At 60.0% G+C, this 47,152-nt stretch carries 54 protein-coding genes and 1 riboswitch; of the genes, 24 read left to right on the top strand and 30 right to left on the bottom strand.

Annotated features, from left to right (window positions below):
- Window positions 1–479: sirohydrochlorin chelatase (locus KBY58_RS04505; protein ID WP_255003161.1), on the bottom strand; the 479-nt coding region annotated here is incomplete at its 3' end.
- 82 nt (window positions 480–561) lie between these two features.
- Between KBY58_RS04505 and KBY58_RS04510 the strand changes: the two genes are divergently transcribed.
- The 4 genes from KBY58_RS04510 to KBY58_RS04525 all read left to right on the top strand — a co-directional run bounded on the left by KBY58_RS04510 (window position 562) and on the right by KBY58_RS04525 (window position 3,221).
- Window positions 562–1,221: a ParB-like protein gene (locus tag KBY58_RS04510; protein ID WP_255003162.1), complete on the top strand. Its 660-nt coding sequence runs from the start codon at window positions 562–564 to the stop codon at window positions 1,219–1,221.
- A gap of 2 nt (window positions 1,222–1,223) precedes the next feature.
- A complete protein-coding gene (locus KBY58_RS04515) occupies window positions 1,224–1,871 on the top strand; it encodes a TMEM165/GDT1 family protein (RefSeq protein WP_255003163.1) in 648 nt (215 codons plus the stop codon).
- Between the two features lie 35 nt (window positions 1,872–1,906).
- Window positions 1,907–2,593, top strand: coding sequence for a hypothetical protein (locus KBY58_RS04520; RefSeq protein ID WP_255003164.1), 687 nt, complete (start codon window positions 1,907–1,909; stop codon window positions 2,591–2,593).
- A gap of 382 nt (window positions 2,594–2,975) precedes the next feature.
- The gene (locus tag KBY58_RS04525; protein ID WP_255003165.1) at window positions 2,976–3,221 is read left to right on the top strand and encodes a DUF2811 domain-containing protein; all 246 of its coding nucleotides are present in this window, start codon (window positions 2,976–2,978) and stop codon (window positions 3,219–3,221) included.
- 29 nt (window positions 3,222–3,250) lie between these two features.
- On the opposite strand, the gene KBY58_RS04530 is transcribed toward KBY58_RS04525, so the two are convergent.
- Complete coding sequence (locus tag KBY58_RS04530) at window positions 3,251–4,786, bottom strand: peptide ligase PGM1-related protein (protein WP_255003166.1); 1,536 nt, start codon at window positions 4,784–4,786, stop codon at window positions 3,251–3,253.
- A gap of 91 nt (window positions 4,787–4,877) precedes the next feature.
- Here KBY58_RS04530 and KBY58_RS04535 point away from each other — a divergent pair, with 91 nt between their 5' ends.
- Window positions 4,878–5,315 carry a hypothetical protein gene (locus KBY58_RS04535; RefSeq protein ID WP_255003168.1) on the top strand — a complete coding sequence of 146 codons (438 nt, stop codon included), beginning with the start codon at window positions 4,878–4,880 and terminating at the stop codon, window positions 5,313–5,315.
- A gap of 320 nt (window positions 5,316–5,635) precedes the next feature.
- Here the strand turns inward: KBY58_RS04535 and KBY58_RS04540 are convergent, their stop codons facing one another.
- The 4 genes from KBY58_RS04540 to KBY58_RS04555 all read right to left on the bottom strand — a co-directional run bounded on the left by KBY58_RS04540 (window position 5,636) and on the right by KBY58_RS04555 (window position 8,249).
- Window positions 5,636–5,827, bottom strand: coding sequence for a hypothetical protein (locus tag KBY58_RS04540; protein WP_255003169.1), 192 nt, complete (start codon window positions 5,825–5,827; stop codon window positions 5,636–5,638).
- Window positions 5,828–5,900: 73 nt separating this feature from the next.
- Window positions 5,901–7,532 (bottom strand): ATP-binding protein, encoded by a 1,632-nt coding sequence (locus KBY58_RS04545; RefSeq protein WP_255003170.1) that lies wholly within the window; start codon window positions 7,530–7,532, stop codon window positions 5,901–5,903.
- A 145-nt stretch (window positions 7,533–7,677) separates the two neighbouring features.
- A complete protein-coding gene (locus KBY58_RS04550; protein WP_255003171.1) occupies window positions 7,678–8,001 on the bottom strand; it encodes a hypothetical protein in 324 nt (107 codons plus the stop codon).
- On the bottom strand, window positions 7,998–8,249 hold the full coding sequence (locus KBY58_RS04555) for a BrxE family protein (protein WP_255003172.1): 252 nt from the start codon (window positions 8,247–8,249) through the stop codon (window positions 7,998–8,000). Before KBY58_RS04555 ends, KBY58_RS04550 begins: the two co-directional genes overlap by 4 nt.
- A gap of 111 nt (window positions 8,250–8,360) precedes the next feature.
- Between KBY58_RS04555 and KBY58_RS04560 the strand changes: the two genes are divergently transcribed.
- Complete coding sequence (locus tag KBY58_RS04560) at window positions 8,361–8,579, top strand: hypothetical protein (RefSeq protein ID WP_255003174.1); 219 nt, start codon at window positions 8,361–8,363, stop codon at window positions 8,577–8,579.
- Here the strand turns inward: KBY58_RS04560 and KBY58_RS04565 are convergent.
- The 11 genes from KBY58_RS04565 to KBY58_RS04615 form a co-directional block, all read right to left on the bottom strand.
- On the bottom strand, window positions 8,576–9,331 hold the full coding sequence (locus KBY58_RS04565; protein ID WP_255003175.1) for a phospholipase D-like domain-containing protein: 756 nt from the start codon (window positions 9,329–9,331) through the stop codon (window positions 8,576–8,578). The two genes, KBY58_RS04560 and KBY58_RS04565, sit on opposite strands and share 4 nt — an antisense overlap.
- 109 nt (window positions 9,332–9,440) lie before the next feature.
- Window positions 9,441–11,369 (bottom strand): DUF1998 domain-containing protein, encoded by a 1,929-nt coding sequence (gene drmB, locus KBY58_RS04570; RefSeq protein WP_255003176.1) that lies wholly within the window; start codon window positions 11,367–11,369, stop codon window positions 9,441–9,443.
- Window positions 11,369–14,965: a DISARM system helicase DrmA gene (gene drmA, locus KBY58_RS04575; RefSeq protein ID WP_255003177.1), complete on the bottom strand. Its 3,597-nt coding sequence runs from the start codon at window positions 14,963–14,965 to the stop codon at window positions 11,369–11,371. The genes drmB and drmA overlap by 1 nt, the downstream gene beginning before the upstream one ends.
- Window positions 14,966–14,970: 5 nt before the next feature.
- Complete coding sequence (locus KBY58_RS04580; protein ID WP_255003178.1) at window positions 14,971–16,698, bottom strand: DUF262 domain-containing protein; 1,728 nt, start codon at window positions 16,696–16,698, stop codon at window positions 14,971–14,973.
- Window positions 16,699–16,702: 4 nt separating this feature from the next.
- Window positions 16,703–16,864: a DUF86 domain-containing protein gene (locus tag KBY58_RS12990; protein ID WP_409995716.1), complete on the bottom strand. Its 162-nt coding sequence runs from the start codon at window positions 16,862–16,864 to the stop codon at window positions 16,703–16,705.
- A gap of 183 nt (window positions 16,865–17,047) precedes the next feature.
- A complete protein-coding gene (locus KBY58_RS04590) occupies window positions 17,048–17,359 on the bottom strand; it encodes a nucleotidyltransferase family protein (RefSeq protein WP_255003180.1) in 312 nt (103 codons plus the stop codon).
- A complete protein-coding gene (locus KBY58_RS04595; protein WP_255003181.1) occupies window positions 17,356–21,561 on the bottom strand; it encodes an Eco57I restriction-modification methylase domain-containing protein in 4,206 nt (1,401 codons plus the stop codon). Before KBY58_RS04595 ends, KBY58_RS04590 begins: the two co-directional genes overlap by 4 nt.
- Window positions 21,561–21,956 carry a HEPN domain-containing protein gene (locus KBY58_RS04600; RefSeq protein ID WP_255003182.1) on the bottom strand — a complete coding sequence of 132 codons (396 nt, stop codon included), beginning with the start codon at window positions 21,954–21,956 and terminating at the stop codon, window positions 21,561–21,563. Before KBY58_RS04600 ends, KBY58_RS04595 begins: the two co-directional genes overlap by 1 nt.
- Window positions 21,949–22,278 carry a nucleotidyltransferase domain-containing protein gene (locus KBY58_RS04605; protein WP_255003183.1) on the bottom strand — a complete coding sequence of 110 codons (330 nt, stop codon included), beginning with the start codon at window positions 22,276–22,278 and terminating at the stop codon, window positions 21,949–21,951. The genes KBY58_RS04600 and KBY58_RS04605 overlap by 8 nt, the downstream gene beginning before the upstream one ends.
- Before the next feature lie 8 nt (window positions 22,279–22,286).
- Window positions 22,287–25,550: a DISARM system SNF2-like helicase DrmD gene (gene drmD / locus KBY58_RS04610; protein WP_255003184.1), complete on the bottom strand. Its 3,264-nt coding sequence runs from the start codon at window positions 25,548–25,550 to the stop codon at window positions 22,287–22,289.
- A 277-nt stretch (window positions 25,551–25,827) separates the two neighbouring features.
- Window positions 25,828–26,265, bottom strand: coding sequence for a sigma factor (locus KBY58_RS04615; RefSeq protein ID WP_255003185.1), 438 nt, complete (start codon window positions 26,263–26,265; stop codon window positions 25,828–25,830).
- Between the two features lie 233 nt (window positions 26,266–26,498).
- Here KBY58_RS04615 and KBY58_RS04620 point away from each other — a divergent pair, with 233 nt between their 5' ends.
- Entirely contained in the window at window positions 26,499–26,663 is a 165-nt protein-coding gene (locus KBY58_RS04620; protein WP_255003186.1) for a hypothetical protein, read from the top strand.
- On the opposite strand, the gene KBY58_RS04625 is transcribed toward KBY58_RS04620, so the two are convergent.
- Window positions 26,625–27,362, bottom strand: a complete 738-nt coding sequence (locus tag KBY58_RS04625; protein ID WP_255003187.1) for a response regulator transcription factor — start codon at window positions 27,360–27,362, stop codon at window positions 26,625–26,627. The two genes, KBY58_RS04620 and KBY58_RS04625, sit on opposite strands and share 39 nt — an antisense overlap.
- A 219-nt stretch (window positions 27,363–27,581) precedes the next feature.
- Between KBY58_RS04625 and KBY58_RS04630 the strand changes: the two genes are divergently transcribed.
- Window positions 27,582–28,253: a superoxide dismutase gene (locus tag KBY58_RS04630; protein WP_255003217.1), complete on the top strand. Its 672-nt coding sequence runs from the start codon at window positions 27,582–27,584 to the stop codon at window positions 28,251–28,253.
- Here the strand turns inward: KBY58_RS04630 and KBY58_RS04635 are convergent.
- Complete coding sequence (locus KBY58_RS04635) at window positions 28,250–28,516, bottom strand: hypothetical protein (RefSeq protein WP_255003188.1); 267 nt, start codon at window positions 28,514–28,516, stop codon at window positions 28,250–28,252. The two genes, KBY58_RS04630 and KBY58_RS04635, sit on opposite strands and share 4 nt — an antisense overlap.
- 104 nt (window positions 28,517–28,620) lie before the next feature.
- Between KBY58_RS04635 and KBY58_RS04640 the strand changes: the two genes are divergently transcribed.
- The 8 genes from KBY58_RS04640 (at window position 28,621) to KBY58_RS04675 (ending at window position 33,089) form a co-directional block, all read left to right on the top strand.
- Window positions 28,621–28,851: a hypothetical protein gene (locus KBY58_RS04640; RefSeq protein WP_254933054.1), complete on the top strand. Its 231-nt coding sequence runs from the start codon at window positions 28,621–28,623 to the stop codon at window positions 28,849–28,851.
- Between the two features lie 25 nt (window positions 28,852–28,876).
- Window positions 28,877–29,386 carry a TspO/MBR family protein gene (locus tag KBY58_RS04645; RefSeq protein ID WP_315858033.1) on the top strand — a complete coding sequence of 170 codons (510 nt, stop codon included), beginning with the start codon at window positions 28,877–28,879 and terminating at the stop codon, window positions 29,384–29,386.
- Window positions 29,387–29,500: 114 nt separating this feature from the next.
- Complete coding sequence (locus KBY58_RS04650) at window positions 29,501–29,800, top strand: DUF1778 domain-containing protein (RefSeq protein WP_255003189.1); 300 nt, start codon at window positions 29,501–29,503, stop codon at window positions 29,798–29,800.
- A complete protein-coding gene (locus KBY58_RS04655; protein ID WP_255003190.1) occupies window positions 29,797–30,309 on the top strand; it encodes a GNAT family N-acetyltransferase in 513 nt (170 codons plus the stop codon). Before KBY58_RS04650 ends, KBY58_RS04655 begins: the two co-directional genes overlap by 4 nt.
- A gap of 134 nt (window positions 30,310–30,443) precedes the next feature.
- Complete coding sequence (locus KBY58_RS04660) at window positions 30,444–30,926, top strand: ATP-binding protein (RefSeq protein WP_255003191.1); 483 nt, start codon at window positions 30,444–30,446, stop codon at window positions 30,924–30,926.
- Window positions 30,927–30,932: 6 nt separating this feature from the next.
- Window positions 30,933–31,424: a hypothetical protein gene (locus tag KBY58_RS04665; RefSeq protein WP_255003192.1), complete on the top strand. Its 492-nt coding sequence runs from the start codon at window positions 30,933–30,935 to the stop codon at window positions 31,422–31,424.
- A complete protein-coding gene (locus KBY58_RS04670) occupies window positions 31,325–32,017 on the top strand; it encodes an IS5 family transposase (RefSeq protein ID WP_255003193.1) in 693 nt (230 codons plus the stop codon). Before KBY58_RS04665 ends, KBY58_RS04670 begins: the two co-directional genes overlap by 100 nt.
- Window positions 32,018–32,354: 337 nt before the next feature.
- Window positions 32,355–33,089, top strand: a complete 735-nt coding sequence (locus KBY58_RS04675; RefSeq protein WP_255003195.1) for a hypothetical protein — start codon at window positions 32,355–32,357, stop codon at window positions 33,087–33,089.
- A 27-nt stretch (window positions 33,090–33,116) separates the two neighbouring features.
- Here KBY58_RS04675 and KBY58_RS04680 read toward each other — a convergent pair whose 3' ends face one another.
- Window positions 33,117–33,779 carry a hypothetical protein gene (locus KBY58_RS04680; RefSeq protein WP_255003196.1) on the bottom strand — a complete coding sequence of 221 codons (663 nt, stop codon included), beginning with the start codon at window positions 33,777–33,779 and terminating at the stop codon, window positions 33,117–33,119.
- Between the two features lie 234 nt (window positions 33,780–34,013).
- On the opposite strand from KBY58_RS04680, the gene KBY58_RS04685 reads away from it, so the two are divergent.
- Together KBY58_RS04685 and KBY58_RS04690 are read left to right on the top strand one after the other, a co-directional pair.
- The gene (locus KBY58_RS04685; RefSeq protein WP_255003197.1) at window positions 34,014–34,355 is read left to right on the top strand and encodes a hypothetical protein; all 342 of its coding nucleotides are present in this window, start codon (window positions 34,014–34,016) and stop codon (window positions 34,353–34,355) included.
- Window positions 34,356–34,454: 99 nt separating this feature from the next.
- Window positions 34,455–34,700, top strand: coding sequence for a hypothetical protein (locus tag KBY58_RS04690; RefSeq protein WP_255003198.1), 246 nt, complete (start codon window positions 34,455–34,457; stop codon window positions 34,698–34,700).
- Between the two features lie 142 nt (window positions 34,701–34,842).
- Here the strand turns inward: KBY58_RS04690 and KBY58_RS04695 are convergent, their stop codons facing one another.
- The 3 genes from KBY58_RS04695 to KBY58_RS04705 all read right to left on the bottom strand — a co-directional run bounded on the left by KBY58_RS04695 (window position 34,843) and on the right by KBY58_RS04705 (window position 35,843).
- Complete coding sequence (locus KBY58_RS04695) at window positions 34,843–35,247, bottom strand: PIN domain nuclease (protein WP_255003199.1); 405 nt, start codon at window positions 35,245–35,247, stop codon at window positions 34,843–34,845.
- Window positions 35,244–35,474: a hypothetical protein gene (locus KBY58_RS04700; RefSeq protein ID WP_255003200.1), complete on the bottom strand. Its 231-nt coding sequence runs from the start codon at window positions 35,472–35,474 to the stop codon at window positions 35,244–35,246. The genes KBY58_RS04695 and KBY58_RS04700 overlap by 4 nt, the downstream gene beginning before the upstream one ends.
- A gap of 135 nt (window positions 35,475–35,609) precedes the next feature.
- Window positions 35,610–35,843, bottom strand: a complete 234-nt coding sequence (locus KBY58_RS04705) for a hypothetical protein (RefSeq protein WP_255003201.1) — start codon at window positions 35,841–35,843, stop codon at window positions 35,610–35,612.
- Between the two features lie 121 nt (window positions 35,844–35,964).
- On the opposite strand from KBY58_RS04705, the gene KBY58_RS04710 reads away from it, so the two are divergent.
- Entirely contained in the window at window positions 35,965–36,099 is a 135-nt protein-coding gene (locus tag KBY58_RS04710) for a hypothetical protein (protein WP_255003202.1), read from the top strand.
- On the opposite strand, the gene KBY58_RS04715 is transcribed toward KBY58_RS04710, so the two are convergent.
- Complete coding sequence (locus KBY58_RS04715) at window positions 36,087–36,842, bottom strand: RimK family alpha-L-glutamate ligase (protein WP_255003203.1); 756 nt, start codon at window positions 36,840–36,842, stop codon at window positions 36,087–36,089. The two genes, KBY58_RS04710 and KBY58_RS04715, sit on opposite strands and share 13 nt — an antisense overlap.
- A gap of 296 nt (window positions 36,843–37,138) precedes the next feature.
- Between KBY58_RS04715 and KBY58_RS04720 the strand changes: the two genes are divergently transcribed.
- Both KBY58_RS04720 and KBY58_RS04725 read left to right on the top strand, forming a co-directional pair.
- Window positions 37,139–38,116 (top strand): esterase-like activity of phytase family protein, encoded by a 978-nt coding sequence (locus KBY58_RS04720; protein WP_255003204.1) that lies wholly within the window; start codon window positions 37,139–37,141, stop codon window positions 38,114–38,116.
- Window positions 38,117–40,300 carry a PhoX family protein gene (locus tag KBY58_RS04725; RefSeq protein ID WP_255003205.1) on the top strand — a complete coding sequence of 728 codons (2,184 nt, stop codon included), beginning with the start codon at window positions 38,117–38,119 and terminating at the stop codon, window positions 40,298–40,300.
- Between the two features lie 29 nt (window positions 40,301–40,329).
- Here KBY58_RS04725 and ppk2 read toward each other — a convergent pair whose 3' ends face one another.
- The 3 genes from ppk2 to KBY58_RS04740 all read right to left on the bottom strand — a co-directional run bounded on the left by ppk2 (window position 40,330) and on the right by KBY58_RS04740 (window position 42,244).
- Window positions 40,330–41,109, bottom strand: a complete 780-nt coding sequence (gene ppk2 / locus KBY58_RS04730; protein WP_255003206.1) for a polyphosphate kinase 2 — start codon at window positions 41,107–41,109, stop codon at window positions 40,330–40,332.
- Window positions 41,110–41,196: 87 nt separating this feature from the next.
- Window positions 41,197–41,457 carry a DUF3136 domain-containing protein gene (locus tag KBY58_RS04735; RefSeq protein WP_254933045.1) on the bottom strand — a complete coding sequence of 87 codons (261 nt, stop codon included), beginning with the start codon at window positions 41,455–41,457 and terminating at the stop codon, window positions 41,197–41,199.
- A gap of 100 nt (window positions 41,458–41,557) precedes the next feature.
- A complete protein-coding gene (locus KBY58_RS04740; RefSeq protein WP_254933044.1) occupies window positions 41,558–42,244 on the bottom strand; it encodes a helix-turn-helix transcriptional regulator in 687 nt (228 codons plus the stop codon).
- Between the two features lie 157 nt (window positions 42,245–42,401).
- Between KBY58_RS04740 and rpaB the strand changes: the two genes are divergently transcribed.
- The 3 genes from rpaB to KBY58_RS04755 all read left to right on the top strand — a co-directional run bounded on the left by rpaB (window position 42,402) and on the right by KBY58_RS04755 (window position 44,600).
- On the top strand, window positions 42,402–43,193 hold the full coding sequence (gene rpaB / locus KBY58_RS04745) for a response regulator transcription factor RpaB (RefSeq protein ID WP_255003209.1): 792 nt from the start codon (window positions 42,402–42,404) through the stop codon (window positions 43,191–43,193).
- 76 nt (window positions 43,194–43,269) lie between these two features.
- Window positions 43,270–43,773: a hypothetical protein gene (locus tag KBY58_RS04750; protein ID WP_255003210.1), complete on the top strand. Its 504-nt coding sequence runs from the start codon at window positions 43,270–43,272 to the stop codon at window positions 43,771–43,773.
- Window positions 43,770–44,600, top strand: a complete 831-nt coding sequence (locus KBY58_RS04755; protein WP_255003212.1) for a hypothetical protein — start codon at window positions 43,770–43,772, stop codon at window positions 44,598–44,600. The genes KBY58_RS04750 and KBY58_RS04755 overlap by 4 nt, the downstream gene beginning before the upstream one ends.
- Before the next feature lie 165 nt (window positions 44,601–44,765).
- On the opposite strand, the gene KBY58_RS04760 is transcribed toward KBY58_RS04755, so the two are convergent.
- The 3 genes from KBY58_RS04760 to KBY58_RS04770 all read right to left on the bottom strand — a co-directional run.
- Window positions 44,766–45,428, bottom strand: coding sequence for an energy-coupling factor ABC transporter permease (locus KBY58_RS04760; RefSeq protein ID WP_255003214.1), 663 nt, complete (start codon window positions 45,426–45,428; stop codon window positions 44,766–44,768).
- Between the two features lie 69 nt (window positions 45,429–45,497).
- Window positions 45,498–46,103 carry a HupE/UreJ family protein gene (locus KBY58_RS04765; protein WP_255003215.1) on the bottom strand — a complete coding sequence of 202 codons (606 nt, stop codon included), beginning with the start codon at window positions 46,101–46,103 and terminating at the stop codon, window positions 45,498–45,500.
- Between the two features lie 46 nt (window positions 46,104–46,149).
- Window positions 46,150–46,298, bottom strand: a riboswitch (cobalamin riboswitch).
- A partial coding sequence (locus KBY58_RS04770; RefSeq protein ID WP_255003216.1) for a glutathione S-transferase family protein occupies window positions 46,293–47,152 on the bottom strand: 860 nt, incomplete at its 5' end. (Overlaps the previous riboswitch by 6 nt.)

Genomic DNA, 47,152 nt, shown 5'->3' on the forward strand with positions numbered 1-47,152 from the left:
ACCACCAACAGGGTGTCGCTCAGATCTGAAGCCGGAGATTTGTGATCACTCTCTTCACGATCACTCCCTTCACGGTCAAGGCACTCGCGAATGCGGGCACCGGCCGCCTGGATCATCTTGAGGTCCACCCCCAACTCCCGGCCGTAGTCGATCTTTAGACCCGTTTCGGCGGCGTAGGTATTGAGAACGGAGGGGATGTCGTTTTTGGCATGGCCCGCCGCAAACAGCATCGCCGGCACCGCCAGCACATGGCGCACCCCCCGGGCCCTCAGGGCCTCCAGGCCATCGCGCAGGATCGGGCGGGCGAATTCCAGGTAGCCGTATTCCACCGGCACCTGGGGCAAAATCGCCTGGAGCTGCTGGGCTAGCTGGGCAAATTCGGCCACCGCCAACTTGTTGCGGCTGCCATGGCCGCAAACCAAAACCCCAATCGGGCCATGGGGCCCCTCCCGAAGAACTGCTGGCCCAGGGGCTGTCATGGCCGATTGCACCTGACATTGACCCTATCGCCAGGGGGGGCAGATTCGTTTAGGGCGAGGATGGGGCAAAGCGGCCCAATTCATGGCCCTACGCCTGCCCCCCTTCCAACAGCTTCCGCCCCCCGGCCCCAAGGCGAAGCTGCTGGAAATTCCCATCGCCCAGCTCCAGCCCACCCAGCTCTGCGTTGGCCTGGCCGAGGTGCGCAGTCGCCAAAGTGATTTCTCGAGCGAAAGCGGCCAGGAGCTGCGTTCCTATCTGGGCACCAAACCCGTACCGCTGGTGCGCAGTAAGAAGGGGGAAGTGTGGATGGTGGATCGCCACCATCGCCTCAGGGCCCTATTCGAGCTCCAACCAGAGGCCACGGCCTTTGGCTATGTGGCCCTGCAACTGGACTGCTCCGATCGCCAGCAGGTGCTCGCCGAGCTAAATACCCGGGGCTGGCTGTACCTCTACGACGGCCGGGGCCTCGGCCCCCTTGATCCGGCGGCCCTGCCACCGCAGCTAAGCGGCCTGCAGGACGACCCCTACAGAAGCCTGGTCTGGAAGCTCAAAAAGGAAAAGCTGATTGATCCAGCCCCCCTAATTCCCTTCCATGAATTCCGCTGGGGCGCCTGGTTACGCAGCAGGGCATTGCCGCCCTTCAGCTCGGGGCAACTCGATCCCGCCCTACCGGCGGCACGGGCCTTTGCCCGATCACGGGCCGCATCCCACCTGGCAGGCTGGAAAGGCCCCAACCCCTGACCATGGCCCTGCCTGAAGCTTCTGGCCTGGCGGCATTTGGCTCCAGCCTCACGGCGATCAGCCTGGCGGAATTGGGCGACAAGACCTTCTTTATGGCCTTGATCCTGGCGATCCGCCACCCGCGCCGTTGGGTGTTTGTGGGGGCCTTTGCGGCCCTGGCCGCCGTGACCATGATTTCCCTGGGCCTGGGTTATGGCTTCAAGGGAATCCTGCCCGAGGCGGTGGTGCCCTGGCTGGCTGCGGCGCTCTTCCTCGGTTTCGGCCTGAAGCTGCTGCTCGAAGCCCAGGGCCTGGGGGCCCAAGCGGCCAACCAGGAGGCCGAACAGGCAGAAGCAATCGTGAATGAAGCCGAAAGCAGCAAAAACTTTGATTCGGCCTGGGGGGTGATCTGGGAAGCCTTCGTGCTGGTGTTTATTGCCGAACTAGGTGATCGCACCCAGTTCGCCACAATTTTCCTGGCCACGGCACCGGCCTTTAGTTTTGCGGGGCTGCTGGCTGGATCCCTTGCTGGCCATGGCCTAGTTACGGCCCTGGCGGTAAACGCGGGGAAGTGGATCGGTCAACGGGTAGATGAACAGCTGCTCTACCGGCTCAGTGGTGGCCTATTTCTGGCCTTTGGTCTGGTGGCCCTCAAACAAGCCCTGGTCTGACAACTACGCTGCCTTTCAGTGCAGCTAAGCAATCGGTGGCTAAAGACGAATCAAGCCGTGGACCAGAACTCCTGACCCTGGGGTGGACCGCCGAGGAAGTACGCAAGTACGAAGAGCTCTGGGAATACCGCCAGCGCTGGGGCGCGATCAACCTCGAACTGGAAGACCGCCAGTTTCTGCGAAAGGCTGAAGGTGCGCTGCCCAAAAGGGTTTCTGGCAAGGGTTCGGTCAAAAAAGCCATCCAGGACAAGGCCCACTACCTGTGGTTATCGAGCTATTGCGATGCCATGAAAGCCAGTGCCCCTGAGCTTGGCCTGGCCGAAGACGAGCTCGGGGCCTGGCAAATCGTTTTGGAGGAGGAGCTGCGCGCCCTTGCCTATTACCAACCGGTGCTCGGCCTGCCCGACACGATCAAGGCAAAGGAGTTGATCAGCCTGCGGGAGCAGTGGGTGGCTGGGGCGGAAAGTCAGGGCCGCAGCCTCAGTTTTGATTTCGATGCACCGCTGGAGGCCGCCAAGGCCCAGGGCCACAGCAAATGGAAGGCGCTCCGGCCAGAAACGGCGGCAAACCCCAGCAGCTATTTGGTGCTCCAGGGGGAAGGGGCCGAAGCCTTCCGGGCCCAGGTGCGCACTGGGGTTATCGAATTCATTCGCAGCACCTTCCCGTCGCTGAAGGAAACCGATAAGCCCGAACCCCCTGCCGATTGGCAACCCGCCAGCTGAGCCCATTGGCCTAGCTGGCCAACAGGAACCCGGGACATACGAAGGTCTGGGGGAATGGGGCGCACCGATCAGCAAAGCTGTGGGCAGATTTTTTCCACCGGCGCCGGCACTTTTCCCCAAGCCAAACCGGGGTTTTCCACAGGCGCTGGAGCGGAAAGCCCAATGGCCGCAAAAGCTTTAAGCGGGGGGTGGGGAAACGGGCGAATCGCTTGACGCCTGCAGTCAGGCTGCCAGTGGTTCCAGCCAGCGGCGATCAAAGCAGCCAAAACAGCTCCGGGCACTGATTTCTCAGATGCCGTCACGAGAGACAGGCCCGAGATCGGGATTTTGCCTGGCAGGCCAAGGTGGATCCGAGCCAACCAGAAGCGAGCAAATAGGGCGCATGCAGCAGATCCCCGACCACGCCCCCAGCAGCGTCAGCGTTGAAAACCAATTCCCTGAAGACCTCTTCGATGCGATGAAGGAGTTTGTGCGCCTCCACCCCCAATGGGACCAATACCGGCTGATGCAGGCAGCTCTGGCGGGCTTTCTCTTCCAACATGGCTGCAAGGACCGGGCCGTGGCGCGCCACTACCTCAATGGCCTGTTCCAGAGGGCAACTGCCAACAGTGGCTCTAGCGTTCCCTAAGGAGATTTGCCGGCCTACGGCCGGGCTGTTTACGGGGCACTAGCGATCAACTGGGCACTGCCGATCAGCTGGGCACTGCCGATCAGCTGGGCACTGCCGATCAGCTGGCTTTCCGTGGCCCGATAGACCGCCTGGGCCTCGGCGGCACTGCCACCAACGCAGGTCATGCCCAACTTGCCGAATTCCGAGAGGCAACCGAGCAGGTGAAACACGCTGCCGCGCAGCCGGGCCGGGTCGTAGTGGAGGTCGGCCTCGGCCACGATGTCGATCAGATCGGCGGGCAACAGACCCCTAAGGGCCGGATCCGCCAGGTTGTCGCTGGCCTGGTAGTGCAGGGGTTGGCCGGTGGGGGCCATAAACAGGCCAGTGGCCGGATCCAGCTCACCGGTGGTGATCGCCCGCAGGGCCATGTAGGGGTGGGTGGTGCCACCCTGGCGCAGGTTGACCTCAATCGCCTGCAGATCCCAGCGATCACCAAAACGGCGGGCGATGAAATCCACGGCATAGCGCTCCAGGCAACCCCGCTGGGCTAGGGCTTCACCGACGGCCTGGCCGTGGCGCATCAACTCGAGGCGATAGGGGTCGGCGCAGGGAAACTGGCAACCCAGGTAGGTCTGGCCGCTGGGGCCACCAAGGATCTGCTCATGGGTGGAGAGCACATCCACGGCACCGCCGGGATAGATCGTGCCCTGCACGCTGGGTGAACTCAGGCCATCGCCGCCCTCCAGCCAGGCCTCCACCAGGGCACCCCGATCGCCGAGTAGGAGCCGCCAGGAGGGGGCAGGCATAGGCAACTGCTCCAGGGATTGGCGAATTAGCTGGCGTCGCTCGCGGCCACTGCGGCCCTCCAGCTGGAGCGGCGCCAGTTCAAAGGGGGCATTGCCCTCCCCGCTGAAGCCCTCGTTGAGCTTGACCACACAGCGGCCTAAATCGGGCTGGTCTTCCCAGAGCGTTGCGGTGGCTTCCGCCAGGTCATCGAGGTTGTAAACCAGGCCACTGCCGGCGGGATGGGGCACACCGCAGGCGGCAAATAGCTCCCGACTCCCCGCCTTGCTGCCCCAGTAACCCAGGGCAGGGTCGGTGCCCAGCAGGGGAATTTGCAACAGCTCGGAGAGCCGTTTTTCCTGCTCGCTGACCACAAAGCAGGTCATCAAACTGCGGCCGGGGCGCAGCAGATCCTTGATCCGAGCCAGTAGGGCCGGGCGCTCCAGCAGCTTTTCGGTGAGGGAGCGGGGCGAGGCGTCGTCGGTGTCGAAGAGATGTAAGCGCCGGCGGGCATGGGAGGTGGGCACCCCCGGCAGCAGCTCCAGCACCGCATCCACCACCAGCTCCGGCAGCAACTTGCTGGTCACATAAATCGCCCGCACGCCTGGATCCCGGAGCCGTATCAGGGAGAACAGCTGGCGCTCCTCGTAGTGGTGCGCCCCAGTGATCATGGCCATCTGGGCCGGATCCATGCTCAGCGAAGGCACCACCAGCAGGTCCACATCGGCGCCCTTGGCCCCGTTCTCCTGCCCCCATGCAGGTTGGAGCTGCTGTTGGAGTTCGGCAAATGAAAGGGGCATTCGCTGCAGGGGCCTTATGCGCTTCAAGTGTGGCTAGCTAAGCCGCAAAAAACGCCCCAGGCCAAAATGGGATGAGCTTTAGCCGTGTTCCATGCTGCGCCGCATCGCCAACCACCTGCTTGCTGATTTGGCTGGCCCCGCGGGCCTGGCCGCCGTGGCAGTGCTGACGGGATTGGGCTCGCCCGCCCTGGCGGCACCTTTTAGCTACAACCCGGTGTCATTTGCTGGCTTTGCCAACGAGACCTACCGGCTCCAGGGCAAGGACGTGTTTTTCAAAAACCTGGGCCCCTGCGTCAAGGAGGGTCAAGGGGGCTACCGCTGCCTTGGCGGCGAGGCCCTGGTGGGGGTGCCGGCCCAAAACGGGCGCAATTTCTGCAAGGTGGGGGCGGTTTGGTACGTGCCCTTTAGCCGCACCGTGCAGTACCGCACCACCAGCTGCAGCTTCCGCAGCGACAAGCAACGGCTGCTTGAGCAATCCCAGGATCTGCTGCGCAGGGGCCTCAACACCCTGGAGAACTACTCCAAGTAGGCCCAGTGGCCAGGGTGTCCCTCACCACCGTGAGGCCCAGCTCAATGGCTGCTACGGACACACTTGCCCGCAAAGACCTGATTGACCTTGTTGTTAAGGGCGTCGCGGGAAGGGTGGCTTGTGGATCACGGGTGAACGACAAAAGGCTTTGTGGATCACGGATTGGGGTTTTGTGATCCACAAGAGGGGTCATGGTGGCCCCTCCAGACGCCCCTCGTGGCAGGCCCGGATGGCGTATGCAGGGCCCAGCAGCGGGATCAGCTGCTGCCAATCGAGCTGTGGCGGAGGCAAGCCGCCCAAGTGGTAGGGAACAGGAGCCATCACCCGATCAAATCCACCGGCAAATCGGCGCTGCGGTGCAGCACCAGATCGGTGGCGGCATCGCGGAGCTCCAAGTAGAGCTTCTTGCCGCTCCAATCGCCTGGAATCAACAGCACACGATGCTGGCTGAGCTGCCTGGCAAGTTCCTGGCAGAAGCGCTGGTGGAGCTTGTTGGGGGCGGCAGCGGTCATGGCGAGAGGCGGCACACCCGATACGCGCAGATTACACGCGTGCTTGTATTTATACGTGCATGCTCGTAAATACTCATACGGCTGTCGGGAGGCGGTAGGTGCGGCCCTTGCCCACCCCTTCCGGAATCAGGGCGCCGCGTTTGGAAAGGCGCTGCAGGGCATGGGTAGCTTGGTTTTCCTCCAGTCCGAGGGCCTGGAGCAGGTCCCGCCGGCGCAGAACCTCTCGCTGGCGGGCAAGCTCAAGAATGCGTTGGTCGATCTCTTCAGGGGTGAAAGCACTCTGGCGTTGGTATCCGGCTTCCTGATCGAAGGCTTGGTAGACCTGCTTCGAAAGGGTGTAGCTGCGACCGCGCCCTTGCCCCTGAGCAGCCACCAGATCGGCCTCCACCAGCTGCTCCAGGTGCCGCCTGATCGTGGGCTCATCACGGTGCAGGCTTTCCGCTAGCTGAACGGTGGTGAGGCGGCGCTGCTCATGCAGGGTGTGGAGCAGCAACAAGCTGAGCAGGCCCAGCGGTTCTCCACTCAACCGTTGCTGCCCTTGCCAAAGGGCGACCAACTTCAGATTGGCTGGCTGGGTGCTCAGCTGCAGCACCACGTCATCCAGACTGGATTGGCCGTAGTTGGGAGCATTGCGCCCCGCTTCCAGTAGCTCCTGGTAGATGCGGTCCACACCCCGGCCGGTGCGCTCTGCCAGGCCGATCCGCTTGAGGGCATCGGCCAGCGCAAGGTTGCGGGAACGGGGCGGCGTCGTGAGCAGGGTGTCGATGGTGACCCCACGCACGAAGCCGCCGGGGTTGCTGATCACCAGCTGCTCCCCGAGCTGCCAGGTGACATGCACGGCGGCCAGGCGGGTGTAATCGCGGTGGGCGAGGGCATTGATGAAGGCTTCGCGGAAGGCGCGCTTGCTGAGATTCGGCACCGGCACGCGGAACAGGCCCACATCCAGCTCCTGCTCCGTGAGCAAGGGATCGATCCGCTGCTCGACCTGTTCCACCAGGGCAAGAAGTGGTGATCGCCAGAAATGATTGATCCGCACCTCCGTTCCCTGCAGCACCTGGAAGCCGCATTCATGGCCGGGGATGCAGCGCCGGATGGCCGCCTCAAAGCCCAGCAACAACAGGCCTGCCGCTGTGGGCCGTTGGGTTCCTTGCACATCGCGGCCCACCAGGCCCAGGGCTCCATCAAGCTCGTCGTCGCTGAGCTCGAGCAGGCTGGGATCGCCTTTGTAGGTGCGCACCATGGTGCACAGACGCTGGCGCTCGGCGGGATTCAGATCGTCCAGTGTGGCCGTGAGCAGGGGTTCGGCCGACCAATCCAGCTCCAGCTGCTGGTGGGAACGCCGCATCACATCCACAGCGCTGGCGGGCCGGCAGAACGGCTTGCCCTGCTGGTCGAGGCTACGGATCTGGCAACGGCCGTCGCGGCTGAAGACCGTGCCCTGAGCAAGGGGAACATCGATCTGCAGCACCACAAGATCGTTCAGTTCCAGACACTCCACCGAGACGGACAGCGGAGGCGTGGTGCCTTCCGCGATCACGGCGGCAAGGTTTTTGCGGCGATCACGCGTTGGATGCAACCCCGTGACGGTGCCGTTGTCTTCGATGCCCAGGTAGAGGGTGCCGCCCAGGGCATTGGCCAGGCAGAGAGCCGCCAAGGCGAGATCGCGATCTTTCAGAGGCTCCTTGCGGTCACCCTTGAACTCCACGGTGAGGCTCTCTGCAGTGGGCAGCTAAGAAGCGTTTTCGTTCATGCCGCTGGTCCTCGAGCAGAGCCAATGAGATCGAGCCGCCTGGTAAGCGAGCTCCCCTCGATCCGGCGGTGAGCTCCCCTCGATCGGCTATGCGCTGCCATCAGCCGTCTTCCCCTGCCTGCCTATCCACGGCCTCACGCCCCTGCTCACTGAGCCGGTAATTGGCACCACGGGCGGCCCCGAGCTGCTCGATCTGACCGGACTCCTTGAGCTGCTTGATGACTGGCGTGATGGAGCTTGGCTCCACATCCAGGGCAGACGCGATGTCGTTCCTACTGAGACCTTCTGCGGGGGCTGCGGTGAGCGCCTGCAGGGTGTCGCTGATCAGGGGGCCGCGGATCAGGCCATCGCTGCGGTAGGTGGCAACAATCGTGGTTTTTGCTTTCGCTTTGGCCTTGGGCTTGGTCCTGGTAGCCGTTGTCATCTGCCCGCCACCTGCAGGTAGGGCACCACCAGCTGGCTGGGCTGGATCGCCAGGGCTTCATCACAGGCCAACTGGGCCACCCGGAAACCAGCTCGGGTCTGGGCGAACGGAGAGGAGCGGGGAAAGCCCTGCTGAAACAGGTACTCCCCCATGCCGGTGAGCACGCCGCCGTTCCACCAGCCCAGCCGCTGGGTATCGCCCAGGGCCGCCACCACCAGGCGAAGCTTGAAGAGCTGGCGGAAGTCCAAGGGGGAGTGCGAAGTGCTGCTAATCCACACCAAGGATGATGCAGCGCAGCCACAGCTCTGGCAACTACTGCCACCATTGCCCGGAAAGCACACCTTCGGGACAATCAGACAGTGGAACTCAAGGTGGTGGCCGAGGGAGTGCTGATTCGGCCGGTGACACCCCGGTCCAGCCTGGCCGCCAGGCTGGAGACCTATCAGCCAATGCCAGGCGAACTGATTGAGGAGATGGCATGGGATCCCATCGGTGCTGAGGAGGTCCAAGAACTCAACAAGATTGCTGACGCCCTCAAGGCCAATGCCCTAAGGGAGTGGCACAAGTTCAGAAGTTAGCAATTATCAGTTGATTTTTCGATGAGCGGAGTAAGCATTCCTTGGCCAATCAATTGATCAAAATGCTGCCAGGTTGCATCGGAATGGAGCTTACTGGTCATGCGAACACCAAGTTCAAAGTTATGCAGCTGGGCCGCATCGGTTATGTTTGCGCTTGTCACAAGTAACTGATTATCAGAGACGACTGCTTTGACATGGCAAACAGCTACAGCATCCAGCTGAACTGAGCGGGGATCATAATAAACATCTGGCGAGATGCCATCTGGCTTTGATTGCCACAACTTGTTCCAAGTTTTTTCTCGAAAATGGGCCACCAGGGCCTCGGGCAAACTGCCATCACCCCTCCTGCGGGCTATATTGCAAACAAGCCTCACCTTAAGTTGAGGCTTTTTATCCATACAAGCTTTAATTTGCTCAAATAATCTCGCAACAAATGGGCCCTTATAAAATGCATATGTAGTGATCAACAAACGCTGCTCTGCCTGTTCTACAAGCTGCTGAATCAACACAGATTGATCACGCATCCTGGCTCCTGCACCCCAATCGGGCCCCGACCAAACCAGTTCCGTACCCTGTAGATCCTCGTGCTGCAGTTGTTGCGCCAGCAAAGCCTCTACCGCAAGGGAAAGGGTTGCTCTAGTGCCTCCAGAATCACGCCAAGCGGAGAGCCACTGCATTAGTGCTGCCAGATCAATCTCTGCAGATAAATCATTGAAACTAAGCCGAGCCAAAAAAGCACTGGCATCATCCAAGCAGGAATCACCCTGGCCAAAACCATCAAGACGAGGATCTAGCGCATCTAGAAGAATCTCTAACTGAGCCCTACTTAGGGTGGGAAGGTGTGGGCCCATAAGCTTCACCTCAATCGATTAGATCTGCAGGGAAAAATGCGGCATCATCGGTCTGTAGAGTAGGCACTACAAGTGCACGATCTAGGAATTCATTACGTCTCTCACAGCTAGTTTCAGCGATCAACAAACAGCCATGGCATGCAGCACCATGGGCATAGCGTTTTTCCAAAGGGTCATTTGGCTCATGGCCAGAGCAAAAGGGGTCGTTAGAGCAAAGAGAACCACTTTCAAGTGATGCCTTGAGCAGATCTTCAACGCGATCGGTCAGGGCAACCAGGCCCCCGAGGGTTCCCTCTGAACCACTACCGCCGGTATAAAGCAGGATTCCATAGCCAATACCAGGAAATGCATAGATCCGCTCTTTGATTGCCGAGGCTCCATAGCCACAATCCAGTGCTGCCTGTGTAATCAACAGATGGGCCAGGCTATGGAGCATCAGATAGCCACCACCTGGCCAGCCAAATTTCTCCTTAGTTAGGCCGTGCTCCCTGTTCCATGCCTGGAAAGCTTGTTCATGCTTGGAGAGCTGCTGACGGACACCATCACTCTTGAGCCAGCCCTCTACTTGCGATTTTGAAAACTGAAGAAAAATGCCTTCACCAAGATTTTCAATTGCAGGCAGCCAAGTTAGTTCCTTCACGTCGATGGCGGCCCGTTTGACACCAAGGTCGAGGGGATCACCATCGATCTGACTAACAACAGCCTCCAGCCGTGTAAAACCCAACAATGCCATCACTTCGCGCATCCGATGCACTTTCAAGACGCGTGTTACCCGCTGGCTAAACCAGGAACCCACACCACTTAGATCGACTTCTTCGGCCTCAAAGCTGTTTTTTCCCTGCTCGCGCTTAAGTTCACTCACTGGCCCGATCAATGCCCTCAACTCCTGCAGCTTCAGGGCCTCACTATTGGGTGGAGCCTGCTCAGAATTACCTCTAACGGCTTCCAAGGCAACGTAGATCTGCTCTGGGTCTTGCCCTTTTAAGAATTGCGCAATGTGCTCGGGTGCAAAGTCTTCAAGCCAAAAAGCCAGTTTCTCTGCTGAATTGATCTTCTCGAATTGCTTGAGATGCTTGCCGATCACCTCGCGAACTGCGTCGATGGGTTCGGGTATGGAGATAGCAGAGATCAGCTCGGGGAAATAGGCATTACTGGCGGAACGCACCAGGAGACGGTTGGGGTAGCCACCCGGCTTACTGATGTCTGCGACGCACTGCTCCTGGCCATAGCTTCCCAGCCAAGGACGGTGGCCCTGGCAATAGCCCAAGGCAGGCCGGTCGCCGTCTTCTCCTTTTGTCTTCTGCTTGGCCTCCGAGAGGCGTCTGCGTATTTCACAACGGGGGCAGCGCACATAGATCTCGGTGAAGTCGTTGCCCGAACCCGCCTCGTCCAGCCATAAGGTGGTTGTGCAGTTGGTTCGTCCGCCATGGACGAATTCACGCCACTCAATATCGCTGAGGTGGCCATTGGGGCAGCTCTGTACAAAACGCACCGGCACAACACGATGGCTTTTGCGATCTACATCTAGGTACTTACCTTTTTCCAGCCGCCTGCCCTCAACCAGGGGCCTGGTGCGATAGCGACGCCCTTCGCAGACCTCTGTCTGATCCAGTTGTGCCACAAACCAATTCGGGAACTGGGGGCTGCGAATACCGCCCCCACGGTTGCTGCCACCTGGCCCGGTGTCTTGCACCGGCGGTTTTTGTAGTTTCAGAGTGGGGACCTTGAGGGTCTGGCGCAACTTGGTGAGCAGCCTTGGCTCATCCACATCTTCTGGGGTCTGATCAGCTCCATAGCTCCAGAGGTTGAGGCCACCGATCACAACGGAATGATCGGGCAAATCCACCATGGCGCCGGGGCCATAGGTGGTGATCAGTTGGCTGTGCCGCACCTCCCCTTGGGGTTTGACGGATCGGTTACCAGTGCCGCGGCCTGCCATCAGTTCATACCCCCTTCATCGCTGCTGTCGGGTCGTTGCACAAACAGACCCGCCGTGGGCTCCACATCGCGCAGGCTCCAGTTGGCAACGAACTCCCTCTGTAGCAGCGGTAGTTCATCGAGGTCTGGATCAAGGGGCGAATGCAGCAAGGCAGGAGCTTCTCCCTCCTCTCGGCCGTACTGGAGCAAGTCGCCCTTCTCATCGGCCAGGCGACTCCACTTATCCATCAGGTTTTGCACCTGGGCCACCACGGTGGCTGCCAGTTGATCACCATCAGGGGCAGCGCGCCTTATCCGCTCACCCAGGCGCTCAGCCACCAGGCTGCCCGTGGCTGCAACCTCCTTATGGTTGCCCGCACCCTTAGCCCAGGTGAGCTTGGGATTTAGGTGCCTGGCCAAGGCCACGCTGATGGCAGGAAGGCCACGCTCAATAGCCCGCCTTGAGAAAGGGGTGACGCTGGTGGCCTCCACATCTCGGTAGAAGACCGAATGCCAGAAACTAAACCGCTCGTAGTGGGAGCGGTCACGGGGGCGGTTGGGATTGAGCAGTACTACTACCAGCCCCGGCCTTTGTGAATCTCGGCCTACCCGGCTACTGGCCTGGATGTATTCGGCGGTTGTTTTGGGCTGGCCCAGCATCACCATCAGGCCTAGGCGACTGATGTCGAGGCCCACAGAAATCATGTTGGTAGCTAGTGCCGTATCCACGGGCTCACCCTCGTCAAACCTCTGGGCAAGGCGGGCTTTGGTGGTACTCACCTCCGATGTGGGAACCCGAGAGGTGAGTTCCAGGGGCTCATTGGCGATCTTGCGTTTGGCGTAGCGCGGTTGAGGATCGCCAACTAGGCGCCGGCGTTGGTCGTAGGTGGTGAGCTGGGAAGTGACCTCTTCTTCAATCAGGCGTCTGGTGATACCGAGCTCCTTGATGGTGTTGAAGTAGCCCAGCAGGGTTAGGTATGGATCCACTGGATTTGGACCAGGAATCTCTCCGGCCTTTTCCTGGCGCTTGCGCTCTTGCTGGGCCTGCTTAGAAAGCTTCTGGCCAGTGGCTAGCAGGGCCAGGCCAACCCTCAGCAGTAAGGCCTTCTGGTTGCGGCCCGGCGCAGAGATACCCAGATACACCCGGCCCGGGGCTTCTGAAAGAGGCTCGGTTTTGGAAAAGAAGGAATCGCGGCGATCGGGGCCCGGCGCAGGAAAAATTGCGGGTGTGCCCTTACGGGCAAACAGGGCCCGCATCTGCTGGGTGGCACGGCGCACAGTGGCAGTGGATGCCACCACCTTGGGACGAATTCGCTGCCCATTGCACTCCCGGGTGCAGAGCTCATCAATCACAGCTTCGTAGAGGCCGCCCATCGAGCCCAATGGCCCAGAGATCAAGTGGAGTTCGTCCTGGATAATCAGATCAGGTGGTTCCAATCCATCGGGTAAGGGCTGGCCGGCCTGAGCAGATGGCGGATCACCTGGCCCTGAGAAGCCCTTGGTGCCCTGGGCATGGCTCACATGACCAAATAATTTGCCAGTGGGGCCCACCCAGGGCAGCGCTGCAAATTTGTCGACAGTGGCTATTACGAAGGCGGGCAGCCGCTGGTAGAGCATTTCATCAACGGCTACCAGGGGCAAGGTGTTGTCTCCTGAAAAGCGGCATTGCCGGTTGCGGCAGCAAACCCTTAGCTCGGTGGGGTGGTCGGCATCGGGCAGCAAACGGAAAACGCCGCGGACAACTGCCGGACGATCGTCGTGTAGTGAGGCCTTACCCAGCTGGGTGCCGCACCATGGGCAGTTATCAATCGGAATGGGCTTGTTGTCGCCGCCTGTCCAGGCAAGAACTCTGGAACGGGCACTGTTGGTATCGGCATCACCGCTGCGGCCAAGCTTGTTGGGGGTGCCGCTTTGCCCGACCCAAAGGCCAATTTCAAAAGGCCATTCGCCCAGGGTGGCTGGATCTTTCTGTCGCTCTATTTCCAGCGCGCAAATCAGGGTGGATGCCCGGCCGAGTTGATCCAGGGTGAGCAGGCGCAGGGTGTAGCGCATCAAAACGCTCATCCCGGCTGAATGGATTGAGCCGCCATGGCGCAGACGCCTGAGCACCAAGGTGTAAGCCGCCAAGCCCAGGTATGCCTCGGTCTTGCCGCCACCGGTGGGGAAGAAGAGCAGATCAATTGTTTCCCGCTCTGGGCTTTCGGGCTGACGCATCCCCACCAGGTTCATCAACACGAATGCCAACTGGAAAGGGCGCCATTCAGGCTCCACTGCCCTTGGGTCGCGGCCTTCCATCACGCCAAAACGCTGGCGGGCCGCCTGGGCCATTACCCGGTTAGCGATGGCGAAAGCGAGCCTTACCTGGGGGTCGCTAAGCAGATCAATACCGTGCTGAATCCGTTGCGCCTGTTTATTGGCTTCGTTCAGCATTTCGCTGGCCGTGCGCTGTTGCTCTGGGCTGAAGCCTGCTGTGGTGGCTTGGTCTGAAATCCATTGCTTGTATTGATCAACAAGGGGTTGCAGGGCGGCTTGAATCTGCCCAGCTCCGGCGCTAGCGAGCTCGTCCAGATCCCCCATTGCCAGCCTGACTTTTGGAAGCTTGGCCGGGCTCACCTTCTCAATAGTGGCCTGGGGTAGCCAGGTGGTCTGCAGCAAATTGCATTTTCCAGCCAGTACAACTGGCTGGGGCGAAATGTTGTGGCCCACCGCAAATTCGAGATCATTGCGATAGTGCAGGTTGTTGACCCGTTGATCCCAGTCGCCTACTGAGGCCTGGTGGTCGGCGGCGCGGGGATCGCAACGCGCAAGGAAAGCCTCGGCGCACGCCACATTCAGCTGAACCTGAAAGGCGCTGGCGGCATCACGGTCGTCGCTGCTGACACCGTCGTAGCGGCGTTCATTGGTGAGGAAAAGGCTCACTGCAACAGCCGTAGGTGGGTAGCTCTGCCCAACAGGTGCGGAACGCACATGCCAGCGGGCCCAGAGGCCATTGGCTGTGGGCACCTCCTTTTGATTAAGGCCGGGCTGGGAGGGATCGAGATCCGATGCCTTCAGGGTGAGGGGTGTGCTGTGGGGTTCGCGCTGCCATGCCTGATCGGCAGTGCTGCCTTCCGGTGGCGGAACGCGTTTGTAATTGGCCCAGTGGATTTCAATTTGGAGGTCTGTGGGTTGGCCAATTAGGAAGCTCAACCCAATCGAAGAGGGGAAGAAAACTTTTCTCGCCGGACCGCCTTCACTGGCGCCGGTATCGTCGGCAGCAGCTTTGCCGCGCGTTTTTTGATCGCCGCGGGAAAGATTTTGGCCATCTAGGCCGGCGAGATCGTCGTCGGCTGTGTCATCGGCCTTGATCTCCAGGCTGGTTTCGCTGGGGATGAGAAAGCCGGTTTGGTACCAGCGGCTGGGGCTGCGATCAAGCAGCTCGGCATCCAGTTCAGCGGCCTGCGCTAATTCACCTGCAGCTTGCAGTTGGGCAAGCACAGTTGTTGTTGGCCCTACCAGATCCAATTCCAAGGCCTGGATCAGCTGTTCACGCACTGCTGCGCTGGTGGAGTTGGAGGTCAGGGTTCTGGCTTCTGGTGAGGCCTCAGCCTGGATGAGAGCGGAAGGATTGGGTTCCATGGTTGCTACGCCTCCTCGCTGCTACTGAGAAATGTGTTCAGCCGCTCAGCGATCAAGCGCCGCCGCTCCGCCAAGAACGCTTTGTAGCGCTCAATAGAAAGCATGTCAGGGTCGGTGGGGATGCACTGGCTCTTGAACGGCTGCTCGCCATTGGTCTTTCGCACCTCAGGGAAGTAGAGGGCAGGCTCCTTGGCGCTGATCTTGCGGTTGGCCTTGCCGCTGATGAAGGCGAGGTTGGCGATGTCATCTGTCTCCCGGGTGGTGGCAGTGCTCTTGAGAACAGCCTTGGGGAAGATGTGGTGGAACTGCAGCTGGTGGGCATTGCCCACATGGCTGAGGGCGATGACCAGGTTGGAATGCCAATCGCGGGCGCCGGCAGATTGAAAGGCCAGGAACATCGTCTTGAACAGGGCGCTGCGCTGATTCCGGCCTTCCAGCTCCTCAGGGGTGACATCCAACCGTCCCACCTGGGTGCGCAACCTATCAAGCAGCTCTTGAAAGCCGCCGCCATCGCGGAGGATCTTGAGGTCTTGATCGAGGAGGGTTTCGCTCGAACCTCGGCTGTAACGGCCCTTGGCATTGGCGAGCAACACCCAGCGGCGTAGGCTGTGCGCTTCAGAAGCTGCGAGCTTGTAGGAGCGCTGGGCCCCATAGAAGCCCAGGCTGATCAGCAGGAACGGCGAGGCCAGCAGGGCCGGGCTGGTGATGCCGGCATTGCTGCGCAGGAAGTTGATCGCGAATTCCATGCCGCGGCAGCCATCGTCCCAGCCGCTCTTCAACGCATCGAGGGTGAGGTTGGAAACGGTGAGGAAACGGGACTGGCCAGTGGCATGGGCGACCAGGTTCTTCAGATGGAGGCCCAGGTCGAGCTCAAACCCGTCTTTGGTGCAATCGGCCTGGAAGGCCTGGAACACTTTCAGAGAGCCACGCCACTTGGCGGTGATCTGAGCCAGGGCAAGATCAGAGCTGCGTAGCTTTGCGCCCAGGGAATTCACCCGCACGAAGATCTCGGTGACCTCGTCGTAGGAGAGGGACCTTTCGAGCACATCCATCCGGTAGATGTACTTGCGAATCTCCTTGAGTCGGTTCAGTCGCTGCGTATAGCGCTCAGCACGTGGGTCATCGAGGCTTGTGACGCCAGCTCGCTTAAGGAAGTAATTGTTGTCATGCGATCCAGCAAACACCTCGCTGACCTTCACCCACTGGGGCAGCTGTTCGAGCTTGCGTGTGCTGACCACGAAGGTCATCTTGTCGAAGCGCTTCTGCAGTTCATCTTCTGTGGCATCGACCTCTTCATCGATCGGCTCTTCCCCGTCGTCGCTGTATTCAGGAGCGTCAATGTTGTTGTCGTCCACTTCAGTGACGAAGGGGAGGGCATCCGGGTGCTCGAGGTTGAACAACATCTCAATCGGCCGGACGCGACCATTCACCTGAACTGGCTTGCCACGAATCACTGCCGAGAGGGACGTGAGCCGCTGTTGACCATCCAGAAGGAGCTGGGTCTTGGCGTAGGGGTTGGACTGCTGCTCGATCGCAAACGCCTGCTGGGGAACCACCTCATCGGTTTCCCAGATCAGAATGGCACCGGAGGGATAGCCGCGGTAAAGGGAATCAAGCAGATCGCGCACTCGGCTGGAACGCCAGACGTAGCGCCGCTGCATCTCAGGCAGACGCAACTCACCGCGCTCAATCTTGCTGACGAGTTCTTCGACGGTGGATTCGGCTTTGGCCATGGATTCAGCTTGTCTCTCCCTCGATATCGCTCAGGAGCTGGTTGCACTGCTTGAGAAGAGCAGGCAGGTTGTTCTGGATGACGCCCCAGACCAGTCGGTCGTTGATGATGGCGTACTCGTGGGTGAGCTTGTTGCGAAAGCTGATGATCTGTGGTGCCTGATCGATCTGGGCAAAACGACCCTCGTCTCGCTGAGAAGCTGATTGAGTGCCTCACCGATGATCGTGAACTCCCGCTCAATAGACGAGCGAATCAAGCGGTTGTTGCAGTAAAGATCGAGGTTGATGCCAGCGACGGCCTGCTGGATGGCGTGACCAGCCTCGATCACATCGCTGAGGAAGGCCCGAGAATCACGCTTCATAGATCAGCTGCTTCGACGCCTCGATGTCGCGGCGCACGTAGGGGTTGCGTACGGCATCGGCCATCACCAGATCCACTGGCTGGCCGGTGATCGAGGCCAGTTGCTGCTCAAGGCCGAAGTAGGCCTGCACGAGTGCGCCCGGCTCGATCGGCTGGAACTCCACGAGCAGATCCAGGTCGCTGCGGGTGGGGTCGAAGTCGTCGCGAAGTGCCGAGCCGAACAGATGCATGCGCAGCACCTGGTGGCGCCGGCAGGCGTCGGCGATGGCATCGAGCTGTGGCTGGGCGAGGGCGAGGTTCATAGCACCAGTCCGATCTGGATAGTCTGGCCCGAATCAGGGGCCGGAGTCTTCGGCGGACGCCCCCGCTGCTTGCCGGTTCCAGCGCCGCCGCCAGCACTGGCGGCCTTGGCAGCCTGTTTACCTGCCTTGCTGTGCACCCCCAGCGCCACCTCTTCGGCATACCGCTCCGCATTAAGCGCCAACAGCCGAGCCAGCACGTCATCTCGTACCGAATCGGGCCAGCGGTAGCGCCAGGGCAGCTTTTTGGTCGGTTTCACGGCGCCGTGGGCCCGGAGCTGGCCCTGGAAATCGAGGGCATCGCCGGCATCCCAGAAAAACAAGTCGCCGCTGTCGATGCGCTCTTGTAAGTCTTCAGGGATCTGAGCATCTTCCTCTAGATCTAGGTGATCAAGCCCGAAGCCGCAGGCGGTGGGCACGTCGCTCCAGCCGTAGGCTTCAAGCACCGTCAGATCTATCTCGCGGTGGAGGTGGCGCAGCTCCAGGAGGCTGCTGCTGGTTTCGAATGGGTCGTGGAAACGGTTGTAGGTGCTAGTAAGACCTTCTGAATTGCCTGCCATCGTTTCAGCTCGAAATACGAGGTACCTACGGCCAATATCATCTAGAAGCCGACAGGATTTTCCGGCCACGATAGCTTCTGCACATGATTGACTAACATCAAATGGGAAGGGGAACGTTTCAAAGCAGTCCGAAGGATTGTACCGAATCTGGTCGCCCAGAGAGGAGCCAAAGAACCAGGCAAATATATCGTGCACTGAAGACTGAAGAACTGAGAATGAAGCGTGGTCGTCAAGGGAGTAGATATTTAAGGTATTTGCATATATTGATCCAGTCGGGAGAATCGCAAATGCATTATATGCTGAGGCTGAACTATTGTTGACCATAACGGTCTTTCTGCCTTGAATGGCCTGGTATAGGTCGGTCGCTCTGTGGTAGTGCTGCCACCAAATCGCAGCTCGCGCTCCATGGGCGGAATTGCTCTTCGCCGCCGAGGCCAGTCTTTTTGGCTTGACCTTATTTTCGACAATCTCAAGTAGCTTGGGATATCTGGTGCGGCATTCAGCCTCTGACAGGCGTCCAAAATCAATTACATATCTTCGGTGGGAGTGAAATGGATTGGAGTTGACCTCTTCACCGCCTATATAAGGGAATATTACGTCCGAGCTCGCGGGTTCTTCTCTCAAGACTGCATGCATTGTTTCCAGGGAGGAAGGCTCCCCGGCCAGGTTGCCAGCGCTTTCCCCAGATTCGTCAAATGTAAATCCCATCCCAAGGACGATTGTGCCTTGAAAGCTCTTTCCTGCATTGGAGTGAAGCCTCATGGGTTCTTCGTCGCCCCCATTTACAAAAAGGAAGGAGTTGATTTTCTCGACGGCGACGCCATTGCGACGCATAAGTCCAGTGTATCTGCCTTTGACAGCGTGAACAATGCTGATAACAACCGAGGCCACTCCTGGCCACTTTAGCCTCGCAGCAGCACTGTAGATGATGCCACCATTTAGGCAAATCCATTTGAGACCGGCGCAGCGAGTATCCCCCTCCGAGATGGTTTTTGTTGCTACCAATCCAAAAGCTCCTCCAGGGGATAAGAGTGCAAATGACTTACGAAAGAAGAAAGCAACTAAATCGCATTTGCCTTCGGCTCCTTTGCAATGAGCCCTGAGCCAGTTGGAATATTCTGGATGGGACATGCTCGCAAGCGTAATGTGCCCCGCAAAAGGTGGGTTCCCAGTCAATACGTCAAAACCTTGTCTGCCTTCGCTGAACACCTCTGGAAACTCAAGATCCCAATGAAAGGGTCGAATTCCCCTTTCGCCTGAGGCCAGTTGAATGCGGATCTCCTGAATCGAATTCTGCAGGCCCTCATCGTTGAAGGCGCCGCTGAGCATTGCCAGATACACCTGCTGCTTATCGGCCCGATCCTTCGGTTTGTTCTTGGCGAAGAACGCCGCCGCCATGAGATCGCCAGCCTGTCGCAAGCCCTCCGTGGCTTTGATCTGCTCATCCAGCCGCTGCTTCTTGCTGTCGTAGTCGGCATCGCTGATGCTGTCGAAGGCGAAGCTTTCCCTCCGATCAATTCCCATTTCTTCATAGATCCGGTTCTGAGCATCAAGAAAGCCCAGCTGCACTTCGCTCATCGCTGCTCGGATCTCCTTCACCGAGTAGCTCACCAGGGAGTCGCCGCACTTGAGCGCGTGATCCACGAAGGTGAATGGCAACTCTTTGCTCAAAGTCACCAGCCAGAGCGACAGCTTGGCCAGGTTCACCGCAAACGGGTTCTTGTCCACCCCATAGAGGCAGCTCTGCGCGATCCGCCGGCGGGCCACGATGTCCTTGTCCCATTCTTCGCGGAAGTCATTGGGATAACCGTCGCGCTCCCAGGCCTGCACCAGCAAGCCCGCCAGGTAACGGCACACCGCCACCAGGAAGGCGCCCGAGCCCATCGCCGGATCACACACCTTCAGGTCCAGGATCTGCTCTGCCTTGGGCTGGTGGTTGCAGCGCTCCAGCCACGGGCGGAAGGCCTCAGCCACGATCGGTTCGGTGAGCGCTCGGGGGGTGTAGTGGCTGCCGCTGCGGCGCCTTTCGGCCGTGGGCTGCAGGATCAGCGAGCCAGCGGGCAGCACCCGCGCAGTGTGCGCTGAAAGCCGTTTGCCCAGAGCTTCCGCCACATCTCCATGGCTACTCGCCTCCTTCAGGGCACGGGCGATGGGAGCCGCCAGCTTCAGCTTCACGCCGGCCCGTTCATCCAGCCAGCTCGCCCGTTTACTGCCCGCCTGGGCCAGCAGCTCCTCGGCATCCACCACCACCGTGATCGTGATCTTTTGGCGCGGCGGCCGATATGTGATTCCCACGCTGGGGCCGGTGGCTTGTTCCACCATGAAGCCCATGATTCCCTCGTACACCGAACCGATCTGCTCCACATCCAGGGCCCGGTAGCTGAGGATCTGGCCATTAAGCAGCAGCAGCTTGGTGAGCACCTGCTCCACCACGTCGTCGCTGATCGCCGGCACCGTGGCCAAGGGGCCATCGGTGTACGCCGTGTCTGCCGTGCGGCCTTCCAGGAAGGGGTAAGCCTCAGGATCAAATAGTTCGCCGTGCCGAGCCGGGAGGTAGGCCTCAGTAGAGCCGCCACCGTCATAAACGAGGCGGAACAAGCTCAGCAGCGTGGCCCAGGCACCCCGCCGGCCCTCCATGGCGTTCTGGTAATCACTGCGGTCTTGCCGCAGGCGCTGCGCCAGGCCGCCCACGCTGTAGTGCTGGCCGTAGAGCGAATCGGTGGGCATCAGCTCTTCGTCTTCGGCGTAGAGCAAAAACACCAACCGCAGCAGCACGGTGATCAGGCCGCCGTAGATGTGGCTGGGCTCTTCTTCCGCCTCTGCCAGACCCGCCCCATCGAAGCCGCGCAGCAGGATCCACAGCGCTTCAAGCACCTGCTCGGCCAGGCGGGTGCTCACCTCGTTTTGCTCCTTGCGGCTCTGCTCCATCAGGGGCCGCAGGCGCGTGTTGCTGGCCCCGCCCTCAAATAGGCGATCCGGCCCGAGCAGCATCTGCAGGGCCGCCAGCATTGGCCGCCCGTCGACCGTGGTCATCGGCTCTAGCGGGAAGGTGAGATGGCCGCTGGATTCACCCCGCGGCGCAAACACCAGCCGCAGGGCAGCCCCATTCCAGAGCAGGCCAATCGGGTGCTCGCTTTCCTTGAGCAGCCGCTCCAGCCGCTGCTGGGGCGTGGCCTCCCAGCCGCGCCGGCCATCGCCGCCCTTGGGCAGGGCATCGAAGGGCGTGCCCATGGGCAGCTCCTGCACCAGCAGCTGGGCCTTGAGCGGCCCATCCCCCTGGCTGGGTTCGCCCACGATCCACTCGGGGCGGAGCACCTCGTCGTAGTCGTCGAGGCTTACGGCAACCTCTGCCGCCAGCTCCTCGGGTTTGCGCAGATCCCCTGGCTGCCAGGCCAGCACCTCCTGGCAGAACAGCTCAAAGCTGGGCGCCACACTCAGCCACTGCTCGCCATCCGGCTGGTTGGCCATGGGCTGGTCTTCCAGCAGCTGCTCCAGCCGTTGCTGCCAGTCGGCCAGCACGGTGGTGGCACCTTCGGGGAAGATCCCCAGCCGGTTGAGCACCACCGGCTCCACCACCAGACCCACTGGCTGGGCCATGCCCTTCCACTCCTCGTGGGTGTGAACACCCGGGGCGCGGGGTGGCATCAGTGCTTCACCCCAAGACGATCCAACAGCCGCCCCCTGAGATCGGCTGCGATCGATTGAATCAAGACCAAATCAATGTCTGGCTCGGGTTCACTGGGATCGGGGTAGCGGAAGTCAACCGCCGCCAACGACAGCCGGTTGAGATCGATGGATGCAGCACTCCAGTCGGCCCCAGCCTGTTGCAACAAATCCGACAGCTCCCGCAGGTTATGGGTTTTGGGCACAGGCGCCGCCAGCCGCATCAGCTCGGCCTTGAACAGTTTTTCCAGGCATTGCTGCAGGTGAAAGCAGACGCTGCGCCTGTTGCCTCCAGCGCTTGCCAGGATCTGGCTGTCGTGCCAGTCGTCCTCCGCGTAGCGGATCCAGGCCTGCACCAAAGGGCTGAGCTCAGCCATGGAGCACTTCGCCGTGATCCAACGCCTCCCGGATGAACGGATCGCCCCATCCATACCGTTGAGCTGCGGCTTCAGGTCTGCATAACAACAGGTCAACCGGAAATGCCGGTGCCCCCAGCTCAAGCATGGCCAGCCGCTGCTCAAACGAGCTGCCCTCAAACGGCATCACCACCAAGATGTCGGCATCCGAATCCCAGCGGGCCTTGCCCCTGGCCTGGGAGCCAAACAGGATCACTTTCTCCGGAGCAAAGTGATCCACCAGCCTTTGGGTGAAGGCCCGCAGGGCGTGCCGGGTCACCAGGGGGGGAGGAGTGGAGGCCATGGCGTCCATCATCGCGCCGCCTCCAGCGGCCAGAGCACGATCGCGCCAGCGGGTTCGATGCGCGGAGCCGTGGCCACCTCAAAGGTGCGCCGAATCGCGGCCGGCTCCAGCTCAAGCTCTCGCTCGATCCGTGCCAGTCGCTTGTCCCAGTGGGAGCGGTTGTCGCGCAGCTGGCGTAGCTCCTGGTCGGCAAAGCCGAAGGCCAGCTGATCAAACTCGCTGTCGTGCTTGGTGCGGGTCTTGAGGATCCGCTCCCGTTGCTCCTGCAGCACCTTTACAAAGGCGTTGGCCTCGTCTTCGGCGCGCTTGCCCAGCTGGCCCCTGGCCCGTTCAGCCCGTTCGGCGGCGAGGGCTTCTAGGCGATCCTTGAGCTGGGCCACATCAGCCGGAAGCCCGACCCGCAGCTGGTGCTGGATCGCTTCATCCACCGCTGGCAGGCGCTGGCGCAGGCTGGTTTCCAGGTCGGCCAGGGCCATGTCGGTCTTGGTGGCGTTCAGCACCCGCAGCCGCCTGGTGGGATCCGCCGGATCCCATTCAGCTACTAGCTCCAGCACTTCATCGTGCAGGCGAGCGGCGCCGTGGCCATAGAGCGACAGGCGCGCCAGCAGGATCAACTTGGCGGTGTCGTCATTGGTGGCGATCACCGCGGCCCGGCTCAGCTCCTCGCCCTGGAAGCCGCGCACCAGGAAGCGATTCAGCAGCCGCTGCACCAGGGGGTGCTCCAGGTGCAGGTGCACCCGATCGGCGTTCACCTCCTTTGGGTCTTTGAACACCACCGGCTGCGGCACCGTGTTGCGGCGCCACTCCCACAGCTTTTCGCCAGGCTGGCGTGGCCGCCGCAGCGCATCCAACACATCGCCCCAGCTCTGCTCGCCGCCGGGCAACTCATCGGCTGCGGGGAAGATCCATTCGGCCCGCTCGGGATCGGCCTGGGCAGCCGCCGGATCCCTGGCTGTCAGCTGCGGCACTAATCCACTCCCCACCCCGCTCCCCTGGGCGCTCACCCGCAGGCTGGTGTTGAGCGCATCGCGGAAGAGATCACTGCTGAAGTGGAGCCAGTCTTCCGACTTCTGCAGCGCCTTCTCCAGCCGGCCCACCTGCTGGCGCAGCTCGTCGTCTCGCTCGCGGCTGTTGTCTTCCAGTTCAAGGTTGATCAGGGCCTGGCTGCGCTTGGTGCCCTCCTCCTGATCCACCCCCTGGATCTGCTCCATCACTTCTTGAATGGCGGTGGGATTGATCCCCTTGGCCAACAGTTCATTGAGCCGCCCCACCACCACCGGCGGCAGGGAGCCCAGAGCTTTGCGGATCTCCTCGGTTTTCTGCACCAGCACGTCCAGCACCCGGTCCTCATCACGGTCCGCCAGCACGAAGTAATGGCAGAACACCTCGGGTGCGCGCTGCAGGGTGCGGTCGATGCGGCCGTTGCGTTGCTCCATCCGCCCGGGGTTCCAGGGCACATCGAAATGGAACAGATAACGGCAGTGGTTCTGCAGGTTCACCCCCTCCCGGGCCGCATCGGTGGCGATCAGGATGCGCAACGGATCCAGCTCCGGCGGGCTGTTGAAGCTGCGCTTGAGGGCTTCCCGCTTCTCATCGCCAATGCCGCCATGGAAGGTGGCGATCCGCTCCCGTTCCCGGTCGCTGCCGGCAATAAGTGATTCGATCTGCTCCTGCAGCCAGCGCTTGGTGTCGGCGTATTCGGTGAAGATCAACAGCCGCTCCCCGTTCCACTGGGCCCCCTCCTGAGCGAGATCCGGGCAGAGGTGCTGCTCGATCCAGCGGCGCAGGTAGTGGATCCGGGCATCGGGCCCATAGCGGGCACGCTCGCTGATGCGTTGCATGTCCTTGAGCAAGGCCCATTCCTCGGGTCCTGCGCCCAGTTCGGTGGTAGCGAGGGCCAGGCGATGCTCCTGCTCGGCTTCCCGCTCCACACTGTCTTCATCGGCATCGGCGCGCTCGTCGTCGCCATCGATGGCCTGCTGCAGCAGCTTCAGTTGGGCCGGGTCGCGGGCCGTGCGTAAACGTTCGCCGGCATCACGCCTTTGCAGCGTGTCGCAATGCACCCCCAGCGTGCGGTGGAAGGCCTCGATCGAGCTGAGTAGCCGTTTCTGCAGGTTGGTGACCACCAGCAGTTCGGCAGCGCGTTGCTTGCTGCCCGCCCCCTTGAGCCGCTGTTCCCGCAGGGCCCGGTAGGCCTTGAGCAGGCGGGCCAGCTCCAGCTCGGGGGTGGCGGGATCGAGGCCATCAATCACCACCGGCACCACCTCGCGTTTAGGCAGCTCCTCGCCGATCCGGCGCAGGTCCTCCTTAAGGCGGCGCACCAACACAGGCTCCAGGTCGGCCTTGTTGCGTACCGGCACGCCCCGGCAGAAGCGAGTGGGGTCGAGGATTTCCAGCAACGCCGAGAAGCTATTGCTGTGGCCGTTGTGGGGCGTGGCCGAGAGAAACAGCTTGTGCTCGAAGCAGCTGGCCAGGCTGCGGATGGCCCGGGTGAGCTTGGAATCCACGGCAATCTTCGAGCCGCTGGCGGGGGCTGCGTTGTGGGCCTCATCGAGGATTAGCAGCGCTCGCTCGCCATCACCCAGCCAATCGCGCAGGGCGCCGGCATAGTCCTCGTTGCGCACCAAGGCCTGGCTGAGGATGAAGCGGGTGTGGGTGGCCCAGGGGTTGATCCCCCAGCCCCGCTCCCGCCGCATCCGCGACACGTAGTCGCGGTTCATCACCTGGAACGGCAAGCCGAAACGGCTCTCCATTTCCCCCTGCCACTGCAGCACCACCGACGGCGGCGGCACCACCACCACGCGCTGAACCTTTTGGCGCATCAGCAGCTCGCGCACAATCAGCCCCGCTTCGATCGTTTTGCCCAAGCCCACGTCGTCGGCAATAAACAGAGCTACCCGGGGCATCCGCAAGGCCTTGCGCAGCGGCTCCAACTGGTAGGGCTTCACATCGATCCCGGCCCGCAGCGGCGCCTGGAACAGCCCTGGGTCGGTGGCCGTCACGCAGTTCCACTGCAGGGTGTGCAGGTAGCTGGAGAACACCCGCGGGTCATCGAAGCCCCGCTGGCCAATCGTCTCCCAGGTGCTCTGGCCCAGCACACGGGCATCCACCTCACGCTCCCAGAACACCTCGGTGATCTGGCCATTGGCGTCGTCATCCAGGCAGGCGAGCCGCACCACCGTGTCGCCGCCATCCTCCGGCGGCTTGACGTCCTCAACTAAGTGGTGGTGGCTGCGGCAATAGACAACGCAGCCCTTACTGGGTTTGGTCAAAACCAGCTCAAGCATGGATGTCCTCACCTCTATTGAAAGGGCGGTCTTGGAGCCTCCCACCACCTTCTTCCTTGTCGAGGCAGGGTTTTGTCCTCGCTGAGGTGTCGCTAAACAAGATCACAGTTTCTAGCCCCGATCCAGAATCACGATGTCATTGGTCAGGACAGCCGCGATGCTGGCGATCGTTTGGCGATGGGAGTCGATCTCCACCACTGACAGGGCTGATGGTGGGATCACCCTAGGCCCGATTTCGTAGTTCAACCATCGAGCCCCCCAGCTATTCCAGCTGGGCCTGATCCAGGGGGATCGGGGCAAATTCGCAGGCCAAGCGGCATTCCAACCAGCGATCGAGGCTCACCTTTAGCTGGCTGGCAATTTCGGCATCGCCATAGCCAAGCGGCAGCTGCCTGCGGCCCCGCATCCAGAGCTCCTTAAGGGCACAACTGATACGCAGCCCGTAGCCAAAATCGCGCACATAGTGGAGCAATTCACCCTTCACCTTTGGCACCACATAGCTAGAGGGCATGAAGCCCTTTGAGGCATCAAATCCCAGGGCTGCCTTACACAGCCCCTCATAGGCAACGCCGATTAAATCCTCAAAGGGGATGTCATGGCGCCGCGCAAAACGATGGGCCTGGTGGCGAGCCAAATTGAGATGTTTGATGGCAAAGGCCCGGTGGTGGTCGCCCATCAAACCCGGCTTGGAATTAGGCATTGCTCCAGTGCGATTGCCCTCAATGTGCCAGCCACCAAGGGCCCTGGGCATGGAGGAATTCAAAAATAACTTCTAAAACAAACCGCATCAAAACAAAAGCAAAACCAAAAATCTATCCAGCCATTTCCTGATGCCAACTGGCTCCCAATCCACCCCCGTGGCCAACCATCCCCACAGATGTGGGATTACAAATCCCACCATCATTCAAACGGGCACACCCCATCAGTGGCTGGATGGTCTTTTGGGGAGTGCTGGATGGGGTGGAGCACCATCTGCCCTTCCTCGGCGATGGCCCCGCCTTGGCGCGCTGGCTACCGAAAACCCGCGATCAATTCCGCCTACTAGACCTCGAAACCCTTTCAGCCAAAGAGTTGCTGCAATTCGCGCCGCGTCACTAAGCCCTGGTTGAGGCACCAGGCCACCGCCTGGGAGCGATCCCTTACGCCAATCTTCTGGTAGGCGTCACTGAGGTAGCGGCGCACCGTATCGGGGCGAATCCGCAGGCGGCCAGCCATCTCCGCACTGCTATTGCCAGCGCTTAGCAATTGCAGCACCGTGCGCTCCCGATCACTCAAACCACCGACTGATCCGAGGCACTGGCTGGGGCCGCTGGGTTCGGCAAGGCGCCTACTGAAGCGATCATCGATAAAGACACTTTCGCGCAGGATGGTGGCCAGGGCAAGTAAGGCCTGGCCCTCGCCGACTGCATCAATGCAGCAAAGCCCATGCACCCCGGCCCTTAGCAGGGCCTTCAGGGTGGGGCCATCGGTGTGGGAATCGAGCAGGGCCAGCACCTTGATGGGGCACTTGCTGTTTTGGGGCCCTAATCGCTGCTGCAACTGGGAGAGCAGGTCGAGCAGGGAACCATCGGGAAGATCATCGCTGCAGCAGATCAGCAACGGCCCCTGATCGGGTATGGGCAATTGCCATAGCTTGCTAAGCGATTCAGCCCATAAATCGATGCGGGGATATTGCAGCACCGCAAGACTGAGCAGGGCAGAGGATCCCATCACCGAGATCACTGCATAGCCGGCCAGGTCTTTCTCAAGTTCGGCGTATTTAGCCGGGAATGATTGGCGTATATCGGCGGAAACCACGGAAAGGGATCAGATATATATCCATAGAAAACAAGATTCCAGAATGTGCAACTACTGGCAAATAAAGCCATCCTTAAGAATTAGCGGCGGCACCTGGCCTTTATTAGCCTGTCTGCAAATTTGGCCCCAGTGGCCACTGGCATCCCCATGGCCCATCAATCGACCCAGCTTGGCCGCAAGGCCGCAGCCTTTTTCGTTGGCCTGCTGCTGCTACTGCCAATGGTGCTGGCGCCCCTATTGCTGGGTGCGCCGGAAGCAGCCTGGGCGGAGTATGTGCTGCCGCCACTGCCCTATCAAAGCGAGGCGCTGGAGCCGCAAATTGATCAAAAAACGATGGAGATTCACCACGACAGGCACCACGGCGCCTACGTGAATAATCTCAATGCCCAGATCGCCACCTACCCCGAGCTGGAGCAACTTTCAGTTGAAGAGCTCCAGGGGCAGATTGGTCGCTTCAATACGGCGGTGCGCAACAACGGCGGCGGCCACTACAACCACTCCCAATTTTGGCTGGTAATGGCACCTGCAAGCACGTCCACCACGGCAACCACTTCCAGTAAGCCCTCAAAGGCCTTGAGCAAGGCAATTGATTCAGCCTTTGGCTCGCTGCCAGCCATGCAGGAGCAATTCAACAAGGCGGCCAGCTCCGTATTTGGTTCTGGCTGGGCCTGGCTGATCGTCAAGCCCGATGGCGGCCTGGCCATCACCACCACCGCCAACCAGGACAACCCCCTGATGGACCTACCGGGCATCGAAAGGGGAAAACCCCTGCTTGGCCTGGATGTGTGGGAGCACGCCTACTACCTCAACTACCAAAACATGCGTCCGAAATACATCAGCGCCTGGTGGGATCTGGTCAATTGGGATGAGGTGAACAGGCGCTTCTCCTAGGGCTGGTCGGAGCAGCCGGGCATCAGGGCGCCAACGGCCCCACCCACTGCCAAAACAGCCAGCAGGCCAATGCCGTGGCTGACCGCATCATCGATGCGTTGTTGGAGGGGATCGCAAAGCTGGAGAGCCTGCTGCATTGGTCCATGGCGCTGCACATGCCAGGAGGCAAAACTCCAGCAATGCACCAGGCCCACGGCCAGGGAAATCCCCTGGAAACCCAAAATTCCCGTAGCAATCCAAACCACCAGGCGGCGACAATCCATAGGAGCCAAATAAAGGGGCTCCCTAGGGTTCCGCGCTCGCCCAATACCGAAGAGATCAGGTGACAAAAGGGCTAGCCATGTATCGCTTGATACATTCCTAGGCAGTGGCAGGCAAGTCCTTGCGCGTAACCCACCTCCACGGGGAGCACCTGATCAACCTGACTTCCCAGGAGGCCTCAGCCCTAGTGGACGCTTGCACGATGGTTTTGCTTGCTTCCCAGGCTGCCCCTGAGGCCAAGTTGCCAGCAAATGTGACCCGGGTGCTGGCGGATGTATTTGAAAACCTCCAATCCACCGCCCTTGAAGCCCAGGCGGCCAATTCAGAGCAGGTTTGATCTAAGGGCATTGCTCTTGCCCCAGATGCGGCGAATGCCCGGCAATGATCGGCGCCAGGCCAGGCTGGTGAGGCCCCACACAGGATCCATGGTTGCTGCGCTGCTGATCTTGCTGGTGATGGTGGCGGTGGGGGCCCTGCTCAATCCAAGCCGCGAACAATTCGCCTGGTTCATTCGTCTACGGCGGCCGGCCTGGCTAACCTTTGAGGGCCTGATACCGCTGATCTGGATCAGCATCTACGTCTGCTTTTACAGCTCAGCCCTGCTGACTTGGAACGGCAGCTGGAGCTGGGGCCTAATGGCTGGCTACCTGGGCCTGCTGCTACTGGTGCAGAGCTACACCTGGCTGATCTGCACCACCCGCAAGCTGGGCAATGGCACGGCAGTGGGCCTGGCCGGCTGGGTGTGGGGCGTGGCGCTGGCGATGGTGGTGTTGCCCCACTCAATACCGGCGGTGCTGCTACTAATTCCCTACTTGCTCTGGAGCCCCCTGGGCACCCTGGTGACCTGGCAGATGCAGCGGCTAAATCGCTGAAATTGGCCCGGGGGTCAGGTCAGCGCAGCGAGTTGGAAAGAATGACTCAGCCTGGCGAGATCGTCCTGACATTGTCTGGCCTCCAGCTCTAGGGTGGCTGGAAAAGGTGCGGCGATGACAACATCACCCTTACGCAGTGAGAAGCTGGACCTGCGGCTGACACCAGGGGCCAAGCAAACCCTGCAGCGGGCTGCAGCGGCTGCCCAGCGCAGCGTGAGCGAGTTTGTGCTGGAGAGCGCATTGACCAGCGCTGCCGAAACGCTGGCTGATCGGCAGAGCTTCCAGCTCGATGGGGAGCGGTGGGAGGCGTTGGTGGCGGCCCTGGATGCACCACCCCAGATGCATCCGCGACTGGCGCGGTTGCTGCAGGAGCCCAGCGTGCTGGAGCAGAGCCTTGCCGGTGGCGCCGGGTGAGCCCGTATCGGATCGAGCCGCTCCAGGCCAGCCATGCGGTGGAGGCCTTTGATTGCGGCGAGGAGGCCCTGAACCGCTTCCTAATCCGCTTCGCCCTGGCCAATCAAAGAGCCCGTGCCAGCCGCACCTACGTGGCGCTAGCCGGCGATGCCGTGGCGGGCTTCCACACCCTGGTGGTGGGGGAGGTGAGCCCGGATGAGGCCCCCGAACGCATCCGCAAGGGGTTGGCGCGCCACCCGATTCCGCTGATGGTGCTCGCCCGGCTGGCCGTGGCGGTTGAGCACCAGGGGAAGGGCCTGGGTGCAGCACTGCTGAAGGATGCCATCGGCCGCACGCTGGCGGCGGCCCAGATCGCCGGTATCCGCGCCCTGGCGGTCCATGCCAAGGATGAACGCGCACAAAGCTTCTACACCCATTTCGGTTTCCACGCCTCCCCTACTGATCCCTTGCACCTGTTTGTGTTGCTCAAGGATCTCCAGGGCGATGGATCGAAGCCCATGTGGAGATAGAGAATCAACTGCCCCAGGTGTTGCCCTAGGGCTTGACGCTGGCTCGTCGTTCGCAGGAGAGGCGCCCCCGCGGGCAATTGTTCCAGGGAAGCTGGATCATTCGCGACGAGCGACCCATAAACCGGCCATCCGCCATGCAGAACCAATCCCAGGGCTGGCTATCGATCAGCACCGAAGGCTTTGCCGCCATGAATGCGGCCCGCCCTCCAGAGCACCTGGTGAAAGAACTAGTGCAGAACGCCTTGGATTCCTTTGCTGATGGCCAGCAGGGTCAAATCAAGCTGCGCTACGGGCTGGTGGGTGAGCACTTCCAGGTGAGCTGCACCGATAACGGATCCGGCATCGAGGAGCTTGCTGATCTACGGGTCGTTTACCTGACCCACAAAACCGACAGCCACCTCAAACGCGGCCGCTTCGGGAGAGGATTTAAGGAGGCGCTTTGTATTGCCGAACAGGCAAGGGTGGCGAGTGGCTTACAGCAGTTGGAGTTTCTGCGCGACAACGGTGCACGGATCAGCCGGCAGAGCTCCCTGGCCGTTGCAGTAACCGGAACCCAGGTGCTGATGCAGATGCCATGGCCCGGGGAGATTGCAGGGCAACTGGACAGCTACTTCTAACGGTTTTTGGTGCCTGCTGGTGTGGAGCTGGAGGTGAACGGCAGCTTGATTTCTGGGCGATCGATCACCCACATGATCAATACCAGCTTGAGCACTGAGGTCTATGACCCGGGCAGCCAAAGCTGGAAGAAACCAAGCCGGCGCACGGCGATCCACCTGGTGCCTGCCGCTGGGGATGAACAGCCCACGATCTATGAAATGGGCATCCCGGTGGCTGCCCTTGATTGGAGCGTGCCGTACCACTGCGATATCCAGCAAAGGGTGCCGATGAATCCCAACCGTGATGCGGTGGCATCTGGCTATCCCCTGAAGCTGCATGTGGCCTGCCTGCCCACCTTGATAGGGGAGATGGATGCGGCAAGCATCAAGGACGACTGGGTTGGCACGGCAGGAAGGCGTTGCGATACGGCGGTGCAACAACAGATCCTGACCCGGGCATTTGGCGAAAACATTGCCCGTTCGGTGCCGCGGGTGGGCAAATCATTGATGCAACACTAGTTCCCGTTCCAAAGCAACGTAATTCCAGAGAAGAAAATAAGGAAATCAAGGCGGGTAATATTCCAGAGGGCTGGGAAGAAAAGCCAAATCGATTGCAGCAGAAGGATTTAGATGCTCGCTGGGTGAAAAAGAATGGCGTCAACCACTTTGGCTACAAGAACAGTATTTGCATCGATGTTGACCATGGATTTATCCGCCGCTATGCAATTACAACTGCCAGTATTCATGATAGTCAGATGTTCCCAAGTGTACTAGATCCAGAGAATGAGCATGCCTACGTCTGGGCGGATTCAGCATATTCCAGCCAGCGATATGAAGAACTACTGAGCCTAGGTGGCTACGAAAGTCTGATCCATGAAAAAGGCTCACGTAATCATCCTCTACAAGAAGCGAGCAAAGAACTGAACCGTGTCAAGTCAACAATTAGGGCTTGTGTTGAACATGTTTTCGGCTGTATGACCATGTCTATGGGTGGAAAGTTGACGAGAAAGATTGGGCTTGAAAGGACTAAGGCGTGGTGGGGACTAAAGAGCCTAACTTTTAACTTTCTTCGCTATCTTCATTGCTCTAGACCCGCAGCATTGCTGGGATAAATCTTTTGGAAATCTAAAAGCTGGACTGCCATAGGCCAACACGCTTTCTGACATAGGATTAAAATATTTAAACGCCTTAGGGCGTTTTTTATGCTCTCTACAGGCTGCTCAAATTCTTTATTATTCGAGGTTCCCTTATGTTGCCCGGCACAATGGTTGAGAAGGCTGGCTCCACTCACTATAGCTAATCATTTCGAGGTTGATTCTTGTCAGCTTCTTCTTCCGTTCGGCTAGGGGCATTCACCGAGGGCAAGGTGGCCGGCCAGTCCTTGGTTGTCAAGGCCGGCAAAGCTTGCAGCATTTTAGGCTTACCAGGTCATCTGTAAGCCTGGTCGCCATGAATCGGTTGTTTTCGATGTTGGTGTCAATTTTGGTGCTTAGTACCGGCTTAAGTGCCTTTGCCTATTCTGCTAATGCTGCTGATGGCTACTGGCTTGATCAGTACAACGCCGTGCTTTTCATGGGGTTGTTTCGGCTTGATACAGAACTCGAGGATATGAAGCAGAAGGGGGCTGCGGTAGTGATGGTTCATGCCGACAGCCTGCCGGATCCGCTGTTGCGCTGGATCGCCTGGCGCGCCAACCGGACCAAGCTCATGCCAGTGGCCTGGATTCAGCGCCCAACCGCCGCCAACCTGGCGCGAGTGGGGCAGGTGGCGGGCTACCGGGCGCTACAGGTGGATGACCACTTCTTTGCCAGACCGCCGGTTTCGCTGGCTAACCTCCGATCGCAATTGGGCGGCCGCCAGCTCTGGTGTTCGTTCCAGCCTGGCCAATACTCCTGGCGTGCGGCTCGCCATTGTGACCACGTTGATCTACAGCTATACCGCCAGTCCTGCGCCACCACTGTGGATTTGGTTTATCGTCTTGGTATCGCTGGCCGTCGCGATACTGCCGTGGCCGTATATCACGACGGCTCTGTATCCGATGATCGCCGCTTGGCCTGCTACCGCCGTCGGGTTGCTGCAATTGGCAATCGGTTGTTTGTCTTTAAGTGGAAAAATCCTGAGCACTGGTTCACGGTGATCCCCCGCGGTCTAAGAGAAGGACTTTCGCGTTTGCGTCACAGCTAGATGTAATGCCAATTTCAATCCCTTGGTTTAGCAAGGATGGTCGAGGCCATAGCTTTGGGTGATTAGTTTTCCTGAGCTATCAAGCAAAAACTTCTGCTGAGAGCCACTCAGCTGCATCCAGGCGCCAGCTGCTCGACCTTCAAAGGTCACAGGGCGACGCTGAGGGTTTATTCCTCTTTCGTCGAACCAGGTGCGCTCCCGGCGGCTCCAGTTCAGGAACCCTTTGCCACGAAAGCGTTTGAGCTCAGCGGCCGCCCAGTCTTCTGCTCGCTCCCGAGCCCACTCACGGTCTTCTGGATTCTCACGGGGGGTGCAGAACGCTTTCGGAACCTCTCTCACGCCATAAACAGCAGGCATGTAGCGGATGGTGAGGAACGGTTCAATCGGCTCATCAGCCCAGGACTCCCAGGCCAGTCGATCCTGCTCCAGCTGCAGTTCTGCCTCCTGCTGATCCAGCTCCAGGCATCGAGCCAGGTCGCTGGGATTGGGTTGTAGCTCAACTACTAGCTTCTCCAGCCAGTGGGTAGTGATCGGTCCACCTAGTTCAAAGCTGCGGATCAGGCTGCCCACCTTGAAGCTGTTGCTGGCACCCAGGATTGAAGCAAGCTGGCCAGGGCGCAAACCTCGCTCAAGGCGCAGCGATTCCAGCAGCCGCGAAAGGTGGCTGCTGCGCCGTAGATCGAAAGACATGATTGATCGGAATGGCGTTCCTACTCATCAACCCTCTTGGGTTCCAGGATTGACCACCTTGCCCAGCAGGAACGGACGGCAGGTTGGTGACCGGCAATCCCCTGGAGGATTGGCGCCGGTGCTCGGGATGAACGGAGCGAACTCCTGAAACCAAGTTATCGGCTCTGGAGTAATCCCAATCTAGGCCTAGCGCGAATGACGACCCAAACCTGGGCGTGCAATTCATAAATTGCCGTGAACAAACTGGATAGAACTGAAGCAGAACGCCCACGGTTAGGAGTCTCTGTCGCTATGCGGATTGGTTTGTTGAGGCGTGAGCTGGTCAACAAGCATGGGGAGAAGATAATCGCTTGCTATGAACAGCTCTTTCCTGGTGAGCTAAAACGTTTTGACGATCGCTATTGTGGCGAGATTCAGGACTTCGATTCCTGGGCATCAGAATGCTACGAAAGCGCTTACTCTGGTTACGATGAAGACAACGAAGGAATTCCATCACTTGAAGACTTTATCGTCAATGAATTTTTCGACTACTATTCGTATGATGATGAGCTTTGCATCGGTTTCCTAAATCGCTGAAGCGCGGATTTGAAGCATCTAGATTGATTTGTCCTAGTCAATACTTGCCTTTCCGTTCCGTCTAACGACTTAACACACCTGCCCCTTAGCTTTCGCGCCATGGGCCCTATCCCGCCTCTATTTGCCCTCGTCACTGGGGCCCTGCTCGCCAGTAGCGCCCTGGCCCAGCAGCCGGTTCGGCCCTTGCCCAAAGCGGGTAGCTGCCCGCTGGGTTACTACAGCTCCGGCAGCTATTGCGTGCCTAGCAAGGGCGGCAATGCCCGTGGGGCCATTGAGAAGAGCGGCAACAGTTGCCCCCTGGGCTGGTACAGCTCCAGCAGCTACTGCGTCAAAAGCCGCAACTAACTTGCCCAGGATGCACTTCCAAGGAGTGAAGTGTCATAGAAAGCTCCCATCAAAAATTCCGTGCGGTCTGTACAGATGCAATACAGACCACTCGCTAATACCCTCACCCACTAGGCGAAGGCAGCTGGAGCTGGGGTGCCAGTCAGAGAGGGCGAGTTAGGCGGTTGAGACGCAGGGCACTCACCGAAGCGATGGCGTCGAAGTCGGCGTCGAAGCTCACCAGCTCGGCGTTGTGGTGCAGGGCCACGGCGGCAACTAGCAGATCGAGGCTCAGCACAGTGCGGCCGATCCGGCGACAGGCTTGGCCCAGGTCAATCGCCTGCTGCCAGAGATCCGCTGGCGTGGGAAGCAAGGGCAGGGTGATGAACTGGGCTTCGAGCACTAGGGCCTCCTCCGGCCTTGCGGCACGGAGCACCTCGAAGCGAACCGGTTCTGCCAGATGGGCCGCGGGATCGAGCACATAGGGCGCGATGTACTGCTTGAGGGCCGCCGGGCTGCGAGCCCGGGTGAAGTCGATCCAGAGACTGGTGTCGAGCAGGAGGGTCATGGGGCGATCTCCTGGAGCCGCAGGCGCTCGCGTTCCTGGTCTGCCTCGTAGGTCTCCAGCTCCACGCCCCACTCTCCGCTGAGGAACTTCTGGGCGATCTGCGCCCGGCGGCGCAGCTGCAGGGCTTCCTCCATCAACCGCCGGATGGCAGGCCCTTTCTTGAGCTCGCCGGTCAACTCCAGGACTTCAGTCATCTCCTGGTCAGAAAGCTCCACAGTCACTTTCATGGTTCTTGCCTCCAGAAGTAGGACTCTAGGGTCAGCACTGCAGCGAAAGTCAATGGGGTGGCCTCCCTGCCCCATCCACCCGGCCCTTCACCTCAATAAAGAACAGATTCCCATCCGCATCAATCGATAGGTTGGCTACAGCCAGTTCGCCCTTTTCTTAAGCGACAGGGCGTGATCAACAGGATGTAATCGCTTAGGGCGGGCTCCAGCTCCCCATGCGCCGAGGCCGGAATTGGCGCCGCAGGGGCAATTCATTCCATTTTTCGTGCGAAAGAGCAGCAGGCACCCAAATGGATTGGCAGTATCACCAAATACGACGTTGCTGAAACCGGGCGTGGACACCTCAGCTTCCTGCTCAATGACCAGCAAGGGACAGGTCACCATCCCCAAGAGCCTGCGCCAGCAGCTCGGCCTCAGACCATTTCGGCCTACTCAAGAGTCGATGCCCACCCTTACCGGTCGATTTTGATGTCGCCAGCCTGCCGCAACCGTGATCGGGCTCGACACCAATGTTTTAGCCCGCTATTTCGTGGAGGGAGAGGGCGCTGATGCCTCCACCCAGGACCAGCGCCAAGCCGCGCGCCAGTTGATCCATCAACTGGCGATCAAATCTCACTGGCTTTGAACCAACTCCCGTGGGGCCCTTACTACGTAGCTTTCGCCCTGCTTTTGCTGCCGTGCTTGGCAATGCTCAAGCACGGCGCGGGCAACATTGAGGCCGGTCGCTGCCTCAAAGCCGCAGAAGCCTGGGGCACTGTTTACTTCGCAAACGCTATAGCCATCACCATCAAAAAGTAGATCCACTCCGGCAATATCAAGCTGCACAGCGGCGGCACTGGCCAAGGCCAGCTGTTCAATTGCGGGGGTGATGGCAAAGGCCTCACCATCACCACCACGGCTGATGTTCGCCTTGAAGCTGCCATCCGTACTTCGGCGCAGCATCGCGCCGAGCACCCTGCCACCGATCACAAATACCCGTAGGTCCTGGCCGGGGCGGGTATCGATGTACTGCTGCAGAATCAAGCTCTGGGATCGATCCAGGGCGGAGACAAGCTCCATTAGATCCTGGAAGCTCCGGGGGTCTTGGCTCAACACAATGCCATCGCCATAGGAACCAACCAGCAGCTTCACAACACAGGGGAAGCCAATTTGAGCCGCAACCAGCTCGAGGTTCACCGGAAAGCGCACCAGCATGGTGCGGGGAATCGGCAGATTGCGCTGGGCTAACAACTGGTGGGCATAGAGCTTGTCCTTGACCGCCTCGACCGCACCACTCGGGTTAATTACAGCCACATCAAGCTGTTCGAGTTGGCGCAGGATTGCCAGGGAGAAGTAGTCGGTGCCACTGCCAGTTCGGGTAAGCAGCACATCGGGAAGATCAACCTCTTGGCCACACCTACGGATCGAGCGGCGGCCTCCGCGGCTAACGATCAGAATGCCGTGATTCCTCCCGTAGCCGCATCAACTCATAGGGCTCCACCAACCCCGAGCAACGTTTCTGCAGGATCCAGAGGTTCATGCCAGCCCTAGCCACCTGCCCACTGTTCTTGCGCCCTGGCAGTGGCTCCAAGCGGGGGCAGCACAGGCCAAAGCTGTAGGCGCAACAAGCAAAAAAGCAACGGCTCTGCTAGAGGTGACATGCCTTTGATTCACTGCGGGGGGAGATGGGCTTTGTCCCCACCGTTGCCCTGCCGTGCCCGCTCTCAGCCGGCTGGGAGGTGGCAGAGCAGCGGCTGCTTGAACCGGGCCAGGGGGGCGGCTTCTCAGCAGGGGCCTATCGCCCCGACCGGGATGAGTTGTGGTTGCTCAGCGATGCTCCCCGCGGCAGCATCAGCCGTTGGCGTGGCTTGCGAGCCGGCGGACTGCAGGGTCTGATTCCCATCTCAACGCTTGCACTGCAGCAGCCCGAGCCCATGGACGGTGAGGGGCTGGTGGTGGGTGACAAGCACTTTTGGGTAGCTGCAGAGGGGCGACTAAAACCACCCCAACCCGCGGGTCTGCTCAAATACAACATGGCTACGGGCTCCCTGCTGGGCAGCCAGGAGCTGCCGCCAGCTTGGCGCCTCTCCTCCGACCGTGGCCTGCGCAGCAATGGGGGCCCGGAATCCTTGAGCCAAGCATCTGCAGGCGGGGACCTGTTGATGGCAGCTGAAAAACCGCTGTTGCAGGACCCTCCCGATCGCGTGCGGCTACTGCGTTGGACAGCTGATGCCAGCGGCGCCCTACAACCTGCAGCGCTCCGACCCCTGGCCCTGCCGCCTGGCGGTTGGGGACTCACCGACCTGCTGGTCACCAACCAGGGGTTACTCGGTTTGTGGCGCCTATTTAAGGCACCGGACCAGTGGCAGGCGCGACTGGTGCTTTACCCCCCTAACGCCATCACAACCCCTAAATCCAGCAACGCAGCCGCAACCCCACTGGCACCCCTGATCAGCTGGAATCTGCTGAAACTCGGTCTTGCCCCAGACAACTGGGAAGTGCTGCTGGCGGCTCCACCCCTGGGCGACGGCCGCCCAAGCCTGCTGCTGGCCACCGACGACAACTTCAATCCGCTGCAACGCTCACACCTGGCCAGGCTGGTACCGCGCCAACTGCCGGGCTGCCGGGCTGCCAAGTCCCAAGTGCCAAGTGCCAACCCATAGATGACCCGCTCCGTACTTAAGCGTCGCCAGCTACTCGAATTGTTGGGCATCGGTGCCGGCAGCACCGCCGCCGTGCTGCTTCTACCGCAACTGGAGGCCGGCGGCAGCGGCACTACGGGAAAGGCTGCCCTGCCCTTTCGGCCCGTGCGTGCCCCCCTGCCCTTGCCAGGCGATGGGCTGGGCGCGGCAGATCAGCGGCGGCTGTATCGCACCTTCAAGGTAGAAGACAAACTGCTGGTTCCCGAGGGTTATCGAGCCGAGCTAATCGCCGTATGGGGAGATCCCCTAGCCCAGGGCCGCTTTGGTTTCAATAACGACTACCTGGCCTTCCAGCCCCTAGCCGATGCCAGGGCTCTGTTGAGCATCAACTTCGAATACATCAGCCCGCAGACCTGGGCGGCAGGTTTTGCAGAAGCCGTAGGCAGCCCCCTGCCGCTGGAGCCCCTGCGGCAGGCCCTGGCCAGCCGCGGCGGCAGCGTTGATGTGGCCAGCCTGGCCGCAAACGACCCCCTGCGCCCACTGATCGAGGCCGTGGCCAGCGCCGCCATGGCCGACCTCGGCATCGGCGTGATCGAGCTAGAGCAAGGACCAGCAGGCTGGCGACGTAGGGGCGGCAGCCGCTACGAAAGGCGCATCGATGGCCTCAGCGGGCTCAACGAACCAAGGCAGACACTGCGCTGCAGCGGTCCGGCAGCTGCGGTATTTCGCCACAGCCAGCCCCTTGGCTACCGCGATGGCCTGGGTGATCAAATCATCGGCACCTTTGCCAATTGCGCCGGCGGCACCACCCCCTGGGGCACCGTGCTGAGCGCTGAGGAAAACTTTCAGTCGCAGGTGGCCGAGGCCGTCCATGCCGATGGCTCGGCGTCTTCCCCCCAGGCGAAGCCTTTCCGCTGGGATGGGGCACGCCTCGATGGGCTCGGCAATCCCTTTCGGCTGGCCGGCAACAAGTACGGCTGGATGGTGGAATTTGACCCCCGCGACCCCAATTCAGCCGTCGTAAAACACAGCATGTTGGGTCGCTTTCGCCACGAGGCCGTGGCCGTTGTGGCCAGGGCCGGCGAGCCGCTCGTGGTGTACTCGGGCTGCGATCGCCATGGCGGACATCTGTACCGCTTTGTCAGTGACGCGCCCGTGCGTGACCCGCGCGATCCCGCCAATTCAAACCTGTTAACGGCTGGAAGGCTGGAGGTGGCGCGTTTCAACGCCGCAGGCAGCGGCAGCTGGATCGCCCTCGAGCCGGAAACGGCCGTGCAACCAAAACCTCCCAGCCATTACGAGCGCTTTGGTTGGCAGCAACCGACCGTGCTGCCCCATGGCGACCGCCAGCGCAGCGGCAGTGAGGCCCTTGGCAGCGATGTCGATCTTCAGGCCTACTGCGGCCGCTACAAAACCCTTGGCGATCTCTACCCATTGGGCGGCGCTGGCAAAGACGCAAAATTGCGACAGCAGGGGGCGATCCTGATCGATGCCCACCTGGCCGCCAACGCTGCGGGTGCCACCGCCTGCCCCCGCCCAGAAGACACCGACATCGACCCGATCAATGGCGACCTGCTGATCGCCTTCACGGCGGCGGGTCGAGATGAAGGCGGCAGCAGTGATCCAGCGATCTTCCGCGGCCCCAAGGGCGAAACCCTTTGGCCCCACGGTTGGGTAATGCGACTGAGCGACGGCGACAGCACTCGAGGATCCAACTTCCGCTGGCGGATGGTGGCCTCCGGCGGCCTGCCCTGGGAAGGTGGGCTTGGATTCAGCCACCCCGACAACCTGGCCTTTGATCCGGCTGGCAACCTCTGGCTAGTGAGCGATCGCTCCGGTGATGCTGACCTAGACGTCTTTGGCAACAACAGCTGCTGGCTGCTACCGCGCGCCGGCGCCTTGGCGGGCAAGGCCCTCTGCTTTGCAATCGGTCCAGTGGGCTGTGAACTGTGTGGGCCCTGCTTTGATGAGGGGTTTCGCACCCTGTTTATGGCGGTGCAGCACCCGGGCGAGGGTCAGGGTGTGCGCCAGGGCAAGGAGGTGGAAGCCCAATCCCACAGCCTGGTGGACCGCAGCGGCCAACGCTTTGAGCAGTTGCGCTGGGTGCCCCTCGGCTCTAACTGGCCCTCCGGCGTACCCGCCAGGCCGCCCAGGCCCGGGGTAGTGGCAATCCGCAGACTCGACGGCAAACCCCTGCTGGGCTGATCAGTCGGCCACGGATTTGCCCGTAGGCATCAGCTTTGCCCGTAGGAATCGGGCACAAAAAACTGCCCATTCAGGGGGGGACGTCGATAATCTCCAACCGCCTTTCGGGGCGGCAATTCAATCTGCTCTGGTGTCATGTCTTCATAGGGAACCTTGCTCAAGATATGGCGAATGCAATTAAGGCGCGCCCGACGTTTGTCATCGGCTTCAACGGTAAACCAAGGTGCCTCTGGAATATTAGTGCGGGCAAACATCTCATCCTTGGCTTGGGAAAACTCGACCCAGCGGTCCCGCGACTCAAGATCCATGGGGCTCAATTTCCATCGCCTGGCCGGATCCTTTAGTCGTGAGAGGAAACGCACTTCCTGCTCCCCATCACTGACGGAGAACCAATACTTGATCAGGCTGATGCCACTTCGCACAAGCATCCTTTCAAATTCCGGGCACGACTGCAGGAACTCCTCCACCTGGGCAGGGCTGCAGAAGTTCATCACCCTCTCCACACCTGCCCTGTTGTACCAAGATCTATCAAAGAGCACCATCTCACCAGCCGATGGTAAATGCTCCACATAGCGCTGGAAATACCACTGGGATTTCTGCTGATCAGATGGGGTTCCCAGGGCAACAACCCTGCAGCCCCTTGGATTTAGCGTCTCAGTAATACGCTTAATAGTGCCACCTTTACCAGCCGCATCACGGCCTTCAAATAGAATAACCAGGCGATAGCCAGTATGCTTTATCCAATACTGCATCTTGACAAGTTCAACCTGCAACCTAACGAGCTCTTTCCCATATAGGTTGCTATCCATCACTGGCTGCTATCCATCACTGGCTGCTATCCGCGCTGTCGGCCCTGTGATGATCCATAGAAATATCCTCCTAACGCCATGCCAATGCTAGGCCAAGGATTTCTGCAGTGATTTGGCAATGACTTCCTTAACCTCCCTGGAAAGCAATACGAAGAGATAGTCGGGTTCGCGATATTGATTTGGCAGGCAATTGTGCAGAACTTCAAGGCGCTGCCAGCACACGGTGCGGCGCACCTTGTTGATCGTTTTACCCTCGCGAATCAAGATGCGTAGGGCTTTGCAATAGAGCGGATAGCTGGCCTCAAGCTCACCAATGGTGAGGGTGGAAGCCGTAGTGGCAATGGTCATAGAACCCGTATTTCCTTTTGCCTATGCCAACTCTCAGTCCACGGCCAGCCTTTTCGATCCCCCCATACGGGGACAATTCAAAGACCGACCACCACCACCGCTAGAGCTTGACCATGCCGCAGCGCATGCCCTTCAGAACGGCCTGGAGCCTGTTGCTCACATCAAGGGTCTTGAGGAGCCGCTTCGTGTAGGTCCTGGCTGTCTCCTCACTCACCACAAGCTGCTCGGAAATCGCCCGATCTGAAAGGCCACTGGCCAACAAATCCAACACCTCATATTCCCGGGGAGTCAGCCGGGGACAACTGAGGTAAGGCAAGGCACCAGATCGCAGCGAGGGGCTTCTATAGGAGTGCTGCCCCATCAAGGCAATCACCGCCGCCTGCAGGGGCCGCTGATCCCCAGCAAAATCCGCCTGCGCCACCACCGCCTCCAGCCAGGGAGCATCGGCATATTCCGCGGGGATCACATCCCCCAGGGCCAGCACAACTGCCCTAAGGCCTGGTTGGGCCTTGCGGGCGAGACGCACCAGCTCAAAGCCGTTGCCATACTCCAGATGGTCCGTGGCGATCAGTAGCCCGTAGGGCTGTTTGGCCAGATAGGCCAAACAACTGGCCTGGTCTGTCACCGCGCAGCCGATTCGCTCCCGCTCCTGGAAGCTCTCGCAGACCGAGCGCAGCAGAAATTTTCCTTTCAGGGCCAGGGCCACCCGGCCCTCGATTGCCCCCGCCACTAGCACCTGGTCGAGGGTGCTGCCCTCCAGGCTGGTAAGAAAGGGTGTCAGGTCCATAGGACACTCCTCCAGATCAGGAAAAATCTGCCTTAGGGCTGATCAAATCTAGGCCGCTAGGCCCTGAGGCGTGGTTGTTACATCTTTCACGGCCCTATTGGGGAAAGGCAGCGCAAACCCTTACCGTTTTTTAACTTAAGCGGAGCATGACCTGCCCATGACCGGTAGCAATCCCAGCACCAACTCCGCCAATATCGCCGCCACCACTGGCCAAGAGGTGGCCCGTCGGGACACGATTCTCTTGGTAGATGACGACGCCAACATCCGGCGGGTGTTGGAAACCAGGCTCAGCATGTTTGGTTACGACGTGGCCACCGCCTCCGATGGCGAGGAGGCCCTGGCCCTATTCCAAACGGTGGAACCAGATCTGGTGGTGCTCGACGTAATGATGCCGAAGATGGATGGCTACGCCGTCCTAAAAGCCCTGCGCCTGGATTCCGATGTGCCGGTGGTGATGCTCACCGCCTGCTCGGAAGTGAAAGATCGCATTCTTGGCCTGGAGCTTGGCGCCGACGACTACGTGATCAAACCCTTTAGCCCCAAGGAGCTAGAAGCCAGGATCCGCTGCGTGCTGCGTCGCTCGGGCGGCTCCGCCCAGGCCAGCCCCAACAGCACCACCAACCGGGAAATCACCGTTGGCGAACTCCGGGTGATCCCCCACAAGCGCCAAGTATTTAAAAGTGGCGAGCGGGTGCGGCTCACGGGCATGGAATTCGACCTGCTCGAAATGCTGATCAGTCGCTCTGGCGAACCGCTGACCCGCCAAGACATGCTCACCAAAATCTGGGGCTACACCCCCGAGCGCCACTCCGACACCCGGGTGGTGGATGTGCACATCTCCCGGCTGCGCAACAAGATCGAAGACGATCCAGAAAACCCCGAGCTAGTAATCACCGCCAGGGGCACCGGCTATCTTTTCCAGCGCCTACCTTCCAGCAACGCCGGCTGATAAAAAAGAATATCCCTGATAAATCAGGGGTGTTGCTGCCAACAGCGGAAAGCGGCGCCAGCCCTACGTAGCTTCCATGAACAGCATCCACCCAATCCAAAGACTATTTCGCCTGGCTCTGGCAAGCGCCCTGGGCTCTGGCATGGCCATTTGTGCAAGCCCCTTGGCTGGCCACGCCGAGGTGCTCTACACCCTGCAAACCAAGTGCAGCATCAAGGGCGGCTCACCATTGCCCTGCACCGTGACAGCAGAAAATCGCGGCAATGCCACCTTTTACCTCCACCAGATCGGCGCCACCCGGAAGACCATTCGCATCACCGACAAACCCCTGCGGATGACCCGCTGGGTTACCGGCAAGGAGTGGTGGGAATCGCTGCAAGGGGCAGCTGCCCGCTTTTCCACCGACACCATTTGCTTTAACGGCCGCGACCTCTGCGTGGTTAATCCCAACTACCTGCGCAGTGTCCAGATCAACAACATCTCAACCCAAAACAGGGATCTGGTGAAGGTGCATTTTGGCAGCGATGGCCGCATCAATGCCAGCTGCTACGACGACGGTTGTGGGGTAAACCTTAAATGAAATTGCCAACTAAGAGCTTTTGCTGGCTAGGTGTCGCCCTATTGGTGGGCCCAACAGGTTTCGCATCGGCTACAACGCTCTCCATCGGAACTGAAACTCCCGCACCCCAAACCCTGCTTGCCCGTGGCGGTGGTGGTGGCGGTGGTGGTTTTCGAGGCGGTGGCGGCGGTTTTCGAGGTGGCGGTGGCGGATTTAGTGGTGGTCAGAGCGGCTTTCGTGATGCCGGCAATGGCCTAAATCGCGGCGACACCCGTCCGGCGGGGGGCTGGAGCAATAACGCCAGCTCCTGGGCAAGGCCATCAATTGATGCACCAAGAAGCAACAACAACTGGAGCAATAACAACCTAGGCAATAACAAGCCAAATAGAAACAATTGGAGCAACAACAACTGGGGCAACAGCATAAATATCAATAATGTCAATGTGCGCCCCAGTTGGGTGGGACCAGGCTGGGGTGCCGCCCGTCCCTGGAACACCGGCTGGTATGGCGGCTGGTCCAGTTCTTCCTGGGGTTGGTGGGGAGCCTCAGCAGCCGCCTGGGGCATCGGCACCCTCGCCACCGCCGCCATAATCAACAGCGCCGTAAATAATGCTGTTAGCAACAACGAAACATACATTTTGGTTCCAAATACCAACTACCAATTACTTTTCGGCAGCGTGCAGGCCACCGGAACATCCACAATTACCTTTGTGGTCAACTCCGATGGCAATAACTACAGCCTCAACGCAGATTGTCAGTCCGGCCTACTCAATGGCCAGGCACCAAGCAGTGCCCAGGAGGCGCAAGTCCTCAACAGCGCCTGCCAGGTTGCCTTTGGCAAAGCCTAAATCCAGATAAATCAGGCTGATTGAATAAAACCGGCAAAAGGAGAAGGTGCCACGCGGGAAACCCCATGGAGCAAAACGCTGGAGGAGATTGGTCAATTGACCAACCTCCTGCAGCGTCAAAACCAAAGTGGTGGCACTGGCAAAAGCCTAAAATTCAACTAGATCTCAGCTTCCCTGGAGCCTGAGGGAACCTGCTGAAGTCAGGCTGCGAAGCCAGCTGCCAGGCTTGGAACCCTGAACTGCCTTAATCGCAAGGTAGGTAAGTAGAGGTTCAATAAAAACTATCGGCAGATAGGAGATTGCCCAGGTAGCCCAGCTCTGCAGTGGAGTCGCTTCGCTGCCATTCAGCAACCAAAATCCCACCATCACCACCACACCGGAGTAGTAGATGGCATCGAATTTGACAATTTGGGCCCAGTTCACCGCCAAGCCATTCTCACCCTTGGCAAAAAAGCGTTTGCCAAGCAACTGATGGGTGGCGATCAGAGGCAAGATCAATGAAAGCGAATTGACACCCAAGTGCATCAAATCTTGGGGCTCAAATACCAGGCCCTGCAGGAGCAAGCCAATGGCAAAGCCAAACATGGCAGGCAAGAAACCAAATAGAAAATAGACAATGGAGGCCCCTACTAGGTGGAGCTCCGATGGTCCAACCGGAAAATGCACAACCTGCATCAGAAGCGAAAAGATCAACGCTGCAGCGCTGGTCTTTACAAGCAGCAGGGGCTTCTTGAGCAGGGCAGGCGCAAAACCGGCAAGGGTGACTATGGCGGTGTAGTTAGCACCAATAATCTTTGGAGCAGCAAGGATGCCGGGATGAATGTGCATGGTTTTAGGGTTTGCGAAAAACTTCGGAGAGAAACTTTGGCAAGAATACAAATAGAAAAAATAAATTAACTAAATACCACCACTCGCCAGGGCCAGGCCCGAGAGAATTACCCCAGAAAGGGTGAATCCCACAGCAACTGGAATGGCTAAGCGAGCAATATCCCGATTAGCAAAATATTTGCAGACCCCATAGGAGCAACCCGCCACCAGCACCGAAGCAGCTAGGGCCCCAATCCACCAACCAAAGGTGTGGCCGTCCTGGGGTACCTCCAGACCATGGAGCATGGAGTGAAAGCTCACCCCCAGGGCCACCAGCGCCGGGGTGAAGGTAAAGCTGCGTCCCTTCGCAGAGGCAAAAATCACTATTCCCAGTGCCGCAATCGCTAGGGCCGCCAACAACTCACCCGCCGGCAAATTGAGACCGAAGGAGGCCAGAGAGCTGCCAACCATCCCGCCAACTAGGGCGCCGCCAAGGGCCCAGCCCAGCAGCGCAGCGGAAATAAATGCCCCTACGGCGCCCACTGCCAACAGCATCAAGAGGTGGTCGAGCCCCATCAGGGGATGCAGCAGGCCACCAGCCAATCCACCACCAACTAAACCAGCGCCGGCTGAGCCATGGGCCTGGGCTGGAATCGCCGCAAGCAGCAGGGCTGCAACGGCAGAAAAGGACGCCAACGGCGCCGAAAAACGTTTCATGGGCAATGCTCGGTCCGCGCCGAGATCGAAGTGGTAAATAGACGGCGAGTGTTCTGACTAAGGGGCACAACCCCATCACAGTTGCGGGACAGCGGCGGATTTGGGTAACCCCTCACCGCACTTTCCTCGTTTGACCAGCTCCAGGGAGCCGGATCCGTCGATCGAACCCTAGACGGGAATTGGCCTGGGGCCCAGCTTCGCCACAAAGATCGCCTGGACAAAGCGGCGGCGGCGAAAGCGGGTCCAAATTTCAGCCTGCCTGAAGCTCTGGCGCTGCTGGAACTGCAGCCACCAGGCCTGCAAATCGGGGCGGGCCTCCAGGTCCAACTCCTGGATCATCTCCAAACGGGCAAACAACACAGCCACCACCACATCGGCGCTGCTGGGGCGATCGCCAAACAGGCCTGGCCCCCCAGTCACCAGGGGCAAAGAAGCCAGATAGCTGCCCACCTGAGTCCGCATCAAATCGAGTTTGTCCAGCTGGCTGCCCTGGCTGAAATAGGCAAGTCTCTCCCGGTTTTGCTGCGCCTTCGCCCGCAGGCTGGCCCCTCCATCGGCGGCCCCCTCTGCCCGCCGCTCCAGGCCGTCGACAAGCGATTGGAGCAGCTTCGGCACGATCCGCTTCAGCACGGGATTACTGAGAATGGCCTTACCAAAGGTGAGGTCCTCGATCGAGATGGCGTAGTGGCCCGCCACCACATCGGCAATCTGATCTCGCAAATTGGGGCAAAAATCCAGCCAGGTAGCAGCCGCCGACTGGGATGCAAAGGCCAGGATGTCGCGGCTATCAGTCCAGATCCGAGCCCCAGGGGAGCTCCAATCGGCCGCACAAAGTGTCGGCACCGTCATCGCCGGGTTGAGCTGGCGGTAGCGATCACCTAGCTGCTGCTTGGCCAAATGGATATCTATTAATTGGCTGCAAAACGCCACGCCCGCCTCCACCAGGGCCAGCCGGGCCACCATCGAGTAATAGGAAGGTGCCGCGTGCAGCAGCACAAGCTCTTGATCGCCCATCGACCAATCATCGC

The organism is Cyanobium sp. HWJ4-Hawea, from assembly GCF_024345815.1.
In the GTDB taxonomy this organism is placed as follows: domain Bacteria; phylum Cyanobacteriota; class Cyanobacteriia; order PCC-6307; family Cyanobiaceae; genus Cyanobium_A.

What these genes read in the sequence shown, in the direction of transcription:
- KBY58_RS04510 (WP_255003162.1), top strand. Translation starts at nt 562, where the DNA reads ATGGCCCTACGCCTGCCCCCCTTCCAACAGCTTCCGCCCCCCGGCCCC.
- KBY58_RS04515 (WP_255003163.1), top strand. Translation starts at nt 1,224, where the DNA reads ATGGCCCTGCCTGAAGCTTCTGGCCTGGCGGCATTTGGCTCCAGCCTC.
- KBY58_RS04525 (WP_255003165.1), top strand. Translation starts at nt 2,976, where the DNA reads ATGCAGCAGATCCCCGACCACGCCCCCAGCAGCGTCAGCGTTGAAAAC.
- KBY58_RS04530 (WP_255003166.1), bottom strand. Translation starts at nt 4,786, where the DNA reads ATGCCCCTTTCATTTGCCGAACTCCAACAGCAGCTCCAACCTGCATGG.
- KBY58_RS04535 (WP_255003168.1), top strand. Translation starts at nt 4,878, where the DNA reads ATGCTGCGCCGCATCGCCAACCACCTGCTTGCTGATTTGGCTGGCCCC.
- KBY58_RS04540 (WP_255003169.1), bottom strand. Translation starts at nt 5,827, where the DNA reads ATGACCGCTGCCGCCCCCAACAAGCTCCACCAGCGCTTCTGCCAGGAA.
- KBY58_RS04550 (WP_255003171.1), bottom strand. Translation starts at nt 8,001, where the DNA reads ATGACAACGGCTACCAGGACCAAGCCCAAGGCCAAAGCGAAAGCAAAA.
- drmB (WP_255003176.1), bottom strand. Translation starts at nt 11,369, where the DNA reads ATGGCAGGCCGCGGCACTGGTAACCGATCCGTCAAACCCCAAGGGGAG.
- drmA (WP_255003177.1), bottom strand. Translation starts at nt 14,965, where the DNA reads ATGGAACCCAATCCTTCCGCTCTCATCCAGGCTGAGGCCTCACCAGAA.
- KBY58_RS04580 (WP_255003178.1), bottom strand. Translation starts at nt 16,698, where the DNA reads ATGGCCAAAGCCGAATCCACCGTCGAAGAACTCGTCAGCAAGATTGAG.
- KBY58_RS04590 (WP_255003180.1), bottom strand. Translation starts at nt 17,359, where the DNA reads ATGAACCTCGCCCTCGCCCAGCCACAGCTCGATGCCATCGCCGACGCC.
- KBY58_RS04595 (WP_255003181.1), bottom strand. Translation starts at nt 21,561, where the DNA reads ATGCCACCCCGCGCCCCGGGTGTTCACACCCACGAGGAGTGGAAGGGC.
- KBY58_RS04600 (WP_255003182.1), bottom strand. Translation starts at nt 21,956, where the DNA reads ATGGCTGAGCTCAGCCCTTTGGTGCAGGCCTGGATCCGCTACGCGGAG.
- KBY58_RS04605 (WP_255003183.1), bottom strand. Translation starts at nt 22,278, where the DNA reads ATGGCCTCCACTCCTCCCCCCCTGGTGACCCGGCACGCCCTGCGGGCC.
- KBY58_RS04615 (WP_255003185.1), bottom strand. Translation starts at nt 26,265, where the DNA reads ATGCCTAATTCCAAGCCGGGTTTGATGGGCGACCACCACCGGGCCTTT.
- KBY58_RS04620 (WP_255003186.1), top strand. Translation starts at nt 26,499, where the DNA reads ATGGTCTTTTGGGGAGTGCTGGATGGGGTGGAGCACCATCTGCCCTTC.
- KBY58_RS04630 (WP_255003217.1), top strand. Translation starts at nt 27,582, where the DNA reads ATGGTGCTGGCGCCCCTATTGCTGGGTGCGCCGGAAGCAGCCTGGGCG.
- KBY58_RS04635 (WP_255003188.1), bottom strand. Translation starts at nt 28,516, where the DNA reads ATGGATTGTCGCCGCCTGGTGGTTTGGATTGCTACGGGAATTTTGGGT.
- KBY58_RS04645 (WP_315858033.1), top strand. Translation starts at nt 28,877, where the DNA reads ATGCGGCGAATGCCCGGCAATGATCGGCGCCAGGCCAGGCTGGTGAGG.
- KBY58_RS04650 (WP_255003189.1), top strand. Translation starts at nt 29,501, where the DNA reads ATGACAACATCACCCTTACGCAGTGAGAAGCTGGACCTGCGGCTGACA.
- KBY58_RS04660 (WP_255003191.1), top strand. Translation starts at nt 30,444, where the DNA reads ATGCAGAACCAATCCCAGGGCTGGCTATCGATCAGCACCGAAGGCTTT.
- KBY58_RS04675 (WP_255003195.1), top strand. Translation starts at nt 32,355, where the DNA reads ATGAATCGGTTGTTTTCGATGTTGGTGTCAATTTTGGTGCTTAGTACC.
- KBY58_RS04680 (WP_255003196.1), bottom strand. Translation starts at nt 33,779, where the DNA reads ATGTCTTTCGATCTACGGCGCAGCAGCCACCTTTCGCGGCTGCTGGAA.
- KBY58_RS04690 (WP_255003198.1), top strand. Translation starts at nt 34,455, where the DNA reads ATGGGCCCTATCCCGCCTCTATTTGCCCTCGTCACTGGGGCCCTGCTC.
- KBY58_RS04695 (WP_255003199.1), bottom strand. Translation starts at nt 35,247, where the DNA reads ATGACCCTCCTGCTCGACACCAGTCTCTGGATCGACTTCACCCGGGCT.
- KBY58_RS04700 (WP_255003200.1), bottom strand. Translation starts at nt 35,474, where the DNA reads ATGAAAGTGACTGTGGAGCTTTCTGACCAGGAGATGACTGAAGTCCTG.
- KBY58_RS04720 (WP_255003204.1), top strand. Translation starts at nt 37,139, where the DNA reads ATGGGCTTTGTCCCCACCGTTGCCCTGCCGTGCCCGCTCTCAGCCGGC.
- KBY58_RS04725 (WP_255003205.1), top strand. Translation starts at nt 38,117, where the DNA reads ATGACCCGCTCCGTACTTAAGCGTCGCCAGCTACTCGAATTGTTGGGC.
- ppk2 (WP_255003206.1), bottom strand. Translation starts at nt 41,109, where the DNA reads ATGGATAGCAACCTATATGGGAAAGAGCTCGTTAGGTTGCAGGTTGAA.
- KBY58_RS04735 (WP_254933045.1), bottom strand. Translation starts at nt 41,457, where the DNA reads ATGACCATTGCCACTACGGCTTCCACCCTCACCATTGGTGAGCTTGAG.
- KBY58_RS04740 (WP_254933044.1), bottom strand. Translation starts at nt 42,244, where the DNA reads ATGGACCTGACACCCTTTCTTACCAGCCTGGAGGGCAGCACCCTCGAC.
- rpaB (WP_255003209.1), top strand. Translation starts at nt 42,402, where the DNA reads ATGACCGGTAGCAATCCCAGCACCAACTCCGCCAATATCGCCGCCACC.
- KBY58_RS04750 (WP_255003210.1), top strand. Translation starts at nt 43,270, where the DNA reads ATGAACAGCATCCACCCAATCCAAAGACTATTTCGCCTGGCTCTGGCA.
- KBY58_RS04755 (WP_255003212.1), top strand. Translation starts at nt 43,770, where the DNA reads ATGAAATTGCCAACTAAGAGCTTTTGCTGGCTAGGTGTCGCCCTATTG.
- KBY58_RS04760 (WP_255003214.1), bottom strand. Translation starts at nt 45,428, where the DNA reads ATGCACATTCATCCCGGCATCCTTGCTGCTCCAAAGATTATTGGTGCT.